Here is a 54,404-nt window from a genome sequence, read left to right on the forward strand (position 1 = left end):
ATCCGGGTCGGCGACGGCACCAGTGCAGGCGCCGGCTACACGGCCACGATCGCTTCCGCGCTCACCGGCGGCTCGCATCTGGTCAAGACCGATCTCGGCACCCTGGTGCTGAGCGGGGCCAATACCTACACTGGTGGCACCGCCATCAGTGGCGGGACGCTGCAGGTTTCGGCGGATGCCAATCTCGGCGACGCGGCGGGCGGGCTCTCCTTCAACGGCGGCACGCTCAACACCACAGCGAGTTTTGCCAGCGGCCGGGCCGTTGGTGTCCTCGGCCAGGGCACGCTCTCCACCGATGCCAGCACCACGCTGACGCTCAACGGGGTGATCTCGGGCGCCGGCGCATTGACCAAGACAGGTGCCGGCACGCTCGCGCTGACGGCAGATTCTTCCGGCTTCACCGGCACCACCGCGATCGGCGGCGGCACCGTCAACGTCTCGGGCAGCCTGTGCGGCGACGTCAACGTGCTTTCCGGCGGGCGCCTCGAAGGCACCGGCACCCTCTGCAATACCACCAATGCCGCGGGCGGTGTCATCGCAGCCGGCAATCCGGGTGTGCCCGGCACGCTCACCATTGCAGGCAACTATACCGGCAATGGCGGCACGCTGGAGATCGAGACCGTGCTCGGTGGCGATACTTCGGCTACAGACCGGCTGGTCGTCACCGGCAACACGGCCGGGACCACCACGCTCAAGGTCGCCAATCTCGGCGGCGGCGGCGCGCAGACGGTGGAAGGCATCAAGATCATCGATGTCGGCGGCACCTCGGCCGGCACCTTCTCGCTTGCCGGCGACTACGTCTTCCAGGGCGACCAGGCAGTGGTCGGCGGCGCTTATGCCTACCGGCTCTACAAGAACGGCGTCAGCACGCCCGATGACGGCGACTGGTATCTACGTTCCGCGCTCACCACTCCCGACAACCCGCCAGGCCCGCTCTACGCTCCAAGTGCGCCCCTCTACGAGGCCTATGAAGGCGTGCTGCAGACCTTCAACGAACTCGGGACCTTGCAGCAGCGCATCGGCAACAGGTCGTGGGGCGAGGGCGCGACGCCGGAAGGTGCTGATGTCCCCGGTCAGGGTCCGGTCGACGGCAAGGCCATCTGGGCCCGCATCGAGGCGGCGCACGCCAAGCTCGATCCGAAGACATCGACCACCGGCACCGACTACAACGTGACGACCTGGAAGTTCTATGCCGGCGTCGACGGCCTGCTGCATGAGAACGAGGCCGGCGTGCTGATCGGCGGGATCACGGCCCACTACGGCACCGCTTCGGCGGACATATCCTCGATCTTCGGCACAGGCTCGATCGCAGCCACCGGCTACGGCGTCGGCGGCACGCTGACCTGGTTCGGCAACAGCGGCTTCTATGTCGACACCCAGGCGCAGGCGACATGGTATGACAGCGATATCCGCTCCGCCACGCTCGGCACACTGGCCGATGGCAATAACGGCTTCGGCTATGCGCTGAGCATCGAGAGCGGCCAGAAGATCGCACTGTCCAGCAAGTGGTCGCTGACACCGCAGGCGCAGCTTGCTTACTCCGACGTCCGCTTCGACACGTTCACCGACAAGTTCGGCACGGTCGTGTCGCCCGGCAGCGGCGACAGTCTTATCGGCCGTCTCGGCCTGTCGGCGGACTACGAGGACCAGTGGGCGGATGCGGCGGGCCAGGTCAGCCGCACGCACATCTACGGCATCGCCAATCTTTACTACGACTTCCTCGACGGCACCGATGTCGATGTATCGGGCGTGAAGCTGGTCAGCCAGAACCAGGCTCTGTGGGGTGGTGTCGGCCTCGGCGGCTCGCTGGACTTCGCGGACGGCAAATACGCCGTCTTCGGGGAAGCAACCGCAAAGACCAGTCTCGAGAAGTTCGGCGACAGCAACTCCATAGGAGCCAAGGTCGGCTTCAGCGTGCGCTGGTAGATGCGAGCCTCGCTACAAGGCTGAGATATCGGACCATTCGGAGCGGTTCTCCTAATGGAGAGTGCTTCCAAACGAACGGGCAAGAATATGACTCGGAAGAATTGGGGCAGAAGCGTTCTGCTGATAGCCACCGCGCTGCTGGTCATGGGCTTTGCCATCTCGGCGTTTGCCCAGGAGGCCGGGCTGCCAGGTGGCGCGACTTCTCTAAGGGAAGGGCACGGCGACTGGACGGTGTCTTGCAACATCTCCACCCAGAACGGTGCGGCAGCCAAAGCCTGCTCAATGTCACAGGAGCAGACTGACGCACAGTCGCGGCAGCGGGTGATCGCCATCGAATTGTACCCGAATGGCGAGTCCGTGAAAGGAACGCTCATTTTGCCGTTCGGCCTTGCCCTGGATCAAGGCGTGGCGCTGCAAATCGACGACGGCGTGGTGCTTCCGGCGCTACGCTTCCGAACCTGCGTACCCGGGGGCTGCCTGGTCGACCTGAGCTTCGAGGGAGACACTTTGGCTGCATTGCGCAACGCATCGAGCCTCAAGGTCAAGGTGATCGCGGACGGTGGCAAGGAGACCAACCTCGTGCTTTCGCTCAAGGGTTTTTCCGGAGCGCTCGACAGGACAGCCGCGCTGCTGCAGTAACCGAAGGCAGACCGGAACTCGCGCTGGCCACCCTGCAACTGGGACGTGCCAGCAACCAGATCGAATTTGTTTGTCCCCTATCGTGATTTGGACGCCAGAAGCGGTCCATCCGCTTCCGGCCCCGTTTGCGTCAGAAACTGCCCGGCAGGATTGCGCCCAGCAGCGGAACAGCTGCTCGCCGCGCCAGCGTTCCAAAAATACACTGCTATGGCCGGCCAGCAGCGGCGGCTCAATCACGACGTGCCGGCGCATAGTCGATGGCGCGCGAAACTGCCATCCAGACTGCACACGTCACTCTGCGGTAATCCGCAGAGCGTTCAACGTCTCGGGTGTAATAGTACCTGTGACTTTCAGATTGTAGTCGGACTGCATTTTTGAGAGACCAGCCCTCATCTGCTGACTCATCTTGCCGTCCAGTTCGCCATTGTAGTAGCCGAACGAGAGCATGGCAAACTGGACCTGAAGAACGATTTCCTTGAATTTATTGGCGTTGCCGGGAAGGACGACTAAAGGCGTTGGAGCTGCAGGCGCAGTCGTGGGCGCCTGGTAGGCCGGGGCCTGATAGATCGGCGCCGGCGCCTGATAGACGGGCGCGAGAGGCGGGTAGTAGGTGCCTCCCGCCGACGATCGGTGGCTACTATGGGAGCTATGGCTGCTGTGTGAGCTGTGACCCGCCAGTGTGAACTTGTGATCAAGCTTGAAAATATCGAAAAGTGATTTTGTCTTGCTGTCGTCACTAGGAGGCGCGAGCGGCATTGCGACGCTCTCGATCGGCATGAACCCGGCAGCGAGCAAAGAGGGGATCGTGAAAAGTCGCTTTTTCATGCGACACCAAACCTTTCGTATCCGTGTGCCTTCGGATGCCATTCGAAGAAACCGCCGCATTCGCTCCGGAGACTGCAATCGGTGCAATTTGAAACGTAGGTTCGTTTCCAGTCCGAGATCGTCGAAGGTGCAAAGGTCCGATACTCGTCGGGAACTGTGCAGAGCGGAAAATTGTAAAGCTTGGTATCGATCCCGCGGCTTATGGAAAAGTCCAGTGTCTTGCCGACCACGTCGAAGCCCATGGAACTGTCGTAGAATAAGGAGTTCCAATTCTGTCGACCGTAGCCGATGTTTTCGAGCTGCATGATTGCCCATTTATTAACGAACGGCAGTGCCGTCGTAACAAATTTCGCTAGCTCAAATAGCTTGGGTGCATTGGGCTTCATTAGCACTGTGCGCAGTTCAATCTTTGCGCCAGCCTCGCACAGGAGCGACAGGCTCTTTCTAACCTGGTCGAACGCACCTGGTTTCGCCACGATACGGTCGTGGGCCTCACGATCGCTCGAGTAAACTGGGATGCCCCAAAGGATGCGAGTCAAATCCAGATGACGAAACTTAACGAGGTCATGACGATTAAAATGCTGGGCATTGGTCAGGACGTGAAAAACGATGTCGCGGCGGGCCAACATCGTTCTCTCCAGGAACTCGAATAGCTCTGATTTGAAGAGCGTGGGCTCGCCTCCCGATATGCCGATGGTCGAATTTTCTGGCGATAAGAGCACGGCTGTTTCGAAGAACGGAAACATGTCGATGTGCTGCTTTTTTGGCGGCTGCGAGCACATTAAACAGAGCTGATCGCACCGTTCCGTCACCAAAAGCGTGTTGTGTCGAGAATTCGCCCGGATCAGGCGATGTGCGGTTCCTCGCCACGGCACGACGAACATCACATCCCCATCCACTTCGCTCGGATCGACCCCAAATACACGAAGCGTGCCCATCGTTCCGATAAAGTCGGCGTTTTCCGCAACTGGCGCTCTCCAACGCTGCGTCCAGCGAACCGGCGTTGCTGCTGTCCTCCAACATTCCTTCGAACGACCTGAGGCGAACAACGTAGGGATCGACGACATCGGTTTCGATTTTGAGACGAAGCGGAATCATACGTGCACAGGGATCATGTGATCCCCCCACGATGGCACGCGTGCCCATCGGGCTAGCGATTGCATCGCCGCATCATCGCGGCGAGTGATGACCTCGACGACCTTGTCGAAGAGCGAGATATGCCGTTTGCAGAACCAGGTCTCAGTGCGAGCCAGATCAACGCGTCCGTCCCGTGACAGGTCATCGACGACGTCTGTTCCGCAAAAGGGTTGATAGACGCAGTGGATGCAGTCGGCATCGAAGTTGTTGATGGAAACCTGATTGAGAAGTTGTACTTTCGTCTGGTCGACACCGGCGGCAACGGTCCCAATCGACAGATCAACGCGTCCAATACGGGAGAGCATTCGAGCTTCGTCTGTCGGGTACAACTGCCCGTCGTGATCGATGACGATGTAGTCTGAGGCGAAGAAATTTGGATTGCGCAGGTCAACGTGATTGTCGGCTCCCGATCTCAGAAACCGACTCAAACACTGGCTGAAATAGTACTCTTCGACGTAACGGCCGGTGCGGTGATTTCGGTCGATAATGTAGTCGATGAAATCGGAGTGAAGCGCATTCCATTTGGCGATTGATTTTGGATCGCTCTTTCGACGCCGAGCGAAACCTTGGTGATTTATCGGGCGGAGATAGATCGATCGTATTCCGTGCAACTCGAAATTATCAACCAGGTCTTCGAAATCTGGCGGTCGGTCAACGTCTATTGTCGGCAATGCTGAAACCTTGCCGGGGCCGAGGCGGCGCACGGCTTCTGCCAGGTTGCCGAAGAACATGTCGGTAGCCTGGGAATCATGCGTGCGCTGACGTGTGTGGGTTTCGTGGCTTCCGTCCAACGAGGTGCTGACGAACGTGTCCGGCTGGTCGAGCAAGGTCCACTCTCGGTCGCCCAAGCGCTGCAGATTTGTACAGACAACAAACTGGCTGTTCGGAAACTTTGAACGGGTGAAGGCGCGAACCTGCTCGAGCAGATCAATCCGAAGCAAGGGTTCTCCACCCTGAAACTCGATTTTGATTTCCGGACCCTTCATCGCGTCGATGAAGCCGAGCACCGCCTGCAATGTTTCATCGGTCCAGTCGAAGCCCTGCGCCGATTCGGGAGCGCGCGAGACCTGGCAATAGCCACAGGTCAAATTGCAGCGAAGTGTGGGGATCAAGATAAGGTATGAGAGGTCTTGCGGCTTCGACTGCCGCCGTGCCCACCGATAGGCAAATGACATCCAGTCGGGATCGCCTTCGCGCTCGAACGCATGACCGTTGTCGCGGAGAAAATGGCTGTCCATGGCCGATAAACCGTCGCCTGTGTACCTCTCGAGAAACTGACGACTTCCCACGAAGAATCCACCGGCATCATCGGTGAACAGCAATTCTCCGTTTGGACGCTCTCGAAACTTAAGCGGCCAAACGTTCATTTCGCAGTGACCGCAGTGATCAGCGCCTGTCGAAGCGGAAGGGTCTCGACATAAATTTTTTCTCGATAAACGGTATGCAGAATGCTCTTGCGCACGTCCTCCAAATGGTCGAGCGGAAGAGAGGCTACCTCTATGCCCTCAGGTGATACTGAAAAGCGAAGCGAGGGATACTGGGCCTGAACGCGAAGCAATGCGCCGTTCACAAAACTTCGAAAGTTCTGTGGAATTTCGATCGTAACCCGCTCTTGATTGCGCTCTCCCACCTCGACAGAGGCCCTCCAACCCTTCGGCACTATACTCCAAATTTTCGTTTTGACATCAATGCAATTCTACATAGGCATGTTGCACCTGTCCGACCTAATCACAATCCAGTTGTTGGGAAACACGGATCATGGCTGATTCTGAGATTACACGACTCGTCCTGTTGTCACTCGCAGGCGACCCTTCATAAGCGCCGCGGTGGCCGCTTTGCGACGAGCAATTCCGCACGGCACCGATCATCCGGCAGCACTACGAGACGACCTGTCTCTATTGGAGCAATGGCACGCGGCCAACCAAGACGACCACCTTGTGCCGAAAACAGCAAAGGCTGGAGACCCAGCTTATCGAAATCGGCTCACTCAACGGGAAGGCCGATACGCGGCGACTTTCCAGAAGCGGTTCTGTCCCATCGAACCGATTGGATCACAACACGATGGGCATTGGCCGACAGGACCGTCGGCTATACCGCGGCAAGACGGGAGGAGGAGGCGGCAGCAATGGAGGAGCAGAAACTCGCTGCCGCCTTATGGGCCGCGCCGGCGCAGTCCATTCCGGGTGTCTGCGCGAAACTGGCTGTCGTGCTCGAAGAAGGGCAATCGTGCGAGGATTGTTCCGAATTCCCCTGGCCGCAACTTCGTGTCGCGCTGTCGGATCTGATGCGCTTGGGCGATATCGCGGACGTCCCAGCGTCTGCGCGTCGCCGTCAGTACTCCCGATATCGGAGACTGAAGAAGGCGTCCGCTCCCGGTCAGGCTCAAGGCGCATCTGCGAGTAGCTGTCATCCGAATCGTCGATGCTCTCGGGCAAGCCACCAGCCTTCAAATTTGCACCAAGTAAAATACCTAGAATTGGTGAAAGACGAACGCGGGCGATCCAAAGCATTATTCAGAGATGCTTCCAGCGAAGGAGATGTCGCGATGTCGAACCTAGGCAAGGGCAAGGGCAAATTCATTAGGAAAAATATGGTGGACGCGGAAGGCAAGGGGCATCGCCCGCTTTGCGTGGGCACGGCTCGGGCCAGCGCCCATCACGGCGAGCTTTTGCAAGGCGTTTTTGAAGACGGGGAGGGGCGTCTCCACAGGGGCCTCGTCACGCTTCCGCTGCCTTCGCAAGAATCGACGGTCACTTTCTGGCCGCGAGAGGAAGGTGGCGTTCGGACTCGCCCCGAGAACCGCACCAAGGCAGCTCGGGCCGCGGAACTGACGCTTGGCCACTTGGGCCTAGGCGGACAGGGCGGCGATCTCACGATCGAGAGCGCTATCTTGATCGGACACGGTTACGGCTCGTCCACGGCGGATGTTACAGCCACGATCCGCGCTGTTGCAGCTTCCGCAGGAACCACACTTTGTCAGTCGACGGTTGCTCGGTTGGCGGTTGCTGCTGAAGGTGCCAGTGATGCCATAGCTTACCAGGATCAGGCGATCCTCTTTGCACACCGGGAAGGGCGTCCAATCGAACACTTCGGCGGAGAATTTCCGCCCGTCTTCGTTGTGGGGTTCCGCGGCGCCGACGATCAGGCCGTGGACACTCTGGGGATGCGGCGAGCCCGCTATGACAGCGAGGAAATCGAGACGTTTCGAGCTCTTCGAGGTTTGGCGTATTGTTCCGTCCGGCTGCAGGATCCGATGTTGCTCGGACGGCTTGCGACCGTGAGTGCTTGCATAAGTCAGAAACATTTGCCCAAGGCCCATTTTGACACGGTGCTTGCATTGTCTCAGTGGTTTGGCGCCTGCGGCGTTCAGGTCGCCCACAGCGGTACCCTGATCGGCATCCTCCTGGATGCGAACGCGCCAAAAGCAGCCTTGCGTGCCGGTGAAATCGCGAAGACAGCGACCGATGCAGGCTTTGCCGATGTTCAGGTGTTTTCGCTCAACGCGGAAGGCGTGGTACTCCAATGATACAGAATGGAGATTACCTGCGTGCCTTCGAAGCTCCGCGGTTCGCAAGGCTGGCTCCCAATCTGAACGCAGCATGTTTCTCGCTGATGAAGCTGATGCCGGCTCGATTTATGGTCGATCGTGCGGAAGCCACCGGCCGCATCGCGCGCGGGGGTCATATTGTCGAAACGACGTCTGGGACTTTCGGCCTCGCCATTGCGATGCTGGCCGCCGCCCGAGGCTATGGTCTTACGCTTGTTACCGCCTCTAGCCTGATCGACGTCAAGCTCACGCGGCGCCTTGAGCAGCTGGGGGCGGAGGTCGTGGCAATTGCCGATCCGAAGGGAGACGGCAATCAACCTGGCCGTCTTGAACATCTGCAGCACATCCTTTCGCAACAGCCAGATACGTATTGGCCACGGCAGTACGACAGTCCCGAGAACCGGCTTGCATATGGCCGCCTCGCGGACCTGGTTGTGCGTTCGTTCGGCCGGATTGACTGTCTGGTTGGCTGTGTGGGGACCGGGGGATCCTTGTGCGGTACTGGGGGTTTTCTGCGAGAACTGTTTCCAGAACTCCGGATCGTCGCGGTCGACACGCACAGGAGCATCCTTTTCGGCCAGCCTGCGGGGCGACGTATGCTGCGCGGGCTGGGCAACAGCGTCCTTCCGGAGAATGTGAGGCACGACATGATCGATGAGGTTCACTGGGTGGGGGCTTTGCCTGCCTATGCAAAGTCTCATGAGCTGTTTCGAACGCATGGCGTTTTCATGGGCCCAACGAGCGGAGCGGCAGCGTTGGTCGCCGATTGGTTCGCGCGAAACAATCCCGAGGCGGCCACAATCGCGATCATGCCTGATGAGGGGCATCGCCACGCCGACACAGTTTACAACGGGGATTGGCTCGCCACGTTGGACGGCTGGCCTTTGGCGCTGCCGCTTGAGCCGACCCACATCGATCAGATCAGGCCCGCCGCGGAAACCGAGTGGACGCGATTTTCGTGGAACCGGCGAACGCTGCAATCGGTGCTGAGAGATCAGGCATGATCGCAATAGCGATTGTTGGGAAGTTGCGGGAGCCCTATCGGCATCAAGCGCCACCTGCCTGTGATTTTCACATGGGGTGCGTCACGCGCCGCAGAAAATCACGGGTGCGATCATGTTTCGGCTCGCGAAGCAGTTCCCTGGCGGGACCCTGCTCGACGATGCGACCTCCATCGAGGAAGAGCACCCTGTCGGCTACTTCCCGGGCAAACTGGATCTCGTGTGTGACCACAAGCATGGTCATGTCTTCGTCCGCCAGGACACGCATGACCTGCAGCACCTCGCCCACCATTTCCGGATCCAGCGCTGACGTAGGCTCGTCGAAGAGAATGGCTTGGGGGCGCATTGCCAGGGCACGAGCGATGGCAACTCTCTGCTGTTGGCCACCCGACAGCGACGAAGGATACGAATTAGTCTTTTCCGCGAGACCCACACGGTTGAGCAGCGCCATGCCCCGCTCACGGACCTCTTGCTTGTCTTCCTTCAACACATAGACAGGCCCCTCCATGACGTTCTCCAGGGCCGTGCGATGCGGAAAGAGGTTAAACCTCTGAAAGACCATCGATACACGGGTGCAGATTGAGTGAAGGTGTGGCGAAGCTGCGTCGACAACGACGCCATCGATGCTGACGCGACCGCGCTGGTAGTCTTCCAGGCCGTTTACACAACGCAGAAGCGTCGACTTGCCCGATCCCGAAGGACCTATCAGGCATACGACTTGGCCCTTGGCAATTTCGGCATCGATACCTTTGAGAACTTCGTGGCGGCCGAACGATTTATGCACGTTGTCAAACGTAATCATCCCGCCGACTCCATGTGGATCTCAACGCGCCGCATAAGGAAATTCAAAGGGATCGTCAGGCAAAGATAGAGAGCGGCCACAAGGGTAAAAACGGTCATATTGTCGAAGGTTGACGATGCCAGCATCTTTCCCTGCATGGTCAGTTCCTGCACCGAGATAACCGACACGAGCGAGGAATCCTTGAGAAGCATCACCATGTTGTTGGCGTAGGGTGGCAGCACGATCCTCAGCGCCTGTGGCAGCACGACGCGGCGCATCATCAAAGGCCGCCGCATGCCGATCGATTTGGCTGCTTCTATCTGTCCCTTATCGACCGCTTCAATTCCGGCCCGGAACGTTTCGCCGAGGTAGCAGGAATGGGCTAGGCCCAGACCGAGCACGCCAGCCTGGAGCGCGGTCAGATTGATGCCAATGTCGGGTGCAACGAAGTAAATATAAAACAACACGACCAGCAGCGGGATGCCGCGTAAGAACTCAACGACAAAGCGCGCCGGGACGGAGAGGGAGCTGATTCCGGACGTTCTCATTATCGCCCACACCAGCCCCAGGGCTGTTGCAAGACACAACGCAAGCGTCGTGGTCAGCACTGTCAGCCAGACACCCCGGAGTAGAATTGGCAGATATTCTGTTGCGTTCGTAACGAATGTGCTCATGGCCTGCCCTTTCCGAATCCGGGCGTCACCTCCCAGATCAGCGCGCGGTCCAAATCGACCAGTTGGCTGTCCTATCGCTGGGCCGGTGCAGCGCCTCAAAGTCCATATTTGGATAAGATTTTCGCCAGTTCGCCGTTCTTCTCAAACTTGGCTATCGAAGTGTTCACCGCGTTCAAAAGCTGCGAATTGTTCTTGGCGACGGCCAACGCAACCTCACCTTCGTGCAATGGTCGATAGCCGCCTACAAGACGGACACCGAGCTTGGGATTTCGCGAAATCTGGTATGCAACGATGGGCCTGTCGCCGAAGCCAGCCCTGATGCGCCCCAGAACGACGTCACGCATCATATCGGCGATCGAGTCATAGAGCTTAACCTGGCCGAACACGCCTAACGCTTGTAACGCATCGGCATATGTCGAGCCGATCTGTGCGCCGACGTTCTGGCCCTTAAGCTGATCGATCGTATAATCATTACTGTCGTCAGCGGCGACGAACATCGCTTCCCCGTAGGCGTAGACCGGAATGCTGAAATCGATAATTTCCTGGCGTTTGGTGGTAACGAACATGCTGGCCGAAATGAGGTTGATCTTGCCGGTCGTCAGTGCGGGGATCAGCGCAGGAAAGGCATTGATCTGAAATTCGACATCCGCTCCGATGTCCGCCGCGATGGCCGTGGCGAGATCAACCATCGCACCAGTTGGCTTTTGCGTGGCTGCATCAACGAATGTGAATGGCACGCCGGTCGGCGTAATTCCGACAGTAATTGTTTCCTTTGCCATAGCGGCTGAAGCCGCAAAGATTCCGATTGCGGCTATGCAGTGGGCAATAACTCTTGAGATCACGAAATTTCTCCCATTTTTTTGATCGAGCTTGCGCCGGTGTTGGCCATGGCACCTCGAAGGAGGATTCTTTTTTGAGGCCGGCTCAGTGGAAAGAACGATGTCCTGAACCTGCCTGCGGCATCGATCCCGAATGGTCTTCTGGCGATAAATACTCAGACGGTTTCGTATCGCGCAGAGCAGTAACCCTCGTCTTTAAGCAAATGCTTCCAGGCTTCCTCGGCGGTTTCAAACACGGTCTGCCGACCATCGGGTATTGTTGACCGATCGAGATCCTTGAGGCCACTTGCCGTGATAATTGCGACCACGCGATCCGAGGCGACGATGGCGCCTTGTCGCCTTAGAGTTTCAATCGCTGCGAGAGGCGTGACCGAAGCAAGTTCGGCAAAGATACCTTCACTGGCCGCCAGCTGCTGCTGCAGCGCAATGAGCCCGCGGTTGCCGACGCGTACAGCGGTGCCGCCCGAAAGACGAAGCGCTCGCAGCGCCTGGAAGGTGCTTCGCGTGGTTCCGATCGACACTGCCAGGGTTTCGAACGCGGCCGGAGCTTCCGTGATCATGTCAGTCTTGCTGGCGAGTGCTTCAGACAAGGAGCCATGGATCTCGGCGGCAGCGAGACGGGGAACGCGGTCGATTTTCCCCTGATCGAGAAGGTCGGTGAAACCTTCGAACAACCCCGCAAGGGCATCGCCGTAACAGACCGGCAAAACGCACCAATCAGGCATCGAGCCATTCATTTGCTCGAAGATTTCATAGGCAAGCGTCTTATAGCCCTCGATCCCCAAAGGATGACTGCCGACGACCGGTGCCTGAAACGGCGAGGTGGCAAACCATCCAAACCGCTCAACGCCTGCCGCCAGCAAAGGCCAGCGTTGGGATTTGTCGGCCAATGGCACAATCTCGGCGCCGTATTTCTTGATCTGTGCCAGCATCGCGCCTGCGGTGCCCGCGAATGTGACGACGACGCACCGCAGGCCTGCTCGTGCGGCATAAGCGGCAAGCGAGGCGCCCGCGTTTCCTGAGGAGGCCGTGGCGACAACCCTTGCTCCGGCCAGACGCGCCAGCGATACGGCGACGGTCGAAAACCTGTCCTTGTGAGACCATGTCGGATTTCGACCTTCGTCCTTGATAAGAAGATTGGGGACACCAAGAGCGCTGCCGATCACCGTCGCAGGCAATAGCGGCGTCAGGCCTTCGCCCAGGGAGATCGCTTCGCCGGGCGTGCAAGGCAGCATGTCGGCGTAACGCCACAGTGAGGGCAGTTTGGTTTGCTGGGTCTCATCGTAAGGTGAGGGCTTCTGACGATTGTAGACCACTTTCAGATTGGCTGGCGCGACGGCAACACAATTGGGGCAACCCCGTGAGTCAATCTGTAGATCGACAGGAAAGGCGGTGCCGCATCGAATGCAGGAAAATCCTGTGGCGTGGCTCATAGCGGCACCACGATGATTTCGCCGTCCGTTTCCATCAATCGCTCGACGCCGCCATGTCGAACGACGAGCATATCCTCGACCTGCAATCCCCATCGGCCGATTTCGTAGTAGGGCGTCTCCACGCATAGGACCATTCCCTCTTCGAGAACCTCACTGCTGTTCGACGAAAGCGTCGGCGCGTCATACCCATCAAGGCCGATGCCGTGGCCAACATGGTCGCGTCTGTAGTGCGGAATTCCTTCGCGCTGAACGACGCGCATGACTTCGCCGAAAACATGCGATGCGGCGATGCCCGGTCGGATGATCTCGCAGGCGCGCTGGACTCCGCGCAGCAACGCTTTGTGAAGGCGTCGAGCTTCGTGGGGCGGATCGCCTAATGTTGCGATGCGAGCAACGTCAGCGCGGTAGTGGTGAAATCGGCCACCGACATCGAAGCGTATGATCTCGCCGGCTCGCAACCTGCGATCAGACGGCTGGACGTTCATGAGCGCGCTTCGCTCGCCAAAACCGATGCATCCCAGGACCGGGAACGCGCCATCTTCGATGGTCTGGACATGAAATGCGCGCGCGAGATCAAGTTCAGTCGCGCCCTCCTTGGCAACGCCAAGCGCGGCCCCGATAGAACGTTCGGCGATTCGAGCGACCTGGCTCAGCCGATCGATCTCGTCATCCGTCTTGACGGCGCGAACGTCGCGCAGCAGCGCCGCCGCCGGCGTGATTTTGACGTTTGGCAAACGTGTAGCCAATGCCTCCAGATGTCCGCTTGCAAACCCGGTTTCGTCAATGCCGACGCGGCCGTTTCCAAGCCGTGCCTCCTCCAAAGCTGCAACAAGGGCAGCTATGGCATCTCGGTGAGGCGGCAGCCTGCGAAGCTGGAGATGTTCTTGGCCCACTGCGTCCCCGACCGCATTGGGGCCAAGTTCCGCATGGAACTCGCCAAAGCGGCGAACCTTTGCGGCACCGACCTCTTGGTCAGCAACGAGATCCAGAGTGCTTGTGCTTGTGATGATTTCTGGCGTACCCCGGTCGGACGCGGGCCACACCACATAGGCTTGCGGACCCCGGCGAATCCATTGGGGGAGGGCCCAGAATCCGCTCATGTAGGTAACGTTTTCTGGCGCCGTCGCGACGACTGCATCCAGCCCGGCATCAGCCATGCGTTGCCGTAGCCTTGATTCGTTAAGCAGCATGGCTGGGACCCCCGGCCGGATGGCTGATGGCGCCGCGATAACCAAGGCTGACGGAAATCCGGGTCGCGGCCGCCATAACCGCCTCGCCAATCTCGGCGATTTCAACGTGCGGTCCTACCGAACGGGGATAGGCTACACTTACTCCCGCAATAATCGCGCCCGACGCGTCGCGCACAGGTGCGCCGACCGCGATCAGCCCAGCGAAGTTCTCGTCAAGCGACGTGGTATAGCCGACGCTTTCGGAGCCAGTAATCTGAGCTATGAGTTTGCTCGTCTCCGTGACAGTCCTTGGCGTAAGGCGCTCAAGCGGACCTTGCCCCAAGATTCCGATGACGGCCTCGGCACTCAACTCCATCAACAGGGCCTTGCCAAGCGCCGTCGAGTGCAAGGGGAACGTTTCGCCCGGAGAGGACCGAATGATGACCGGACTTTTGCTCTGCACAGTCAGGAGATAGAGGCCCCTATCGCCCCGCCTCACGGCGAGGAAAGCATTGAAACAGCCTTCGGCGGCCAAGGCCTGAAGTTCCGTCTCGGCCAATCCAATGAGACGGTCCTTACGCAAAATATATCCTGCCAGTGCCAGGACAGAATGGCCAAGCCGATAGCGTCGCGACTCCGTAACCTGCTCGACGTAGCCATATTCGGCGAGCGTGTTCAGGATGCGCTGCACCGCAGCGGCGCTCTGGTCGAGGCGGCGGCCAAGGTCCCGCACGCCAATCGGCTCATCCGTATCCTTGAGCAGGTCCAATACGGCGAGGCCGCGCTCCAACGAAAGATTGCCGGCCACAGAATGTTCCTTATTTCGGTACGATGTTCCGCATCGCGACTAGGAAAGCAGCAATGCTTGCGGCTGTCAATGACGAATGTGCACTATAGTATGTCGTCCTAAAGTGTACGCCATGGCGACCATCCCGCCATGGATCTACGTGTGGTTGTCGGCCTCAACGTTCAAAGGATTCGGCGTGAACAGACGCTGTCCCAGGAGGAATTGTCGTTCCGTTCCGGGTTCACGCGCTCATATCTGAGCGGCCTTGAAGCCGGGCGCCGCAACCCAACGATCCTGTCACTCGCCAAAATCGCCAGTGCGCTGGGGGCGAGTGTCGATGACCTCATCCGTCAGCCCACGAAAGGCACTGCAGCACGCAGCAAGGTGGCACCTGGTCGTGTGGCCGATAAACGCAAACTGGGGTCCTGAGCAGTTATTGATCTTCGGGTGGCATGGTTGAGTGTCGCCGAAGGCTGCGCCGGATCAGAATCTCGACATCAATTTGAAGAGCCAGCGCCAGGACCTCCAGGGTGTCCAAGGTCGGTGCGTTCTCTTCCCGCTCCAACTTGCCGACATAGTTGCGATCAAGCCCCGCAAGATCGGCAAGTTGCTCCTGTGACAAGCTCGTCGCCTGTCGAAGCAACCTCAGATTGCGGGCAAAAACCGATCTCAGCCTCATCGGATGAGGCAGTCAGGCCGTGCTCTTTAGTGCCACCTACTATAGTAATCAAACGTCGCGGCGTGGATTGCCATGGAGATGAAGTCACGTATCTTTTTCCGTCTCAATACACCGGAGCGATCTTGAAGTGCCGAAGACAACCCAGCGCGTATTGCAGCGAGATCTGGCCGTGATCTTTGAAGCTACGGCGAAAATGGACGGTACAATCAGCGTCAAGGAAGTCATCAGGCAATTACATGCCAAGGTGCAAACTTATGGCTTTGTGGCCTGTCTCGTCACTGACTTGCCGAACCCGAATACCAGTTCACTCGATGAACACATCCTTGTGAACGGTTGGCCCGCCGATTGGTACGATCACTATATGGCCGCGGGGCATTATCGTCATGATCCGTGCGCCGCCTTGTGCCGGACCGCGCTGACACCATTTCTCTGGAGCGACATTTCCCGAGGTCGCATTGATGCGGACGCTCGGCGTGTGATGGACGAGGCTGCGGAGTTTGGGCTGCGAGAAGGAATCTGCATACCGATCCAGTGCCCGTTTAATGAAAGCGCTGCCGTAACGCTTGCAGGGAGCGAGGTCGATTTGACGCCGTCGGCGCGCTGCACCGTTCACGCTCTGGCCCGTCATGCCTATTCGGCTGCCCATCGGCTGGTCGGCGGTTTGCACAAGCAGCCGAAGCCGAGATTGTCCAAACGCGAACGTGAAATTCTGCAATGGGCCGCAGCAGGGAAGACAGCCTGGGAAGTCTCGAGAATCCTCTGCATTTCGGAGAGCACGGTCAATACGCATCTGCGCAATGTGAGACAGAAGCTCGATACGGCCAACATAGTGCAGGCAATTGTCGAGGCGGTTCGCAGGCACGAAATCCAGCTTTGAACCATCGTCAGATCAGAGTATGGCGCCGGCGGGAGGCGCATGCTCCTTGTCCTCATCCATGAGGACCCCACGATGTTCAAGGTTCACGTCGTTGATGCCGCAAACCGTGTGCGCTATCGAGAGCAGCTCGATCAGTACTTCCAGCTGCGCCATCAGATCTATGTCGGCGAGCGTGGCTGGCATGCGCTGAAGCGCCCCGACGGTCGGGAGATCGACGCATTCGATACGCCGGACGCCACTCATCTTCTGGGCATTACAGCCGCCGGTCAGGTCGTAGCCGGCTCCAGGCTGGTTCCAAGTCTCAAACCGCATTTGATGAGCGAGGTTTTCCCGCAACTGGTCAACGGTCTCGCACAACGCGGCCAAGATATTTCTGAATGGACCCGCTTTTTCGTCGCTCGTCATTTGCGTGAGCCAGGCCGCTCTTGCCAGGCCGCCGGTATTATCTGCTGCGGCGTCTTGGAGCTGTGCCTTCAACGCCATATCCGCCATTTGACTATCGTCTGCGAAGATTTTTGGTTCGAGCGTTTTGCCTCGATTGGCTGGAGCCCGAAGCGACTTGGTCCCTCGAAAGAAAGCGACGGCATGTCGATTATAGGGATCATGGTGGACATCTCGCCGGCCGCCCTTACGACGACGCGCCAGATTTATCGAATAGGGGGGACTGTGCTTTGCGACGACGAACCGATCGACAGTTGCCCTATGACTGACGAGAACCGTGGGTCAAACAGGCAGACTGCGTAAGCAAAGCCTTCAAACCGGCTGGACGTGGATGCGCGAAATTGAGCACCGCCATCTCCGCTACGCAATCGCGGCGGCAGACCTCGGTAGTTTTCGGCAAACCGCGACAAAATTCAACATCCGACAGTCCGCCATCAGCCGACGTATTCGGGATTTGGAGAATCAGCTCGGCGCGACGCTATTCGATCGAACCACAAGTGGTGTTGTACCCACAGCAGTAGGTCGGGCGTTTCTGGAGCGGGCCCGAGCATCCCTTGAGCAACTTAACGAAGCCGCAGACATAGTGGCCGAGTCCGGACGGGGGGTGCTTCGGATCGGTTTTGATGCTTCATGCGGCGCAAGCTTTGTCACTGCTCTGCTGGGTCGTTTCGTGTCGAGGCATCGTCGCACTGACCCTGTATTGGTTGAAGCCGCCGTGCAGGACCTACTAGCCGGAATTCGAGCGCGGCGCCTCGATGTGGCGTTGCTGACGGGTCGGCCCGAAGTGCCTGACTGCAATGTCATCCAGCTTTGGCTGGATCGGGTAGTTGCTGTTCTGCCAGAGAGCAATAGTTTGGCTCGAAAGGAGACGATTCACTGGAGAGATTTGATGGATATGAGCTTTCTTGGCGGCAAATGCGACATCGGAACAGTAATCCACGAGTGTCTGACCCGCGAATCGTCAGATATAGGATACGACCCGCAAGTTGAGCATTTTCCCGTGGGCAGAGACATGTTGATCGGAATGGTAAGTTTGGGCAAGGGTTTTAGTCTGACAATGCAATCGATGCCGGAATGCCGATGTGCTGGCGTAGTGTACCGTCCGATTTTCGCGCCTGGAGCTGAATTGCCTTTCAACGCAGTGACATCCGATCTAAACGACACTCAAACTCTGCGAAGCTTCTTGCGAATGGCGTTCCTTGCTCGCACTTCGATGGGACACTTGAATAGAGCTTTTTAGGTAGTCCAGGTGCAGAACCAATTTTGAGATAGCGGTGCAACGGGTCCCCGCCTTCCCGCGACATCTATGCTGCGGCCGCCTATCGCTCTGCGTAACCCCCCAAGCGAGAAACGGTATCGGCTGCGGATGATCAGCCGCAGTCCAGTAACCTCGTGGTAATTTTGAACTGTTGAGTCGCCGCCGCGCCATAATCAGCGGCACCGTCATCCGGTCCCGCAAAAAGCTGCGGACTGGCAAACCTGACGCGCGACTAAACTACCCGCAAATTCCTGATCGGTCGGCCGGGCGTCAGCGCCTCCGCCGCAGCGATGATGCCACGAGCATCGATGCCGAAATAGCGGTAGAGGTCGGCGATGGTGCCGGTCTGACCGAAGTGCTCGACGCCCAGCGGGCGAGTGCGGTGACCGTGCACGGATCCGAGCCAAGCCAGGGCTGCCGGGTGGCCGTCGATGACGCTGACGATGCCGCAATAAGAAGGCACGTCTTCCAAGAGCCGCTCTATGTGGCTGCGTGCGTGTGAAAGGCCGTTATCGCGGGCGCGCTGCGCTGCCGTCCAGCCTGCGTTGAGCCTGTCGGCGGAGGTCACGGCGAGAAGGCCCACATCGCGGCGGTCCTCCGCCATCAGGCCGATCGCTTCGATAGCTTCCGGCGCGATTGCGCCGGTGTAGGCAACAACGATCTGAGCATTGGGACCGGGCTTGCGCATCCAATAGGCACCGTTGAGAATCTCTTCCTCCAACTCGGGCGTGATCACGCGTTTCGGCTGCTCGATCGAGCGCGTGGACAGGCGGAGATAGACGGAACCGCCGGTTGCGTCGCGGAGCCACGTCACCCTATCCGCTTCAGTTTCGCCCGATCGCTGCATGTATTCGAACGACCAGCGCATTATGGCGGCAAGTTCGTCGACGAAGGCAGGTTCAAAGCTCGCCAGGCCGTCTTGGGCCATGCCGATCAGCGGCGTGGCGATCGACTGGTGCGCGCCGCCTTCTGGTGCCAGCGTTACGCCGGATGGGGTTGCCACCAGCATGAAGCGGGCGTCCTGATAGCAGGCATAGTTCAGCGCATCGAGCCCCCGTTCGATGAAGGGATCGTAGAGCGTGCCCACTGGCAGCAGGCGCTCACCGAAGATCGAATGCGACAGGCCAAGCGCCGACAGCATGACGAACAGGTTCATCTCTGCAATGCCAAGTTCCATATGCTGGCCCCTCGGCGAGAAGGTCCAGTTGTAGGTCGAAGGAATGCGTTCGGTCTTGAACAGGTCCGCCATCTCCTCCCGGGCGAAAAGGCCTCGGCGGTTGACCCATGCGCCGAGATTGGTCGACACCGTAACGTCGGGGGCGGTGGTGACAATGCGGCTGGCAAATGGCGTGTCGCTCTTGGCGATCTCATGCATGACCAGGCCGAAGCCCTGCTGGGTCGACATCGAGGGTTGGGCGCCGAATTCGAGCCGCTCCGGCACGTCGATGACCGGCGAAGCGTAGCGGCGGCGGCCGGATTGCACAAACGGCACACCGGCAAGAAACGCCTTCAGCGTGGCTTCCGGCGTAGCGAGGCCTTCGAACGGGTTCCACTCGCGGCCCTCGCGCACTTTCATCGATTTGCGCAGGGTCTCAACCTGGGTCGGGGTCATCAGCCCGGCGTGATTGTCCTTGTGTCCGGCAAGCGGCAGGCCAAAGCCCTTAATCGTATAAGCGATGAAGCAGGTGGGACGGTCATGTGTCCTGGCCTGCTCGAACGCGTCCAGGATCGATGGCAGGTCATGCCCACCCAGATTGCTCATCAGTTGGGCGAGGTCGTCGTCGCCGCGTCTTTCGATTAACCGAGAAACGTCACCCTGGTCGCCAAGGTCGTCGAGCAGGCGCTTGCGCCAGGCTGCTCCTCCCTGGAAGGTCAGGGCCGAGTAAAGCTGGTTGGGGCAGGTATCGATCCAGTCGCGCAGCCTCTCGCCGCCGGGCTCAGTGAAGGCCGCCTGTTGCAGGACGCCGTGCTTAAGGATCACCACGTCCCATCCAAAATTGCGGAACATCGATTCGAACCGCTCCCAAAGTCCCTCGCGCACGACCGCGTCGAGGCTCTGCCGGTTGTAGTCGACGACCCACCAGGTGTTGCGAAGACCATGCTTCCAGCCCTCAAGCAGTGCCTCGAAGATGTTGCCCTCATCCATCTCGGCATCGCCAATCAGTGCCACCATGCGGCCTTCGGGCAGGTCAGTGCCGAGGCCCTTGGCCCGTATGAAGTCCTGCACCAGCGAAGAGAAAAGTGTCTGCGCCACGCCGAGCCCGACCGAACCGGTGGAGAAATCGACGTCATCAACGTCCTTGGTGCGCGACGGATAGGATTGTGCGCCATTGAAGCCGCGAAAATTCTTCAGCTTCTCTCGAGTCTGATTGCCGAACAGATATTGGATCGCGTGGAAAATCGGGCTCGCATGCGGTTTCACCGCTACCCTGTCCTCAGGCCGCAGGATGGCGAAATAGAGTGCGGTCAGGATCGTGTTCAGCGAGGCCGAAGACGCCTGGTGGCCTCCCACCTTCATCCCGTCGCCATTGTCGCGCAGATGATTGGCATTGTGGATTGTCCAGGTTGCCAGCCACAGCACTTTACGCTCGAGTTCGGACAGGATGGAAAGCCGTTGCGCTGTCATGATCAGGTCCCTTGAGAGGGGTGGAGGCTAAACCTGTTCATGCACGAGAAGTAACCAAACTTGCCTTTCGGTGCACAGCCATTTAGGAATTTTCGCCAACTTGATGTTTGTTTTGAAAGAAAACGGCTAATGCGCGTGTTGGACGATATCGATAAGAAAATCATCGCGGCGATCCAAGGCAACGGCAAGATCACGGCCAATGAGCTGTCTGATCGCGTCGGTTTGTCACCGTCTCCTTGCACCCGACGTGTGCGCTTGCTGGAAGATTCTGGCGTGATCAAAGGATACACGGCAGTGATAGACCAGAAGAAGGTCGGCCTGCCGATCAGCGCCTTCGCGTCGATCAAGCTCGAGCGGCAGCGCGAAGAAGATCTTGACCGGTTCGCGCTCGCCGTGGCGCGCTGGCCGGAGGTGGTGGATTGCTACCTCATGACTGGGCAGCGGGACTATCTGATGCGCATCGTTGTGCGCGATCTCGAAGCATACGAACGGTTCATCAAGCACAAACTCACGCGTTTGGACGGGGTCGCCTCGATCGAAACGAGCTTCGCTCTTGATCAGGTCAAGCGTTCCGAGGTGCTGCCCTTAGAATAGGAACCAGAGACGTGCAGTCTAGTGGTGGCAATCTGACGCTTGGTTCCCCCATGTACTGGCTGGAGGCGACTTTCCCATTTAGACGCCCAGCCAGCACATGGCATTCGAAAACTGATCTTTCGTGCCCACCTGAACGCGCCTATCGAGACCGTCTGGCGGGCTTTCAACGATCCGGCCGACATCGTGCGGTGGGACGCATCCGACGACTGGCTCACGACCTAGGCGTCGAGTGACTTGCAGGTCAGCGGTCTGCTCAAGCTCCGCATTGAGCCAGGGCATGACGGCATGGTTTTTGACTTCGTCGCGACCTACACCAGGGTCGAGCCGACGCGGCTGATCGAGTGGCGGATGGATGACGACCGTCATGTGCGTGTCGAATTCGCGGAGACCGAGGCGGGCGTCGGTGTCCGTCAAGCGTTTGACGCCGAACCAATCCCCTTCCGTCGACGAGCAGCGCCGGGAATGGCAAGACGTTCTCGACAACTTCGCGCGGCACGTCGCTGGGATCGCCGGTTGACGGTACGCTTACGCCACACACGGTCTTGCTCGTCGGGACCAAGCGCCAGCTTTTCACCATTAGCGTCATCCCGATCGGCCTCAACATGGCCTGCTGCCAGTTTCCCGGACTCGGCCCTTATGCAGCCTTCGCCGCTTGGATAGTGTGAAGCATTTCCGGCTTGAGGTGCGTATAGCGCCGCAACATCTTCCAATCCTTGTGACCTGTGACCAGAGCTACCTGTTCAATTGTAAACCCGGCTTCGAAAAGGCGGCTCGTGCCTTCGTGTCGCAAATCATGAAAATGAAGGTCGTGGATGCCCAGGTCCGCACACCCTCGACGGAACGCGGTGCCGACTGACCTGTGGTTGAACGGGAAAATGCGATCGTCGTCATTGCTTCGCTTTGCCCGCTGCTCCTCGACAATGGCCCACGCGTCGTAACCGGTCGCTGCGAATAGCGGTATGCGCTGATTGTTGCCTTTCTTGTTTCGCGGGTCCTTCCGGTCCCGGATAAGAAGCATCCGCGTGCGGGCTTCCAAGTCGGACCAACGCACCTTGCAAATTTCTTCCTGGCGCATCGCGGTTGCAACGGCGAAACGCATGATCTGGCTAACCGGTGCAGTCTGACGAGGGTTTGCATCGAAGTGCGCGATCAGCCTGTCGAGCTCATCCTGGGTAGGCCGCCTGTCGCGCTCATGCCCTTTGCCAACAAGGCCAAGCCTCTTTAGGGCGATACGCGCGAGGTCAACGGGTTCGACCTTGACCGGCAGGCCGTGCACCGCAGCAGCGTGGGATAGAATGAGTTTAATCAGGCCGATGTCGATGCCGAGCGTTACCGGTCCGGCCCCCAGGGCGGCGCGATCACGGCCGAAGCGAATGAGCCGTTCGCGATCGAGAGCCGCCACATTGCACTTTCCAAGATGCCTTTGCAGCATATCGAGTGTCGCAGCCTTGGAACGGAGAGGGGACTTGCCTACATCGCACATGTCGTCGATATGAAGGTCGATGAGTTCGCCAAAGGTCTTCAGGCGCGCTATTCGGGACTTCGTCGGCGTCTCACCGCGATCGACCTGGCGCTCGGCGTCGGTTGCCCAGCGTCGTGCGTCGTCTCGGCGCAAAAAGGTCTCGCTGACGTAGCGACCTTTGCGACGGACTTGCACACGCCAGGAACCGGACGAGAGTTTTGTGTAGGTGGCCATTTTTTCGTGTGCGCTCCGTGTGCACTGAGAGATCGAAACGTGGCGAAAAGGGTCGTATTCCGGCGTAAATTCGTGTGCACTCTGCAGGTTCTAACGATTTGATGTTAAAGAAAAAATCATGAAAAATCAAGATCATAGACTGGCTATTGCACCTATGATGGATTGGACGGACCGGCATTGCCGGTTCTTCCACCGCCAACTGACGAGCCATGCGCTGCTGTACACCGAGATGGTGGTGGCCGACGCGGTCATCCACGGCGCACGCGAGCGGCTGCTCGGCTTCGATGCAATGGAACATCCGGTCGCGCTGCAGCTCGGCGGCTCGGATCGCGAAAAACTTGCCGAGGCGGCGCGCATCGGCGAGGCTTTTGGCTATGACGAGATCAACCTCAATGTCGGCTGTCCGTCGGACCGCGTCCAGTCGGGCACGTTCGGCGCCTGCCTGATGAAGGTGCCGGACCTCGTCGCCGGCTGCGTCGCAGCAATGAAAGCGGCGGTGAAGATCCCGGTAACCGTCAAATGCCGCATCGGCGTCGACGAGCAGGATCCGGAGCCGGCCCTCGATGCGCTGGCGGATGGAGTTTTCGATGCCGGCGCCGACGCATTGTGGGTGCATGCACGCAAGGCGTGGCTGGAAGGCCTGAGCCCCAAGGAAAACCGTGACATCCCGCCGCTCGACTATGACAGGGTCTATCGGCTCAAAGCCCGAAAACATAACGAATTCATTGGCATCAATGGCGGCATTCAGACGATCGAAGGGGCGTTGGCGCATCTTGACCATGTCGACGGCGCCATGCTTGGCCGCGCTGCCTACCACACGCCCGGCATTCTGGCCGGCGTCGATGCCGCTTTCTACGGCGTCCAGCCCGAGCCGTTCGATTTCGCCGCGCTGATCGATACGATGGCGGACTATGCGGCACGCCATATCGAGCAGGGAGGGCGGCTTGGCCATGTCACCCGCCATATGGTCGGACTGTTCCATGGCCTGCCCGGCGCGCGCCGGTACCGGCAGATCCTGTCCACCGACGCGACAAAACCCGGCGCCGGCCCGGACGTGCTGAAGACGGCTTTCGCGGCCGTCGAGTTCGGTGGAGCAGCAGCCGAAGCGGCTTGAGCTTCGGGGATCAATCCCTGAGGATCATGCGGTCGCCGCGCACGTCAAAGCCCGACAATGAACCGATGAAGTTCATGCCGAGCAGGGACTGGCTGAGCATGCCGGGTGCGGCGATCATCACCGACATATCCCTGCGCATGATGCCGCCGATCGCAATCTGATCGGTTTTCACGGCCGCGGCGCGTGCCATGCCGTTGGCGGTCGAAACCGGTATGGTGTAGTTGAGCGCGGCCGGATTGAAACCGGCGGCCTGCGCATCCTGCGACGTCAGCACGGTGCTGGTCGCGCCGGTATCCACCACGGCCCGGACCGGGTTGCCGTTGACCAGGATGCGCGCTTCGAAATGGCCATTGTCCGCCTTGTCGAGCGTCACCGTGGCGTGACCGTCTTCGACGCCAAGCGCAAGCGGGCTGCCGGGAACAAGGCCCGCGGTCACCCGGCTGGCGACATCCTGCAACTCATAGCGATACTGATAACCGGCGATCAGCGCGAGTGCGATCGCCGCCCAGGCGCCGAGATTGCGGGCCATGGCGCCCAGGGGCCTGCCTGAGCGAAGCAGGCCGGCGCCGATAAGGGCGCCAAAGGCGCCGAGCCAGATCAGCCGGCTGAAATCGTTGTTCTCCACGCCGAGCGTGCTGCCGGCGGAATCGTTAAGCATGAGCAGGACTGCTCCCACCCCGATCGCGGCCATCAAGACCCAGAACAACCGGCTCATCCGCACCTCACGACAGCGCGTCGCGTTCGCGCGCCATGCGGGTGCGGCGCGTTTCCCGGCGCGGCCGGCGCTCGACCGTTTCCAGCCGGGCCGGCAATTGCGCCATGACGCTGCGGCGCGTTTCCGTCGTCATCCCGATCCAGGCGCCGATTTCCTCGCGCGTGCGACCGCAACCGAAACAGAAGCCGGTTTTCATGTCGATCGAACAGACCAGGATGCACGGGGATTCGATGGCGGTCATGACTTTCTCTTGGGCTTCCATCCGGAATCCCTTGTTCTACCTCCACATGGTGCAACGGCAAAGGCAATGCAAGCCCTCGCGATTGCGCCCTTCGGGGCCGGCTTTGCGGCAAAGGCAGGCCCCTCATCCCAGAGGTTGTGCCAACCTCGCAAGGCGGCTATGCCGCTCACCAACTCCAGGGAATGATCGATAACAAGATGACCAGCGCACTGCCTTTCGACGATTTTCGCAACCTGTTGGCCAATCTGCCGGCGGCCGACACGGCAGCCGAGACCCGCGTACGCTCGCTGTTTGCCAAGGCGGACAAACCAGGCAATTCGCTTGGCCGTATAGAGGACATCGCCGCCTGGCTGGCAGCCTGGAGCGGGAGGGCTCCGCCCGCGGTGACAAGACCGCTGATGGCGGTCTTTGCTGGCAATCACGGCGTCACGCGCCACGACATTTCGCCACGGCCGGTGGCGGCGACCGCCAATGCGGTCGAACTTTGCGCCGCCGGAGGTGCCGCGATCAACCAGATCTGCATTGCCTACGATCTCGGGCTGAAGGTTTTCGATCTTGCCCTGCACATCCCGACCGTCGACATCACCGAAGAGGCCGCGCTGGACGAGCGTGGCTGTGCCGCCACCATGGCCTTCGGCATGGAAGCGATCGCCGGCGGCACCGATCTCTTGTGTCTCGGCGATCTCGGCGTCGGCAACTCCACCGTCGCTGCCTCCCTGTTTGCGGCGCTGTTCGGGGGCAGGGGTGCCGATTGGGTCGGCCCAGGGTCGGGCGCCGATGCGGCGATGCAGGCACGCAAGGCCGACGTGGTCGATGCCGCGCTGGCTTTTCATGGCGGCCATCTCGGCGACCCGCTCGAGGCGCTGCGCCGGGTCGGCGGCCGTGAATTCGCGGCGATCGCCGGCGCCATCCTTGCCGCGCGGATGCAAAAAATCCCCGTACTGCTCGACGGAGTGGCCGCGACGGCAGCCGCAGCGGTGCTGCATGGCGTCAATCCCGCCGCGCTCGATCATTGCCTCCTGGCAAGCCAGTCGCCAGAACCCGCGCATGCACGCGCCGCCCAACGGCTCAGGCTGCGCCCGTTGCTTGATCTGGGCATCAGCCATGGCGAAGGGGCAGGGGCCGCCCTTGCCGCGGGTCTGGTCAAGGCCGCCGCGCTGACCAGTTCGGGCATGGCTGCGGCGGTACGCGGCTAGAGTCTTGCTATATTACCGCCGTCGAGCCGCCACAGCCGCGGTCGGCAGTGCTGGCAGTTCCTCCATCACCCGGCTGAGCGGGAAGATGGCGATCGCCTCGGTCCCTTCGCGCAGCTTGGAATGAAGTTCGAACTCGCCGCCATGCATGGCGAGCAACCCTTGCACGATCGGCAGGCCAAGGCCGGTGCCTTGCTCGGCGCTCTTGATGGCAATCGAGCCCTGGCCGAAGGCGGAAAGCACGATCGGGATCTCGTCTTCCGGTATGCCCGGCCCGTTGTCCTTGATCGAAATATATTGTCCGCCGCCCGCGGTCCAACCAACGCGGACACGGATTTCACCGCCGGTGGCGGTGAACTTGATGGCATTCGACAGAAGGTTGAGCGTGATCTGTCGCACCGCACGCTCATCAGCGAAAAGGCGCGGCAGCTCGTGTTCGAAATCCTGGACGACCCGGATATCCTTGTTGCGCGCCCTCAACTCCATCATGTGACAGCAGTCCTCGACGATGCCAAGCAGCATCACTGGCTCTTCGTTGAGCTGGTAGCGGCCGGCCTCGATGCGCGACAGGTCGAGAATCTCGTTGATCAGGTCGAGCAGATGCTGGCCGGATTCGTGCACGTCATGGGCGTAGTCGCGATAGGTGGGATTGCTCATCGGTCCCAGCACCTCGTTCGACATCACCTCGGAAAAACCGAGAATGGCGTTGAGCGGCGTGCGCAATTCGTGGCTCATCGAAGCGAGGAACCGCGATTTCGCCAGATTGGCGTCCTCGGCCCGCCGCCGCGCCTCGTCCGACATCGATTTCGCCGTCTCCAGTTCGGCGATCAGCGCATCCTTTTCGGAGCGGAACGACAACATCATCAGGGACGAGTGGTTGAGATGATGGGCCACATAGGCGAAGAACGGTAGCGACACGACCAGCAGGGCGGCCATGATCGCCTCAACCGGCATCCATAGCTTGGCGCCGGCATAGGCGTAGAGCGCCACGGGAACGGCAAAGGTCGCCAGCAGCGCCCCGCGCAGAGACGAGGTCATCACCGCGGTCGCCGCCATGGCGAACAACAGCACCACGGCCTTGACGATGTGGAACGGATCGACCTCGCAGACGCTGCAGCCAAGCCACACGAACCATGCCCAACCGAGGCCGCACAGGAAATGGCCAATCAGGAATTCCCGTCGTGCTTGCAAAGGGTTGAGCTCGGAAGCTTCAGTGCGCTCGATGCGCCGCGCCATGAAGGCAACGATGGTGTAGCAGGTTAGGGTGAACAGCGCCCAAAGCCCGATCTCGTTGCCGATTCCGGCCAGCCGGCCAGCCGCCGCGATCGCCAGGATGAGCAGCGGGATGGCTATGGCGCCGCTTGCCATCGCGCGGGCGTGGAGCTTCAGCAATTCGCGATCGAAATCGGGATTGCCGGCCTGCTGCGAAAGACGGTCACGCGTCTTGCGCACCGCGCGCGCCACATCGCTGTTGCGATGGGGTTTCCTGCGGTCCACAATGAACTTGTCCGCTGTGTTCGAGCGTTGCAAGGGCATTAAAACTTCAATTATGCGAGCAGCGGTTTCCAAGTGTTAAGCTACGTTCGAATGATTAACCAACCGTTTGCCATATGAGCCGTTCCTGGTCGCCGAGGCGGCGTCCGCGATACGTCGCGCCACCCCGCAGCCTGTGGCGAAGGCTGGTGGATAACGGGCTTGCCGTCATCATCCTCGGGCTGTTGATCCTGCTGGCGGCCCGCCTCGACCGGGTGGAGACACGCAAGACGCAAGGCGCAGCCATCGTCAACGACGGCGATTCGATCACGCTTGGCACCGAGCGTATACGTATGCGCGGCATCGATGCTCCGGAATATACACAAACCTGCCGCAAGAACGGCGCCGACTATTCCTGCGGCACGCTTGCGCGTCAGTCGCTCGTTCGCCTGATCGCCGGCAAGCCCGTCTCTTGTACCGGCTGGCAGCGTGATCGTTATGGCCGGCTGCTCGGCGACTGCACCGCCGGCGGCAAGGATCTCAACCGCGCGCAGGTCGAGGCGGGCTGGGCGGTTGCCTATGGCGACTTCGAGAGCGAGGAAGCCATCGCGCGCGCGGGAAAGGCCGGCATCTGGGCGGGAACGTTCGACCAGCCGCAGAATTGGCGAGACAGCCATCACGGCGAAGTCGTCGAGAAGAGGCACGGCACACTGGCGTCGATCGGCGATGCCGTGCGCGAGATTTTTCGCTTCTGGTGATGCGCATCCCGGAACTGGAACCCAGAACGAACAGGAGGATGGAATGAAGCTCTTCGACGGTGGCCGGGCGCCCAATCCACGGCGGGTCCGCGTCTTCCTGGCCGAGAAAGGCATCGAGGTTCCGCAAGTGCCCATCGACATGGGGGCGCTGGAACACAGGCAACAGGCGGTCAGCTCGCGCAATCCCCTGCAACGCCTGCCGATACTGGAACTCGACGACGGCACCGTCATCACCGAATCCGTCGCCATCTGCCGCTATTTCGAGGAATTGCATCCCGAACCGGCGCTGTTCGGGCGTGGCGCACTCGGCAAGGCGCAGGTCGAGATGTGGCAGAGGCGGATGGAATTCAATTTGCTTAGTTGCGTCATGCAGGCTTTCCGGCACATCCATCCGGCCATGAAGGAATGGGAAATCCCGCAGGTCCCCGAATGGGGTGAGGCCAACAAGCCGAAGGCCGTGGCGTTCCTCAGGCTGCTTGACGGCGAACTGGGTAGCCGGGAGTTCATCGCCGGTGACAGCTATTCGATCGCCGACATCACCGGCCTGATCGCTGTCGACTTCATGAAGCCGGCACGCATCAAGGTGCCGGATGAATGCGCGAATGTGTTGCGCTGGCATCAGGCCGTCTCCAGCCGACCGAGCGCATCAGCCTGAGAATGACTGTCGAACTCGAAAACCTCGTCGCCAGGGTCCGCGCCTGCCGTATCTGCGTGGAAAATCCGGTCGGCAAGCCGTTGCCGCATGAACCACGACCGGTGCTGCGCCCATCGTCCAGCGCCCGTATCCTGATCGCCAGCCAGGCGCCCGGCACCAAGGTGCATCTGTCAGGCATGCCGTTCACCGACGCCTCCGGCGACCGCTTGCGCAGTTGGCTTGATGTGACGAGCGACGAATTCTACGACATCGAAAAATTCGCCATCGTCCCGATGGGGTTCTGCTTTCCCGGCCAGGATGCCAAGGGGGGAGACCTGCCGCCGAGGCGCGAATGCGCGGCGGCCTGGCGCGCGCCTTTGATGGCCTCGATGCCACGGATCGATCTAGTGCTGACGATCGGTATCTACGCGCAGTCCTGGCACATGGGTGCGGCGCGCCGGCCCTCCCTGACCGAAACGGTCATGGAGTGGCGCTCCATCTGGGAGAATTCCGTCGGTCCGAAAGTGTTGCCGCTGCCGCATCCCTCGTGGCGCAACACCGGCTGGCTAAAGAAGAATCCATGGTTTGAAATGGATTTGCTGCCTTTTCTGCGTTCGGAAATCCGCTATCGCCTCGGCTGACCTTTCAGCAAGAAATCACTCGCTTTTTGCCCGATCAGCAGAATTTCTTTCTTGTGAATGGCCTAGATAAGGCAGAGTATAGGCATTCTATTCCTTTGGGAGCACGATATGGATCGCCTCGATAGAAAAATTCTCCGCCTCTTGCAGGAGGACGCGACACTCGCGGTCGCCGATGTCGCCAAGAAAGTCGGGCTGTCGACGACGCCTTGCTGGCGGCGCATCCAGAAGCTCGAGGAAGAGGGCGTCATCAAGCGGCGCGTTGCCATTCTCGACCATGAAAAGGTCAATGTGCGCGTCACCGTCTTCGTGTCGATCCGCACCAATTCGCACAGCCATGAATGGCTTCGGCGTTTCTCGGAAGTCATCCAGGAGTTTCCCGAGGTGGTCGAGTTCTACCGCATGAGCGGCGACGTCGACTATCTCCTGCGCGTCGTGGTGCCCGATATCGCCGCCTATGACGCCTTCTACAAGCGGCTGATCGCCAAGATCGAAATCCGTGACGTGTCGTCGTCCTTCGCCATGGAGCAGATCAAGTACACGACCGAAATCCCGCTCGACTACATGGTGCTGGACAAGGAATCGGGTGCCAACGCTGCCTGAGCTTGATCTCACACAAGGTCGTTCCGCTTAGTTCTTCTTTTTGTTGAGGAAACTCCAGGGCGAGTTCACCGGCAAGATGATGGTGTCCGGCACGCTGTCGACGGCGACCACGTCTGCCTTGCGCACCGTGTAGCCGGATTGGATGACGCTGACGCCGTCGAGGACGAACAGCTGGCTCTTCTCCATGTCCGGCTTCAGCGCGCCGGTGACCGCGACAGGCTGATAGGCCTCGGACATCTTGTAGGGACGGGCCGGCGTGACCAGGACAATCTGGTTGGGCGGCGGCGTCGGCATGTGGCTGCAGGCACCCGTCCAGGGTACCAGCAGGAACTGATAGACGAGATCACCGTCGCGATCGACCGGCAATGCGTAGCCGGCTAGCTGAATGCTTCTGTCCTGCAGGTTGAGGGACAACGTCTCGCCATGGTCGGGCAATTTTGCCGCGATCATCGGCAGTCCGACATTTTCGGCGGCGGATTGCGTAGCCGGGCGCAGATCCTTCCAGAATATGTGCGCGGTCTCGGCCGAGGCATCGACGGCGGCGGACACAAACAACGCAGCTGCCAGCACTATGGATGATTTTAGAGGATTGCTCATTGGCCGCTTCCCTTGAGGCTCAAGTAAAGACGCCGCTGTCAACGACGTCAACGCTCCCGCCGCATCACATGTCGGCGCTGCATCGCAAGGCAGCGAGATCCAGACATGCCGGAAAGCGGATTTCCGCGCCGTCAGCCTTTCCTGGCGGCGATCCGCGCGAGCGTCTTGGCATTGGTCAGCTCCCTTACGGCGTCCTTGCCGATCCAGCGCGCCGTCTTGTCCGCCGACTGCGCCAGTCGTTCGGCGACAGCAAGGCCAGCACTGTGCATGTCCATCGATCGTTTGCCGATCGACCGAAGCGCCCAGTTCACGGCCTTCTTCACGAAATTGCGGCTGTCGGTAGCATGCGTTTCGATGATCGGCAGGAAGGAGAGAAAGGTCGCCCCGGGCTCCTTCTTCCGGTGAACGACAGACCAGGCCATCATGGCAAAGGCCGTGCGCCGAACGAATTCCCGTTCGTCCGCCGCGAACTCACTGATCAGTTCCTTCCAGGCGTCCGTATCGACAAAGAGGTCGGAGACGCCGTCGACGATGTCCCAGGAGTCGAAACTCGCCGTCCAACGTCTTGAATCTCCAGCAGAAAATCGTTTCGGGTCAGCCGTGACGGAGGCAATGAACTGCGCCTCCATAATGCCGGTGTCCCATAGCTCGAAGGCGCGCGCGTGGTTGCGTTTGACCTTCCTGGCGATCTGCCGCTGCATACCGTGCGAGATGCCAAGCGCACGGTCGAACTTGATGCCATAGCGCAACATGCCGAGGCGGTTCTCCTCCGATCCGATAGCGCGAAGATGGGCGACGATTTCCGCGGCGCTGGATTGAGGCGAGAGCTCTGCCACCGCAGAAACCTATTTTTCCAGACGGGCGAGCAGCGAGGACGTGTCCCAGCGCTTGCCGCCCATCGCCTGCACATCCTTGTAGAACTGGTCGACGAGCGCGGTGACCGGCAGTCTGGCGCCATTGCGCTCGGCCTCGGCCAGGCAGATGCCGAGATCCTTGCGCATCCAGTCGACGGCGAAGCCGAAATCATATTTGCCGGCGTTCATCGTCTTGTGGCGGTTCTCCATCTGCCAGGAGCCCGCGGCGCCCTTGGAAATCACCTCGATCACCTTCTCGATGTCGAGCCCGGCCTGCTTGCCGAAATGGATGCCTTCGGCCAGGCCCTGGACGAGGCCGGCTATGGTGATCTGGTTGATCATCTTGGTGAGCTGGCCGGCACCGGCCGGCCCCATCAAGCCGACCATGCGGGCAAAAGCGTCGATGACAGGCTTCGCTTTGTCGAAAGCGTCCTGCTCGCCGCCGACCATCACGGTCAGCACGCCATTCTCGGCGCCGGCCTGACCGCCCGAGACAGGCGCATCCAGAAACGAAAACCCGCCAGCTTGCGCCGCCGCCGCCAGCTCGCGAGCGACCTCGGCCGAGGCCGTGGTGTTGTCTATGAAGATCGAACCCTTCTTCATCGATTTGAAGGCGCCTTCCGGACCGGTCGTCACCGAACGCAAATCGTCGTCATTGCCGACACAGGAAAAGACAAAATCCTTGCCCTCGGCAGCCTGCGCCGGCGTCACTGCCAGGCTGCCACCGTGCTGGCCAATCCATTGCTCGGCCTTGGCCTTGGTGCGGTTGTAGACGGTGACGTCATGGCCGCCCTTGTTCTTCAAGTGCCCGGCCATCGGATAGCCCATCACGCCAAGACCGAGAAATGCAACAGATGCCATGAGCCTGCCCTTCAGAATGGAAACGGAATTTGCTGCGAGACGTCTAGGCTCTGCGCGCAATTCGTCAAGATGCGTAGGGCGGGATCGACTGGTGCAGCCGCATTGAAAACGGTCAGCGTTTCAGGTGAATGGTGATCCGGCGTTCGATCCATTCAACGCCATGGCGCAGGATTTCGACCATCACCAGATAGACGAGGGCGACCCAGATATAGGCTTGGATGTCGAACGAGTTGGCGAAGGCGAGCTTCGCATTGCCCATCAGATCATAGACCGTGATGATGGCGACGATGGCGGACGCCTTGACCATCAGGATCAGCTCGTTGCCATAGGGCCGCAAGGCGACGATCAACGCCTGCGGCAGGATGACCTTGCGCAAGGTCTGCAGTTTGTGCAGGCCAAGCGATGCCGCCCCTTCCCATTGCCCTCTTGGCACGCTCTCGATGGCGCCGCGCAGAATCTCGGCCTGGTAGGCAGCGGTGTTGAGCGCAAAGGCAAAAACGCCGCAATTGAACGCGTCCTTGAAAAAATCCCAGAGGCCGACCGACTGGAGTTCGACGCGAAACGAGCCTAGTCCGTAATAGACCAGATAGGTCTGGACCAGCAGCGGCGTGCCGCGGAAGAAATAGACGTAGCAATAGGCGAGGCCGGACAGGATCCGGTTCTTGGACATGCGTCCGTACGCGACGGGCACCGACAGAATGGCGCCGAGCACCATCGATATGGAAACCAGCGCGAGCGTTACCCCCAACCCTCGCAAATAGGCAGGCGCATATTTGGCGAAGAAATCGGGATTCCAGGCAAGGAAGAGATAGCTGACGATGCCAATGCCGAACAAAATCCACAGGCAGACCAGCGCGTAACCGGCGATACGCCTGCGCGGCCAGCCGCGCGCCCGCGGCGGGGGACGTTCGACCATCGTGGCAGCGGCGCTCATCGCTGGGCCTCCCGCCGGCCAAGCGAGCGCAGAATCGCGTTGGTGGCGAAGGACGACAGGACGGCCAGGGCAAGAAAGACCAGGGAGGCGACGCCGAAGAACAGGAAAGCGTGCTTGGTGACGCGGGCGGCAATGCTGGCATTGCGCAGTGTCTCGGCCAAGCCGACGACCGACACGAGCGACGTGTCCTTGAGCAGGCTGAGCCAGCAGTTTTCCAGTCCGGGGAACGCGATGCGCAGCAGCTGCGGCACGATCACCTTGCGCATGGTCAGCCAGTTCGAAAGACCGATGGCATAGCCGCCCTCATACTGGCCTTTGGGAATGGCGCGGAAGGCGGAAAGAAAAACCTCGCTGGCATAGGACGAGAAGATCAGCGCAAGCACGATCATGCCGGCCACGAAGCTGTTGACGTCAATGGTGGTGTCCGGCCGGAAATACCTGACGAGATGCTGCAGCAGGATCGGCATGCCGAAGAAGAACAGGAAAAGCGTCACCAGCTCCGGCAGGCCGCGAAAGACGGTGGTGTAGATGTTGGCGGCAAGGCGCAACGAGGGTTCTTCGGACTGCTTGGCGAGTGCAATGAAAAAGCCGATCGTCAACCCGATGGGCAGCGTGGCAAGCGCCAGCGCAATGGTGATCAATGCGCCATAGGCAATATCGTCAAGCCAGCCTTCGGGTCCCCAACTTAGAAGTGTCCATATGCTCTGGGCTGGCATCGACCGGTCTTATCCCCACGGCGTTCCTGAGACGAATATAAAGACGGCGGGGAAATTCCCCGCCGTCTTGACCGTATTTATCAGGACTCGGCGCCGTAGACGTCGAACTTGAAGTACTTGTCGTTGATTTCCTTGTATTTTCCATTGGCGCGAATGGCGTCGATGGCCGAGTTGAGCTTGTTGACCAGGTCGGTTTCGCCCTTGCGCACGGCAATGCCGGCGCCAGGCCCGAAGATCTCGACCGGCTGCGGCGACGGTTGGCCGAGGATCTTGCAGCAGGCGCCGTCAGGCGAATCCAGAAACTGCTGCAGCACGACGATGTCGTCCTCGATGGCGTCGAGACGACCATTGGCAAGATCTGCCTGCTCCTCGGGGCTGCTCGGATAGCCCTTCACGGTGCTGTCGGTGTAGGTCTTCGAGGCATAGTTGAAATGCGTCGTGGTGGTGGCCACACCGATGGTCTTGCCGGCGAGATCTTCCTTGGTCACGCCTTTCAGCGTGCTGTCTTTAGGCACGGCGAGCGCCGACGGCGTGTTGTAGTATTTGTTCGAGAAGTCGACCTTCTCTTTCCGCTCGGGAGTGATCGACATCGAGGCGACGATGGCGTCGAACTTGCCGGCCTGGAGGGCTGGAATGATGCCGTCCCAATCCTGGGCGACGAAGGTGCACTTGACCTTCATCTCATCACAAAGCGCCTTGGCGATGTCGATGTCGAAGCCCACGAGCTGGCCATCGGCGGTGAGGTTGTTGAAAGGCGGGTAGGCGCCTTCGGTGCCGATCCTCAGGGTCTTTTCCTGGGCCTGGGCGACGCCGAGCGTCAGCAGCGCGGCCGATGCGGCAAGCGCGATACGCAGTGAAATACGCATGATGGTCCTCTCTTTATGGTCCCGGCCGTCGTTCCGAACGGCTCTGTGGGGCGGTGCTTTTGACCGCCCGCTGGCGCGATACTCCCACTCTTTCCAAGAAAAAAGCAACTGCAAAACCGTAAAAATGGGCAAGGCTATTCTGCCGTTGCGTCAGCGCTCAAGCAACGAGCCCGGTGGTGCGCTCGATGAAGTCGGCTATCGATTTTGCATCGTCGAGATCGAATACCGGCAGCTGCTCGCCTTCAATGGCAAAATCGGCGGCGACAGCGACGATGTTGGGATCCTCCGCCGAAAGCGGCGTACGGTCCTTCGCATCCAGCCGGCGGGTTTCGATCTTGCTGTGGGCTTCGCGCTTGTAGCCCTCGACCAGCACGAGGTCGCAAGGGGCAAGCCGCGACAGGACAGTCTCCAATGTCGGCTCGTCCTCGCCGCGCAGCTCGTGCATCAGTGCCCAGCGAACGCCGGAGACGATCGCGACTTCGGTGGCACCGGCCTGCCGGTGGCGAAAACTGTCGGCGCCCGGTTTGTCGATGTCGAAATCATGATGGGCGTGTTTCACCGTCGACACCTTCCAGCCGCGCCGGACAAGTTCGATGACCAGCCTTTCGGTCAAAGTCGTCTTGCCGGAATTCTTCCAGCCGGTGATGCCGAAGACGCGTCTGTTCATGGCTTGATGCTCTGCAACAGACGCTCGGCAGACACAAGATCGTCCGGTTCGTTGACGTTGAAGAAAGGGTCGACCCGCGCCGATGGCAGAACCGGGAACTCTACCTCGACAAAATCGTGCCGGTCGATGAAAGCCGAAACCCGCCTGATATCCTCATCGACCAGAAAGTGCCGCAAGGCGTCGCGGCAGCCCGTCGGCCAGAGGGCGAAAGTCGGGTGCCGCTTGCCGGCCGAACAGGCGACGGCAATCGAACCGGGACTTTGATCGGCGGCCGCTGCCAGCCGCTCGACAAGGTCCAGCGGCAGGAAGGGCGTGTCGCCGGCAGCGCTGACGATCGCCTTGCAACCTGTGTTGGTCGCGGCCCATTCGAGGCCGGTCAGGATTCCGGCGAGCGGCCCGGCAAAGCCGGGCACGCTGTCGGCAAGCACCGGCAGTCCAAAGCGCAGGAACCGTGCAGGGTTGCCATTGGCGCTGAGCGCCAGCGATTCGATTTGCGGGGTGAAGCGCGAGACGACCTGGTCAAGCAGGCAGCCATCGCCAAGCGGCAACAGGCTCTTGTCGCCGCCGCCCATCCGTCTCGACTGGCCGCCGGCCAGGATGATCCCAAAGACATTTCGCTTCATGCCACGAAGCCTGTACGCCAGCCGCCGGAAATCACAAGAACCTTCAAATGACCTGGCTAGATCCCGTCGGGCACCATGGTCGGCCCCGTGCTTTCGGCCACGATCTTTCGCCGGCCGACCACACGCTCGCGGTAGAGCGCATAAAGGCCGGAGCCGATGATGATGGTGGCGCCGACGATCATCGGCAGATCAGGGGTATCGGCGAAGATGAACAGGCCAAGCAGGATCGACCAGATCAGGGCCGTGTAGCGGAATGGCGCGATGAAGGAGATGTCGCCGGCCCGCATCGCCATGATGATGAACTGGTAGCCGATCAGCACCAGCACCGCCGCCAGGGCCAGCAAGGCCGTGCTGTCCCCCGTCATCGGCGTCCAGCCGCCCATGGTCGGCAACAGCGCGGCACCGACGATGGTCATGGCAAGCGCGGTTGCCGTCGACACCAGCAATGTCGGGATGGCCTTGGGGATCCGCTTGGTGGCGAGATCGCGCACCGCACAACAGGCGACGCTGGCCAGCGCCGACAGCGAGTAGATGCTGAACCCTTCGAAGCCCGGCCGCACGATGATCAGCACACCGGCAAATCCGATGGCGATGGCCAGCCAACGCCGCCAGCCGACAGCCTCGCCGAAGACAAGTGCCGCTCCCATCGTCACCGCCAGCGGCAGCGCCTGCAGCACCGCCGAAACATTGGCGATCGGCAGATGGGCGAGGGCGACGAGGAAACTCACCGTTGCGCCGGCCTCGCTGATCACGCGCAAGGCGACCAGAGGCTGCAGCATCGAGCCCGGGCGGGCGAGAGCGCCGCGCTGCCAGGCGAGCAAGCCGACGAAAAGCGAAGCGAAAGCCCCACGGATCAACATGACCTGCGCCATGTTCATCGATTGCGACGAGTATTTGGTGATGGCGTCGTTGAGCGTGAAGCCGGCCATCGCCACCATCATGAACAACGCGCCGCGAAGATTTGGAGACAGGGGCAAGATGGCTACCGGTTCTGCTCATGCAGGTCGCCCAAAAGTGACCTCGGTTTTGGGGAACGACATGCATAGGAAACAAAGACCTAAAGCGCGTCGCCTGAATCCCTCCAAACGCGACGCGCTTTAGGCAGCAAGCCTGTAACAGCCGGGCATGAAACAGCAACAGCAAAGGACTGGGCCACAGCCTTGTTGTGGCCCAGAATAACGCCTGCGATGGCGAACTTACTTCTTCGGCGTAAGCACCTCGGTGCCATTGCCTTCCTTGCCGGCGATGGTCCAAAGACCGTGCAGCGAACCGTCGCCCATCATCTTGTAGACGACAAGGCCGATGTCCTTGTCCATGACGTAGCCGGCCGAGAAGGCATCGTCGTTGCGCATGCAGATGCCGTCGGAAGACGAGCCACCGGTTTCCCAATGGATCGCGCAGGTCGTCCCGCTGGTCAGCGTGATGGTGGCTTCGCCGCCATAGGCCGAGCCGTCGAAGTTGGTGCCGGCGACCGTATAGGTGCCGCCGATCGACTGCGCCGCAGCGGGCATGGCCGCGAGGCCAAGCAATGCAAGAGAAAGAACGAGTTTGCGCATGGTGTATTCCCCCTGTGAGCGAAGATCCGCTTCCAGGAAAGGCTAGGCTGGAACAGACCGGTCGTAAATCCGACTGCGGTTCGCAAACGAGACTTTTTCTGGGGTGTGATCCGAAATTTTCATGGCCCCTTGAGGCTGCCGGCAATGGCGCCGACCAGCGGATCGTATTTCGACTTCAGCGCCGGCGGGTAGTCGACCCGGACCGTGCGGATGATGCCGTCTTTCCCAAACAGACGTCGCTCGTAAAAGATCTTTCCATCCTTCAGGCCCGACAGCACGGCCCAATCCTTTCCGGTCTTGCTGTAGGCGACCTTGTAGCCGGCTTCATTGCTGGCTTTCTGGGCCGCCACAAAACCCTTAGGCGTATCGTCGTCTATGTTGAGGACGCCCGAGCAGATCAGGCTGGCACCGTCGGCACTCAGCCATTGCTGTCCGTCGCCATTGTCGGGCTCCGGCTGGCGATCGGTGAAGATCTCGTCGGGAAAGGTGCAGACGGTGCCGAAACGCTCGTTCACATAGGTGAACGGCGCGGCGACCGCACCGGTTGCTGCCATTGTCGCAATGACCAGGAATGAAAAGTGCAGCCGCATGCTCGCCTCGAAGTCATGATCCCGAAGCGATCTTGCATGAATTTCATGAAAAGATCAGCCGCCGGTGACGCTCATGTGGCGCGACACCGATGGGCGGCTGGTGCGGCGGTCGATGATGAAGTCGTGGCCCTTGGGCTTGCGGCCGATGGCTTCGTCTATTGCCTCGGCGACCAGCTCGTTGCCTTCGGAGGCGCGCAAGGGCGCGCGCAGGTCGGCGGCATCTTCCTGGCCCAGGCACATATAGAGCGTGCCGGTGCAGGTCAGCCGGACGCGGTTGCAGCTTTCGCAGAAATTATGGGTCATCGGCGTGATGAAGCCGAGCCGTCCGCCGGTCTCGGCGACCTCGACGTAGCGCGCCGGGCCGCCGGTCTTGAAAGGAATGTCGGTCAGCGTGAACTGGCGGTCCAGCGACGCGCGCAGCAGCGACAGCGGCAAATACTGGTCGGTGCGATCGGCATCGATCTCACCCATCGGCATGGTTTCGATGACCGTCAGGTCCATGCCGCGGCCATGCGCCCAGCGCATCATCTCGGGCAGTTCGGCGTCGTTGAAATCCTTCAGCGCCACCGCGTTGAGTTTGACCTTCAGCCCCGCCGCCTGCGCGGCATCGATGCCTTGCATGACCTTGTCGAGATGGCCCCAGCGGGTGATCTTATGGAACTTGTCGGCATCGAGCGTATCGAGCGACACGTTGATACGCCTGACGCCGCAATCGGCGAGTTCGGCGGCAAAGCGCGACAGCTGCGAGCCGTTGGTGGTCAGGGTCAGTTCTTCCAGCGCGCCGCTGGCGAGATGCCGCGACAGCTGGCGCACCAGATGCATGATGTTCTTGCGCACCAGCGGCTCGCCGCCGGTGAGGCGCAACCGCCTGACACCCTTTTCGATGAAAACCGTGCACAGCCGGTCAAGCTCTTCCAGCGACAGCAGGTCCTTCTTCGGCAGGAAGGCCATGTCCTCGGCCATGCAATAGGTGCAGCGGAAATCGCAGCGGTCGGTGACCGACACGCGGAGATAGCTGATCGTGCGGCCGAAAGGATCAATCATGTCCATGCTTCAAGCGCTTCCCGTGGCCGTGAACGGCTTCGTTATATACCGCTATGTGATACGATCCGGCCTGCCATTCAAGATAGCGCCTCTCGATCTTTGGTAACATCTCTCAGCCGACATCGCATGTCGGTCGGTCTCATCAAGCCTTTTCCCGTTTGGCGAAGCGGCGTAGGGAAGGGTGGATGAGACGGGATCGAACAGCATGACCGCACCGAAAGAGCTCAGGGTCTCCAAGGACCGCAAACTTCTGTCCGTCACCTTTCCCGACCACCATCCGTTCGAATTGCCGGCGGAACTGCTGCGCGTCGCCTCGCCATCGGCCGAAGTGCAAGGCCATTCGCCGGAGCAGCGGGTGACGGTTCCCGGCAAGCGCAATGTGGCGATCCTCAAGATCGAGCCGGTCGGCAACTACGCCGTGCGCATCACCTTCGACGATTTCCACGACACCGGCATCTTCACCTGGAATTACCTGCATACGCTCGGCCACGAGAAGGATGCGCGCTGGGAGGCCTATCTCGCGGAACTTGCGGAAAAGGGCCTGAGCCGGGACCACTAAATTGATTCCCCTCGCTGTCGTCAAAACGTCATCGAGATGGCGTAGCGCCGGCAAAGGTCTGGAGGCGAAAACATGTCCGTCATCACCACGGTCGAGCAGCTCGAGGCGCTCTATGGCGTTCCCGGCGAGGCCTCGCTGGTCAAGGAACTCGACCACGTCATTCCCGAATATGCCGCCTTCATCGAAGCCTCGCCCTTTGTCGCACTGGCAACCAGCGGGCCGGAGGGGCTTGATTGCTCGCCGCGCGGCGATCTCGCCGGCTTCGTGCGCATCCACGATCCGAAGACGCTGATGATGCCGGACCGTCGCGGCAACAACCGCGCCGATTCGTTGAAAAACATCATCCGCGACCCACGCGTCGGCCTGCTGTTCCTGGTGCCGGGCTCCGGCACGACGCTGCGCGTCAACGGCCGCGCTCATATCACAACGGATACAGCGCTGTGCGCATCATTCACGGTGGACGGCAAGGCGGCGCGCTCGGTAACCGTCGTCGAGATCGATTCGGTCTATTTCCAATGCGCCCGGGCCATCGTCCGCTCCGAGCTCTGGAATGCGGCAAGGCACGTCGACCCGAAGTCGCTGCCGACGCCCGGACAAATCCTGGAAATCACCAGCCGCAGCAACATCGATGGCGAAACCTACGACAAGGAATGGCCGGAACGGGCGAAGAAGACGATGTGGTAGGTCTGGGCTGAAAGGGACGCTCAAGCCTCTTTCAGCACATCATAGATCTTGCGCATCTGATCGCCGATCATGTCGCACTGTTCCGGCGTCGACTGGCTCATCGCCTTCTCGATCAGCGCCATATGCACTTTCAGCGCCTGCATCAGCAGCGCCTCGCCGGCCTCGGTGAGCGCGAGCCGCAGGATGCGCTTGTCCTTCTCGTCGCCTTCGCGGCGCAGCAGGCCACGCGCTTCCAGTTGCGGCAAAAGCATGGTGATGTTGGAGCGGCCGACGAGCAGCTTGCGGGCAAGATCGTGCTGCGACATGCCGGGGTGGCGATAGAGGTTCATCAGCACGTCGAGCTGCGCCGGTTTCAAATCGAGCGGCGCCAGCTTCACCGCCAGCGTGCGCTCCAGCACATGGCAGGCGCGCGCCACCGCGACCCAGTTGCGGAAACGCGGGTTGTCCCAAGGCAGCTCTTGTTTATTGTTCATCTTTGAACTATTATGTTCATGCTTGAACGTATGGATGGATTCTCACTATGGCATCATTCGGGCTGAAGGTCATCCGGGGCGTGTTCGGTGCGGCAGAGCGTGTCGCGCCGCGGCTCACCGGACGCGCGGCGTTCGAATTGTTCTGCCGCACCCCGAATGTCAAGGCGCTCAGCGATGGCGAGCGCCGCGCTGTGGACCGTGCGGCCGGGTTCATGACCGAGGCGCGTCATCACCGGCTGAAGACCGCGACCGGCTGCGTCATGGTGCACGAGTTCCGGCCCGAGCCGGGCAGGGGCGTTGCCGGCACGGTGCTCGTGGTCCATGGCTGGCGCTCGCGCACCGAATATATGCGGGCCTTGATCGAAGGCTATCGCGCCGCCGGCTACAGGGTCGTTTCGCTTGACCTGCCCGGCCACGGCCAGTCCCAGGGCCGGCGCCTGAACATGGTCAATGCGGTGGATGCGGTGCGGGTTGCCGGCGAATGGTTCGGCCCCTTCGCGGCAGCGGTCGGCCATTCCTTCGGCGGCGCGGTCGCCGCCAATGCCATCGCCGGTTCGGTCAAGAACATCCCGCCGCTGGCGGCCGGCCGTCTGGTGCTGATCGCGGCGCCCAGTTCCCTGCCGGCGATCTTTGCCGACTTCAGTCATATGTTGAATGTCGGCCCGCGCTCGCAAGCCGCCATGGCGGACCGGGTCGAGCATCTTTCCGGCCGGCCCCTGCACGAATTCACCGGCGACCGCCAGCTCGCCCAGGCGCCGGTGCCGACCCTGGTCATCCACGCGCCGGACGACCGCGAAGTCTCGGCCGATCATGCAAGGCGCTATGCCGGCGCCGGCGGCCATGTGCGGCTCTACTGGGCCGACGGGCTCGGCCACCGCCGCATCCTTGCGGACAAGGGCGTGGTCGAACGCGCGGTCGGTTTCGTGACGCATCGCGAGCCATTGCTGCTGCACTGAGCGGCGGTCGAGATTATTTCTTCTTCTCGCCGGGTTCGACCGGCAGTCCGGCGGCCTTCCAGGCGGTGTAGCCGCCAAGGATGTGCTTGACCGGCGACAGCCCCATGTCCTGCGCCGTCTTGGTGGCCAGCGCCGAGCGCCAGCCGCCCGCGCAGAAGAACACGAAGTTCTTTCCCGAGGCGAAGAACGGCTTGTGGTAAGGGCTTTCGGGGTCGATCCAGAATTCCAGCATGCCGCGCGTGACATGCTTGGCGCCTGGAATCCGGCCGTCGCGCTCCACCTCGCGGGGATCGCGCAGATCGACGAAGATCGTGCCTTCATCGTCGAGCAGCCCTGCCGCTTCCTCCGGCGAAACCACCTCGATCACGGCGTTCGCCTCGTCCAGCAGTTCGCGATAACCCTTTTTCACGCTCTCATCCCTCCCGGCCTTGCCGGCCCTAGCATTGCTGGCAACTCCGAATTTCGAGCACACCAGCCGGCGTTTGTCACCACGCGTTGCCGCCGGCCATCGTCTGCCAGGCAGCCATGGCCCCGGCCACGGTCGCCAGCAGGGCATCGTGCGATGCACCGTCGCGTGCCTGGATCGACATGCCGTGCTGGACCGTGGCGAAAAAAGTCGCGGCGGCGCTCGCATCGAAATTCGCCGGCAATTCGCCTTCGGCAACGCCGCGCTCCAGACGCTTCTGCAGGGCGGTGTGGTTTTCGGCACGACGACGGCGCAGATCGTCGCAGATGGCGCCACGGCTCGAATCCTGATGCAGTGCGCCGAGTGTGATCAGGCAGCCCTGCGGTCGATCGCTCTGCGCATAGGCTTTCGCCGTCAGGCACAGGAATTGTTCGATCGCCTGCCGCGCGGTCGGAGCCTCGTCCAATGCCAGCCAGATGTCGGCGCCCTCGGTGTGCGAGTAAAAATCCGTCGCCTCCAGGAACAGCGCCTCCTTGCTGCCGAACGCGGCGTAGAGGCTAGGCGAGTTGATGCCCATGGCGGCGGTCAGTTCGCTCATCGATGCGCCTTCGTAACCACGCGCCCAAAACACCTGCATGGCGCGGCGCAGGGCTGCGGTTCGATCGAAGGTGCGGGGGCGGCCTCGTTCCGACATGACGCTCTTTTCTGTGTTGATCGATACATAATTCAGTTGACGCCGGCGGGCAAGGCTGACAGTTATTTATGTATCGATCATTACATAAAAGGAGAATTCGATGTCATCCAGCAAATTGAACGGCAAGGCCGCGCTCGTCACCGGCGGCAGTCGCGGCATCGGTGCGGCAATTGCGCGGAGGCTGGCGGCCGATGGCGCCAGCGTCGCACTGACGTATGTGCATGGCGAGGAGCAGGCCCGCGCTGTTGTCGCCGAGATCGAGGCCAAGGGTGGCCGCGCCATCGCGATCAAGGCCGACAACCGCGATGCGGTCGCCATAGACAAGGCGGTCGACGACGCCGTAGCCGCCTTCGGCCGGCTCGACATCCTGGTCAACAGCGCAGGGATCTGGCGCGCCGCCCCCATCGACGCGCTGTCGCTCGCCGATTTCGACGAGACCATGGAGGTCAATCTCCGAGCCCCGTTCATCGCTTCCAAGGCAGCGGCCGCCCATATGGGTGAGGGCGGCAGCATCATCTCGATCGGCAGCAACCTTGCCGAGCGGGCGACCGACGGCAGCCTCACGGCCTATTCGGCCAGCAAGGCGGCGCTTGTTGGCCTGACCAAGGCGCTGGCGCGCGACCTCGGCCCGCGCGGCATCACCGCCAATGTCGTCCACCCCGGTTCGACCGACACCGACATGAACCCGGCCGACGGCCCGCATGCCGAGCATCAGCGCCGGAAGATGGCAACGCCGCGCTTCGGCAAGGCCGACGACATTGCCGGCATGGTCGCCTGGCTCGCAGGCCCGGAAGGCCGCTTCGTCACCGGCGCTGCTCTGACCATCGATGGCGGCGCCAACGCCTGATCCCGACGGATTTCCGGCTGGGGCGGAACCACCTCCGCTCCAGCCGTCACGATCTTGTGAAACCGTTCTGCAACAGGCTTTCCAAAATTTATGAAAGCTTAACGAAATCGGTATGAATCAGTATAGTCGCGCCTTACATCCGCCATGCGGTGAGCGGGACGATCTAGCGTGCGGAACGGGAACCGGTTGCGGCCGGAGCGGGTGATTCATGAAATTCCTCGGAAACAAAGCAACCGTGATGCCGCTGATGGCAATCACGGCAACGCTGGCTTTCGGTGTACCCCAGGCAGGCGCACAGGGGCTCTTCGACATGCTTTTCGGCGGCGGCGTCAAGCATGCGCCGAAAGGCGAGTTTCCGCCCCCGCCGCCGAAGAACAAGCCAAAACCGAAAGTGTCCGGTGGTGGCGGCGGCAATGTGAAGATCAGCAGCCCGTCCTATTACACCTACAAGGCCGACCGGCTGGTTCGCGTCGACTTCTCGGCATTGGCCGCGACGCCGGAGCCGGCGACACCGCAGGACGCCGCCTTCGTTCCGTCGGCTACGGGTGCCGCGTTTCGTGATGCGGTTGCCAGCTTAGGCGACTACGAACTCTTAGCCGAGCCCGACATCGCCAAGGCGCTGATCGCCTACTACTCGGCCAATCCGGATTTCATCTGGATAAGCGGGACCAGCCTCAACAGCCGTGCGCAGGATGCGGTGCGGGTGCTTGGCGAGGCGTCAAGCTATGGCCTCACGCCCGCCGACTATACGGTCGAAGTGCCCGCTGCCGGCGCATCGTCGGCCGATGCCAATGCGCAACTGAAAGAGCTCGTCCGTTTCGAGATGGCGCTTTCCGCGCGTGTGCTGCGGTATGCCCACGACGCCCAGAACGGCCGCGTCGATCCCAACCGCATGACCGGCTATTATGATTTCCCGGCCAAGCCGCTCGATCTGCAAGGCGTGCTGAAAACGCTGGCTCATACCCAGCAGGTGCGCACCTATCTCGAATCGCGGCATCCGCAGAATACGGAATACCAGGCGCTGCGCGTCGAACTCGAATCGCTGCAGGCCAGCGCTGAAAACGAAATCGTCGTCGACCCCAAACTGTTGCTGAAGCCGGGCGAAACCAGCCCCGAACTGCCGAAGCTGCTGACCCTGATCGCGCGCAATCTCGATGACGAGATGGGGGGCGCCTATGGCGAGATCTTGGCCAGGCTGGCCACCAGCGACGTCTACGTTCCGGAACTGGTCCCGGTCATCAAGGCCGTGCAGCAAAAGGCAGGCATGAAGGGCGACGGCGTCATCGGCCCGCGCACCGTCGCGACGCTGGCCGGAACATCCAAGGCCGACAAGCTGCTGAAGGTGGAAGTGGCGCTGGAGGAACTGCGCTGGCTGCCCTCCGATCTCGGCAGCCCGCGCGTCTTCATCAACCAGCCGGCCTTTACCGCAAGCTACATCGACAATGGCGAGGAAAAGCTCAAGACGCGTGTCGTCGTTGGCCGGACCACCAACCAGACCTCCTTCTTCTACGACCAGATCAAGCAGGTCGATTTCCATCCCTATTGGGGCGTGCCGCAGTCGATCATCGTCAACGAGATGCTGCCGAGATTGCGCAGCGATCCGGGCTATCTCGACCGGGCCGGCTATGAGGTGACGGATTCGCGCGGCAAGCGCATTCCTTCGTCGGCGGTCAACTGGGGCGCCTATGGCTCCAACATCCCCTACAGCGTGCGCCAGCAGCCGAGCGAGGCCAACGCGCTGGGCGAGTTGAAGATCCTGTTCCCCAACAAGCACGCGATCTACATGCACGACACGCCGCAGAAATCATTCTTCCAGCGGGATATGCGCGCGCTCAGCCATGGCTGCGTGCGGCTGCAGGACCCGCGCGGCATGGCGGCGGCGGTGCTTGGCACCTCCGTGGACTATATCGCCGAGAAGCTGAAGCACGGCCACTCGACCGAGAACGTGACACGCACCATCCCGGTCTATGTCGCCTATTTCACCGCCTGGCCTGATCTGTCCGGCAAGGTCGAATATTTCGGCGACGTCTACGACCGCGACTCGCGGCTGAAGCAGGCCCTGGACGCCACGGAAGCGGTGCGCTCGCCTTCGAGCTGATTTAGCGCTCGAACAGTGGCCGCCGGAAGCCGGCGTCGCGCCCGGCGATCAGCCAATAGAGCAACCCGGCGACAAGGCCGGCAGCGGCAATGATGCCGATGTCGACCCAGCGCTCCGGGTCCATATCTTCCGGTGCGCTCGGCCAGATCAGGGCGAAGCCGCCGACCGCGGCGCCGGCACCGAAAACCATGTGCAGCAGGACATTGCGCAACGAGAAGAACTCGGCGATCAGCGCGAAGATAAGCGTCTGCAGCGCGGTCACCACGATCGTCAGGAAATAGACGAACATGCCGAGCGGCGGCACCAGCAGCACCGCGATCGGCGAAACGCCCATGACGTCGAAATAGTTGGGCGCGTTGGGCAAGGAACTGAGCACGCCATAGATCACCGCGATGGCGATCAGCCCGACCAGAACCGACACGAAGTAGCCGGCCAACATCATCAATAGGCGCTTCATCACGTGCTTCGCCGTCGCCATGCCCATCCCCCAATGCGGCGCCCAGAGCAATTCCAGGAAAAGTGTGAAGCGGTTCCGGAATTGCGTCAAAACAAAGAGTTAGAGCAGTTCACCGTTCCATGAAACGGTGAACTGCTGTGGCGCGACAGTCAGCCATCAAAGCGGGCCTGACGCAAGGGCAGGCACCCGCGCCGGGAATGGTCGTTGACACGGCCGGGAACGAAATGTCTACGCCGAACCCTATTTCGGCTCCGCCGTCACAGGATCGTAGGTGATTTCGACCTTCGCCTTGTCTGCCGTGTAATAAGTGACGGTGTAGGCGCCGCTGTCCCAGTCGACTTCGTCCACATAGCGAAAGCCGTCGCGCTGCTCGACCTTGGAGATGATCTCCGACAGCTTCTTGGCATTGGGCGGCGGCAGCGGCTTGTCGTCCGCGGCCAAGGCAGGCGCGCCGGCGAGAAGAACGGCGACGCTTGTCGCCAGCAGAAATCTGGACATGGCTTTCCCTCAAGTTTCGTCGGACAGAAACTCGCTGGCGCGCCGGTTTGTTCCGCAGCTGAATGCGTGCCGATTCAGTCCACCGGTTTGCAACTGCCCGAATGAGGGGCCGCTGCCCGCTTGATTTACGCGGCGCGTCGTTGAGCGGCGTGAAGACCTGAACGGGTTCGACGAGGGTCGACGGCGGTCACGATGCTGTGGTGGTGATCGCAATAGACGCGATCCGCCGAAGTTGGCCCAGCACAGAAACGATAACCGCCGGGTACTGACCGGTCTTCGCTCACCGGGAAGCGGCATTGATAGACGCCTAGCTGAATGAGGGGGACGTCTTTCGAAATCGGTCTGATATTTTCAGGCATGGTTTTTCAGGTTCCTGGTTCATAGCCATTGCCGGCTGGCGGCCGCAATGCGACCGCGTCGAAGCGAGCTTCTCTCGTTTTGGAGGGCTGTGGATCACCATATGGTGTTGGTCGCAGCGTCAATGAAGCCCGAAACCTGCTTTTCGGAGGCCAATCATTGCGACTTAAGGCCACACTGGCCGTTGGGCGGGGGCTGCGGAAGCGAATACATTTTGTCAGCAGACAGTGTGGTCGCGTCCCCGAGCATCTCTGCGAACTGCTTCGCCGGTGCTATGGTGCGCCTGCATGATCAGGCAGCAGGGATACGAGCCATGCCCGAAGTCACCCGCCGTACACTTCTTGCGTTCGCCGCCGTGGCCTCGGTCGTCGAACCGACGTTTGCCGAAGGGGAAGGGGCGTCAGCCGAATTGCGGGCGTTGATCGGAGCCCACGAAGCCAGCTATGTCGGGCTTCACAGGGTTGTTCATCAAGCGCGCAGCAGCAGCCACGAACGCGAGAGGGCGGACCGGATTGAACAGGAAGCATTGCTGGCCATCTGCTCCTATCCGGCGATCAGCCGGGGCGACCGCCGGGCCAAGGCCGATTACCTGTTGACCGCCGAGGCTCGGGGTGAACTCGACCTGGAAGAGCACATGCAGGCCATCCTGCACTCGATGAAGCGCTGATCGCGGCTCGACCGGCGCAGTGCAGTGCAGAGCTTGGGCCCATCAACAGGAGTTCATGCACGCACTCCCCGGCTATCTCGCCACCTTCCATTGCTGCGACTACGCATCAGCGGCTAACGCACGAAGCAGTCAGCGACCTGTCGGGCAAATGAGGCTCGGTGAAGCTCCGTCCCGTGCAGAAAGCCCGAGCGATGGAACCGGAACGCTACACGGTCTACTGCGCCAACGACCACATCGAGGTTTCGTTCTGGAATCTCGAGCAGAAAGTGCGGCGCGGCTCCGACGTCTGCCAGTTCCAGAGCTACAGCAGCGCCTTGAATTTTGCCTAGAAGAATTTTGGTGGGGAAGGGCGAACTGTAGTTGCTAGCTGGGGCTGACTTGAGGTTCGATCTTCAGGAAGTACGCATAATTGCACCGCGAGCGCGGCCTACGACAAGTAAAGGTAACCTGTTCCAAAGGGGTAGCGGCTGATAAGCTCCTGTATTGGACGAGGAATAGGCTATGTATCAGCTGCTAAAAGAACAGCTTGCAGCAACAATTGATGCGCTTAAGGTAACTGTATTCAATCGCGGCGACGCGATTCAGCGCCTCATTATGGCGCTTTACGCCACGATAATCGAGCAGATCGACAGCGCGGTGACGTTGATAGATTCTGGCCGCGCCGCAGGCGTTCAAGCCATTCTACGCTCATGCCTTGAGGCTCATGTCGACCTGCTGAATCTAGCATCCGACCCCGCCTACGCAGATCAGATGCAGGCCCACTACCACCACCAATTCAAGTTAGTCTGTAAGGAAGCCATGAAGGGTACCAATCCCTTCCTAGCGAGCATCGAAAGCGATGCACCCGCTCGATACGAAGAGCACACGAGAGAGCTCGCGCGTCTAGGTGGGCCGCTGACCATTCAAACACGGTTCGAAATGGCTGGTCTGAACGACCTCTATTATTCTATCTACAACAGCCTTTGCTGCGAAGCTCACAACAACTTACGCTCTCTCATGGACCGCCATTTCGTAAACACGGGACCGAGGACACACCTGTGTTTCAGATCGCAATCTTCAACGACATGGAGAAGGTCGACTTCGATGCCGCTATTGATGGCTTCCTGTCTATCCTGACGGGGTCCAATCGGACAGTTCACCACTACCTCAATTCCGACCAACTTGAACGACTTGAAATATTCGCCGAACGCCGCGCTGCTATGTCATTCGAAGAGGATCAGACAGCAGCGACAGGGACCGCTCCAGAAGGTCAGCCTTCGTCTCATACATAGCCTCAAACTAGTTCATTCGCGCTTCAGATTCTCCCCCAAGACACGCTCGGCGGCAATCAATCTTGTCGAATCGGCAGGTTGGAAAGACTTGTTTATCAAGATACAAAGCACCCAGAAACGGTGGGATGAGCTATGGAACGCGTTGATTACGAGTCGCTGATTATCCAGGAGCTGCTGAATTTCCACCGCGACAAGTCGCTTAACGTCCGGCCGTGGTACCAACGGCGGTCGGTGTGGAGCACGCCCCAGAAGGCCTATCTCATCAACACCATCTTCGAGAGCAAGCCCGTACCCACCATCTATATCCGTCACCAGATCGATCTCGATGCCGAAAAGAGCATCAAGGAGGTGGTTGACGGCCAGCAGCGCATCCTGACAATCATCTCCTACAAGGACGACGAGTTCGCTGCCAAACACCCGAACCACAAGAAGAAGGTCACATATTCGGAGTTGAGCCGGATAGAGAAGCAGGACTTTGCCCAAACCAAGCTATCGGTGGGCTACCTCATTGGCGCCAACGACAGCGACGTCATCGAAATCTTCGGCCGCATCAACTCCATCGCCAAAAACCTCAATCCGCAGGAAAAACGAAACGCTCAGTATTCGGGCGAATTTAAGCAGTTTTCCCTGAATGAGGCGGTCGAGCGGCTACCATTCTGGCGCCGGACAGGCATATTTACCGGAAACGACATCGCCCGCATGCAGGAAGTCCAGTTCATATCCGACCTCGCCATCAACTTCATGGAAGGCCTGACCGACTTCAACGCAGACAAAATCACGCGCTACTACAAGGAGTTTGACGAGGATTTTCCACGCGGTCACGAAGTAGCGCAGCGCTTCGAGACCGTCTTTGCCAAACTGGCTGCCATCGACCCGGAGGCTTTCTCAGAAACCGTCTTCAAGCAGTACCAGATTGCGCACACTCTCATGGTGGCCGTCGACAAGAGCCCTCATGCCAACCCCGAGAAGATTGAGAAAGCGATGTCAGATATCGACGCGCTGATTAGGTCTGAGGATGACGGGCGGGTGTCAGACGCCGAGGCGGCGAGGTATGCGGAAGGCTTCACAGGCGGCAACTTACACCGCATCAAGACGCGCAGCATTCGAAACGAAGTGCTCATGGCGGCGCTTGCGTGAACCATGCCGTCTCTGGTGGGGGACTACGCGGCATTCCAGGCAGAGACGGACCGACTGAGGGCATTACTGGCCTCGACCGTCGCTTTGGCTCCGGCCCATCGTAAACACATCGCCGAGATAGCGCTGCTCCGGCTGGCCATCCTTGTCGAAAACACCATGCACAGCTTCTGCACCAAGATGGTGTGCGGTGCGCCCTACATTGATGGAACGGTTCCGGTATTGCTCGCACGCCAGAACAACGGCCCCCAAGCCATGCACGCCATGCGATTCTACAACCGCCCGAACCCGATCAATCTGAAATGGAATGAGGGCAAGGCCCTCCGCGCAAATCTGGAGAAGCTCATCGACGCGGTCGATCCGGTTTACGGGCACCTCATCAATCACGCCAGCTTCCTGACCGACGTTCGCTACATTCGCAACCACATCGCCCACCGGAACGGCGACAGCCGCAGAAACTATGTGAAGGTGGTTCGGAGGTATTACGGCGCGAATGTTCGGGGTGTGACGGTGGGCAACCTGTTGCTCTCCCCCAAGCTATCGACACCGCCAATTCTGGAGACACACATCATCAAGTCGCGGGTGATGATGAAGGACCTAATGCGGGGCTGAGCGTCTCTGCGACAGGTTAACTTTGCCTTCCCGTCGTGGTGGCACACCCACCGCCCGCCCAAGCGTGCGATTGGATTTCCGTGTGGGCCAATTCATCCAACCATTTCGAGAGATTAGATGGTGGGCGATGCAGGGATTGAACCTGCGACCCCACCCGTGTGAAGGGTGTGCTCTCCCGCTGAGCTAATCGCCCGCTCGTTGCCCGAAGGCCAAGCGAGCCGCGATATAAGGGAGGCGGGCTGGTGAAGTCAAGGCGGTGCCCGGCGTCAGTTTCCGGCAGCGGCGATCAGCCTTTGCGCCAGGTCGAGCGTCAGGGCGTCGAAATGCGAGATCACCGCCGAGGGTTCGAATTCGCGGACATGGCGGTCGGTGTAGCCGAAATCGACCGCCACCACCGGGATGCCGGCGGCTTTTGCCGTGTCGATGTCGGTTTGTGAATCGCCGACCATCAGTGCGCGGTGCGGGTCGCCGCCGGCCAGCTTGACGGTCTCGATCAGATGGCGCGGATCGGGCTTGCGGAAGGCGAACGTGTCCTGGCCGGCGATAGCGGCGAAATGTCTGGTCAGGCCGAGCGCCTCAATCAGCGCCAGCGAGTTGGCTTCGTATTTGTTGGTGCAGATGGCGAGGATATAGCCGGCCTCCTCGAAGCGTGCGATTGCCTCGACGACACCGGGGTAGGGGCGCGATTTGCCGGGGATGTTGAGCGTGTAGTGGTCGAGGAAAAGTTTCAGCAGCCGGTCGTGCTCCTCGACAGCAAGCGATCGCTGATGGGCTGCGTGCGCCCGCTCGATCATCACCCGGCCGCCGTGACCGACAAAACGCCTGAAGCCGGCTTCGTCGACCGCCGCGATCTCGCTGGCGGCCAGGCTGTGGTTCAGGCTGTCGAGCAGGTCCGGCGCTGTATCGATCAGCGTACCGTCGAGGTCGAATACGATGATCGGTCGGGTCATGGTCTGTCCTGGGCAGGTGTGCAATGGGCAGGCGATAGCGGCTGCGGCGCGTCAAGGCAAGCGCTGGGCCGGCTCGCTCAGGCTGGCCTGCCCATCAGGCCGGGCATTCGCGGCGGCCGACCGATATGAAAAACCCGCCTCGGCGGCGGGTTGTTGGCGCAAATCAGCACCATGGACGAAAATGTAGCATAGCTGCCCTCACCGGTCAAGGAAATAATTCCTATGCCCGCATCACCCGAGGACCCGCCGCCTGGGGCTTTGACCGGACCGGCAAAAATGCTACGAGCCCGGCAGCGAATTTCCGGGGCAATTACCGACATGGATGCAAGGCAGTTGAAGGTCGAAGCCGCGCGAGCAGCACTTGCCCATGTGGGCGACGGCATGCGGCTCGGCATCGGCACCGGCACCACAGCCGAGGAGTTCGTGCGGCTGCTTGCCGAAAAGGTCGCCACCGGCATGACCGTCATCGGCGTGGCGACTTCGGAGCGCACCGCGTTGCTGTGCCGCGAGCTTGGCGTGCCGCTGTCGACGCTGGAGGAAACGCCGGAACTCGACCTCACCGTCGACGGCGCCGACGAAGTCGACCCTGAACTGACCTTGATCAAGGGCGGCGGCGGCGCGCTGCTGCGCGAGAAGATCGTCGCCGCGGCGTCCCAGCGCATGATCGTCATCGCCGACCGCTCCAAGATGGTCGAGACGCTCGGCCGTTTTCCCCTGCCGATCGAAGTCAATCCGTTCGGCCTGCGCGCCACTGAAATCGCGGTTGCCGCAGCGGCTGAAAAGCTCGGTCTTTCCGGACCGGTCACATTGAGGATGACGGGGCGGCAGGCTTTTGTTACAGACGGCGGCCATTTTATCCTCGATGCATCTTTTGGCCGCATTCCGGATACAAGAGCGCTTTCGAATGCTCTCCACGCCATTCCGGGCGTGGTCGAGCATGGTCTTTTCATCGGGCTGGCTTCAGCGGCCATCATCGCCGGCGGCGACGGTATCCAAACCGTCCATGCCGCCCGAAAACCAGGGAGTTCTACCGATCATGATGTTGCATAACCGGGTTCGCAGCCTTTCCATCCTTCTGGCGGCCTCGGCCGTTTTCGCCTTCTCTTCGCCGGCGTTTTCGCAGGATGTCACGGAATCGCACCTGAAGGCCGCCCGCGCGGCGGTCGCTGCGATCCACGCGACCGACCCGTTCGACAACATCCTGCCGCAGGCAGCCGCGGCGCTCGAATCGCAGCTGATCCAGAAGAACCCGGACATGCAGGAACTGATCGGCAAAACGATCAGCGAGAAGGCGCTGGCGCTGGCCTCGCGCCGCGCCGACCTCGAGAAGGAAGCCGCACTCGCCTACGCAAAAGTGTTCTCCGAAAAGGAACTGGCTGACATCGCCGCCTTCTACAATTCCGATTCGGGCAAGAAGCTGCTCGATAGCGGCCCGACGGTGACCCGCGAACTGGTCAAGGCAGCCGACATCTGGCAGAACGGCCTCGGCCGCGATCTCGCCCAGCAGGTCGGCGAAACGCTGGCCGCAGCCGCCAAGGCGAAGGCGCAGGCAGCACCTGCCGCGCCCGCCGACGGAGCCGCCGCTCCGGCCGATGGCGCAGCCCCCGCCGATGGCGCGGCCCCCGCGGACAACAACTGACCCGCATTTTCGATGGCCTTGCGGCCTCCCGCGAAAGCCCGGCTTGTCCGGGCTTTTCTTTTGATGGTTTGCGGCCTACCTGTCTGACACATTTCTGAAGCCTGGAGAGCCGCGTCATGGCTGGTTACGACTACGATCTTTTCGTCATCGGCGGCGGTTCGGGCGGGGTGAGGGCGGCGCGCGTCGCCGCGGCTCTCGGCAAGCGTGTCGGCATCGCCGAGGAATACCGCTTCGGCGGCACCTGCGTCATCCGCGGCTGCGTGCCGAAAAAGCTCTACGTCTATGCCTCGCAATTTCCCGAGCACTTTGCCGACGCCGCCGGCTATGGCTGGACGGTGCCGGAAGCCAGTTTCGACTGGCAGACGCTGGTCGCCAACAAGGATCGCGAGATCAGCCGGCTGGAGGCGATCTACGTCAGGAACGTCGAGGGCGCCGGCGGCGAGACCTTCCACTCGCGCGCCATGATCGTCGATCCGCATGTCGTGCATCTCCTGGG

The 54,404-nt window shown here is 60.7% G+C and carries 64 protein-coding genes and 1 tRNA gene (1 of these 65 running past the window's edge); 28 read left to right on the forward strand and 37 right to left on the reverse strand.

Annotated features, from left to right (window positions below; genetic code table 11):
* Positions 1-1,926 (forward strand): autotransporter outer membrane beta-barrel domain-containing protein (locus LB558_RS26000; RefSeq protein ID WP_224700173.1); only part of this gene is annotated, 1,926 nt, incomplete at its 5' end.
* A 54-nt stretch (positions 1,927-1,980) separates the two neighbouring features.
* Positions 1,981-2,565, forward strand: coding sequence for an invasion associated locus B family protein (locus LB558_RS26005; RefSeq protein ID WP_224700174.1), 585 nt, complete (start codon positions 1,981-1,983; stop codon positions 2,563-2,565).
* 291 nt (positions 2,566-2,856) lie between these two features.
* On the opposite strand, the gene hxsA is transcribed toward LB558_RS26005, so the two are convergent.
* Genes hxsA through LB558_RS26025 form a run of 4 tightly spaced genes read right to left on the reverse strand, consistent with a single transcriptional unit; the run spans position 2,857 to position 6,157 of the window.
* A complete protein-coding gene (hxsA, locus tag LB558_RS26010; protein WP_224700175.1) occupies positions 2,857-3,390 on the reverse strand; it encodes a His-Xaa-Ser repeat protein HxsA in 534 nt (177 codons plus the stop codon).
* Complete coding sequence (hxsC, locus tag LB558_RS26015; RefSeq protein WP_224700176.1) at positions 3,387-4,457, reverse strand: His-Xaa-Ser system radical SAM maturase HxsC; 1,071 nt, start codon at positions 4,455-4,457, stop codon at positions 3,387-3,389. The genes hxsA and hxsC overlap by 4 nt, the downstream gene beginning before the upstream one ends.
* 27 nt (positions 4,458-4,484) lie before the next feature.
* Positions 4,485-5,894 (reverse strand): His-Xaa-Ser system radical SAM maturase HxsB, encoded by a 1,410-nt coding sequence (hxsB, locus tag LB558_RS26020; protein ID WP_224700177.1) that lies wholly within the window; start codon positions 5,892-5,894, stop codon positions 4,485-4,487.
* Entirely contained in the window at positions 5,891-6,157 is a 267-nt protein-coding gene (locus LB558_RS26025; RefSeq protein WP_224700178.1) for a hypothetical protein, read from the reverse strand. Before LB558_RS26025 ends, hxsB begins: the two co-directional genes overlap by 4 nt.
* A 495-nt stretch (positions 6,158-6,652) precedes the next feature.
* Between LB558_RS26025 and LB558_RS26030 the strand changes: the two genes are divergently transcribed.
* Both LB558_RS26030 and LB558_RS26035 read left to right on the forward strand, forming a co-directional pair.
* Positions 6,653-8,053 carry a hypothetical protein gene (locus tag LB558_RS26030; RefSeq protein WP_224700179.1) on the forward strand — a complete coding sequence of 467 codons (1,401 nt, stop codon included), beginning with the start codon at positions 6,653-6,655 and terminating at the stop codon, positions 8,051-8,053.
* A complete protein-coding gene (locus tag LB558_RS26035; RefSeq protein WP_224700180.1) occupies positions 8,050-9,078 on the forward strand; it encodes a cysteine synthase family protein in 1,029 nt (342 codons plus the stop codon). The genes LB558_RS26030 and LB558_RS26035 overlap by 4 nt, the downstream gene beginning before the upstream one ends.
* Positions 9,079-9,145: 67 nt before the next feature.
* Here the strand turns inward: LB558_RS26035 and LB558_RS26040 are convergent, their stop codons facing one another.
* From LB558_RS26040 to LB558_RS26065, 6 genes are all read right to left on the reverse strand, one after another.
* Positions 9,146-9,877, reverse strand: a complete 732-nt coding sequence (locus LB558_RS26040; protein WP_224700181.1) for an amino acid ABC transporter ATP-binding protein — start codon at positions 9,875-9,877, stop codon at positions 9,146-9,148.
* Positions 9,874-10,530, reverse strand: a complete 657-nt coding sequence (locus LB558_RS26045; RefSeq protein WP_224700182.1) for an amino acid ABC transporter permease — start codon at positions 10,528-10,530, stop codon at positions 9,874-9,876. Before LB558_RS26045 ends, LB558_RS26040 begins: the two co-directional genes overlap by 4 nt.
* A 95-nt stretch (positions 10,531-10,625) precedes the next feature.
* Positions 10,626-11,372, reverse strand: coding sequence for an ABC transporter substrate-binding protein (locus LB558_RS26050; protein ID WP_224700183.1), 747 nt, complete (start codon positions 11,370-11,372; stop codon positions 10,626-10,628).
* A 152-nt stretch (positions 11,373-11,524) separates the two neighbouring features.
* Positions 11,525-12,802: a threonine synthase gene (locus LB558_RS26055; RefSeq protein ID WP_224700184.1), complete on the reverse strand. Its 1,278-nt coding sequence runs from the start codon at positions 12,800-12,802 to the stop codon at positions 11,525-11,527.
* Positions 12,799-13,992, reverse strand: coding sequence for a M24 family metallopeptidase (locus tag LB558_RS26060; RefSeq protein ID WP_224700185.1), 1,194 nt, complete (start codon positions 13,990-13,992; stop codon positions 12,799-12,801). The genes LB558_RS26055 and LB558_RS26060 overlap by 4 nt, the downstream gene beginning before the upstream one ends.
* Entirely contained in the window at positions 13,982-14,779 is a 798-nt protein-coding gene (locus LB558_RS26065) for an IclR family transcriptional regulator (RefSeq protein ID WP_224700186.1), read from the reverse strand. The genes LB558_RS26060 and LB558_RS26065 overlap by 11 nt, the downstream gene beginning before the upstream one ends.
* Positions 14,780-14,908: 129 nt before the next feature.
* Between LB558_RS26065 and LB558_RS26070 the strand changes: the two genes are divergently transcribed.
* Positions 14,909-15,187 (forward strand): helix-turn-helix domain-containing protein, encoded by a 279-nt coding sequence (locus LB558_RS26070; RefSeq protein WP_224559358.1) that lies wholly within the window; start codon positions 14,909-14,911, stop codon positions 15,185-15,187.
* 4 nt (positions 15,188-15,191) lie between these two features.
* Here LB558_RS26070 and LB558_RS26075 read toward each other — a convergent pair whose 3' ends face one another.
* Positions 15,192-15,437: a helix-turn-helix domain-containing protein gene (locus LB558_RS26075; protein ID WP_224559357.1), complete on the reverse strand. Its 246-nt coding sequence runs from the start codon at positions 15,435-15,437 to the stop codon at positions 15,192-15,194.
* A gap of 127 nt (positions 15,438-15,564) precedes the next feature.
* Here LB558_RS26075 and LB558_RS26080 point away from each other — a divergent pair, with 127 nt between their 5' ends.
* The 3 genes from LB558_RS26080 (at position 15,565) to LB558_RS26090 (ending at position 17,995) form a co-directional block, all read left to right on the forward strand.
* On the forward strand, positions 15,565-16,314 hold the full coding sequence (locus LB558_RS26080) for a helix-turn-helix transcriptional regulator (protein ID WP_224700187.1): 750 nt from the start codon (positions 15,565-15,567) through the stop codon (positions 16,312-16,314).
* A gap of 72 nt (positions 16,315-16,386) precedes the next feature.
* Entirely contained in the window at positions 16,387-17,058 is a 672-nt protein-coding gene (locus LB558_RS26085; protein ID WP_224559355.1) for an acyl-homoserine-lactone synthase, read from the forward strand.
* A gap of 28 nt (positions 17,059-17,086) precedes the next feature.
* Positions 17,087-17,995 carry a LysR family transcriptional regulator gene (locus LB558_RS26090; RefSeq protein ID WP_224700188.1) on the forward strand — a complete coding sequence of 303 codons (909 nt, stop codon included), beginning with the start codon at positions 17,087-17,089 and terminating at the stop codon, positions 17,993-17,995.
* Between the two features lie 250 nt (positions 17,996-18,245).
* On the opposite strand, the gene LB558_RS26095 is transcribed toward LB558_RS26090, so the two are convergent.
* A complete protein-coding gene (locus tag LB558_RS26095; RefSeq protein WP_224700189.1) occupies positions 18,246-20,639 on the reverse strand; it encodes a transketolase in 2,394 nt (797 codons plus the stop codon).
* Between the two features lie 129 nt (positions 20,640-20,768).
* On the opposite strand from LB558_RS26095, the gene LB558_RS26100 reads away from it, so the two are divergent.
* Complete coding sequence (locus LB558_RS26100; RefSeq protein WP_224700190.1) at positions 20,769-21,233, forward strand: Lrp/AsnC family transcriptional regulator; 465 nt, start codon at positions 20,769-20,771, stop codon at positions 21,231-21,233.
* A 78-nt stretch (positions 21,234-21,311) separates the two neighbouring features.
* Here LB558_RS26100 and LB558_RS26105 read toward each other — a convergent pair whose 3' ends face one another.
* Together LB558_RS26105 and LB558_RS26110 are read right to left on the reverse strand one after the other, a co-directional pair.
* On the reverse strand, positions 21,312-21,647 hold the full coding sequence (locus LB558_RS26105; RefSeq protein WP_224700191.1) for a hypothetical protein: 336 nt from the start codon (positions 21,645-21,647) through the stop codon (positions 21,312-21,314).
* Between the two features lie 220 nt (positions 21,648-21,867).
* Positions 21,868-22,929: a tyrosine-type recombinase/integrase gene (locus tag LB558_RS26110; protein WP_224700192.1), complete on the reverse strand. Its 1,062-nt coding sequence runs from the start codon at positions 22,927-22,929 to the stop codon at positions 21,868-21,870.
* Between the two features lie 118 nt (positions 22,930-23,047).
* On the opposite strand from LB558_RS26110, the gene dusA reads away from it, so the two are divergent.
* Positions 23,048-24,043: a tRNA dihydrouridine(20/20a) synthase DusA gene (gene dusA, locus LB558_RS26115; RefSeq protein ID WP_224700193.1), complete on the forward strand. Its 996-nt coding sequence runs from the start codon at positions 23,048-23,050 to the stop codon at positions 24,041-24,043.
* A gap of 10 nt (positions 24,044-24,053) precedes the next feature.
* On the opposite strand, the gene LB558_RS26120 is transcribed toward dusA, so the two are convergent.
* Entirely contained in the window at positions 24,054-24,758 is a 705-nt protein-coding gene (locus LB558_RS26120; protein WP_127259347.1) for a TIGR02281 family clan AA aspartic protease, read from the reverse strand.
* 7 nt (positions 24,759-24,765) lie between these two features.
* On the reverse strand, positions 24,766-24,999 hold the full coding sequence (locus LB558_RS26125) for a DUF1289 domain-containing protein (protein ID WP_027036625.1): 234 nt from the start codon (positions 24,997-24,999) through the stop codon (positions 24,766-24,768).
* 197 nt (positions 25,000-25,196) lie between these two features.
* On the opposite strand from LB558_RS26125, the gene LB558_RS26130 reads away from it, so the two are divergent.
* Positions 25,197-26,195 carry a nicotinate-nucleotide--dimethylbenzimidazole phosphoribosyltransferase gene (locus tag LB558_RS26130; RefSeq protein ID WP_224700194.1) on the forward strand — a complete coding sequence of 333 codons (999 nt, stop codon included), beginning with the start codon at positions 25,197-25,199 and terminating at the stop codon, positions 26,193-26,195.
* A 12-nt stretch (positions 26,196-26,207) separates the two neighbouring features.
* Here the strand turns inward: LB558_RS26130 and LB558_RS26135 are convergent, their stop codons facing one another.
* Positions 26,208-27,728, reverse strand: a complete 1,521-nt coding sequence (locus LB558_RS26135) for a sensor histidine kinase (RefSeq protein WP_224700195.1) — start codon at positions 27,726-27,728, stop codon at positions 26,208-26,210.
* A 74-nt stretch (positions 27,729-27,802) separates the two neighbouring features.
* On the opposite strand from LB558_RS26135, the gene LB558_RS26140 reads away from it, so the two are divergent.
* The 4 genes from LB558_RS26140 (at position 27,803) to LB558_RS26155 (ending at position 30,298) form a co-directional block, all read left to right on the forward strand.
* Complete coding sequence (locus tag LB558_RS26140) at positions 27,803-28,423, forward strand: thermonuclease family protein (RefSeq protein ID WP_224700196.1); 621 nt, start codon at positions 27,803-27,805, stop codon at positions 28,421-28,423.
* 43 nt (positions 28,424-28,466) lie between these two features.
* Positions 28,467-29,078, forward strand: a complete 612-nt coding sequence (locus tag LB558_RS26145; RefSeq protein WP_224700197.1) for a glutathione S-transferase — start codon at positions 28,467-28,469, stop codon at positions 29,076-29,078.
* Positions 29,018-29,698 carry a uracil-DNA glycosylase family protein gene (locus LB558_RS26150; RefSeq protein ID WP_224700198.1) on the forward strand — a complete coding sequence of 227 codons (681 nt, stop codon included), beginning with the start codon at positions 29,018-29,020 and terminating at the stop codon, positions 29,696-29,698. The genes LB558_RS26145 and LB558_RS26150 overlap by 61 nt, the downstream gene beginning before the upstream one ends.
* A 108-nt stretch (positions 29,699-29,806) precedes the next feature.
* Positions 29,807-30,298, forward strand: a complete 492-nt coding sequence (locus tag LB558_RS26155; protein ID WP_006205209.1) for an Lrp/AsnC family transcriptional regulator — start codon at positions 29,807-29,809, stop codon at positions 30,296-30,298.
* A gap of 27 nt (positions 30,299-30,325) precedes the next feature.
* Here LB558_RS26155 and LB558_RS26160 read toward each other — a convergent pair whose 3' ends face one another.
* The 12 genes from LB558_RS26160 to moaA form a co-directional block, all read right to left on the reverse strand.
* The gene (locus LB558_RS26160; RefSeq protein ID WP_224700199.1) at positions 30,326-30,895 is read right to left on the reverse strand and encodes a DUF3299 domain-containing protein; all 570 of its coding nucleotides are present in this window, start codon (positions 30,893-30,895) and stop codon (positions 30,326-30,328) included.
* 131 nt (positions 30,896-31,026) lie between these two features.
* The gene (locus tag LB558_RS26165; RefSeq protein ID WP_224700200.1) at positions 31,027-31,731 is read right to left on the reverse strand and encodes a DNA alkylation repair protein; all 705 of its coding nucleotides are present in this window, start codon (positions 31,729-31,731) and stop codon (positions 31,027-31,029) included.
* Between the two features lie 9 nt (positions 31,732-31,740).
* Positions 31,741-32,610, reverse strand: coding sequence for an NAD(P)-dependent oxidoreductase (locus tag LB558_RS26170; protein ID WP_224700201.1), 870 nt, complete (start codon positions 32,608-32,610; stop codon positions 31,741-31,743).
* Between the two features lie 112 nt (positions 32,611-32,722).
* Entirely contained in the window at positions 32,723-33,544 is an 822-nt protein-coding gene (locus LB558_RS26175; protein WP_224700202.1) for an ABC transporter permease, read from the reverse strand.
* Positions 33,541-34,260, reverse strand: a complete 720-nt coding sequence (locus LB558_RS26180) for an ABC transporter permease (RefSeq protein WP_224700203.1) — start codon at positions 34,258-34,260, stop codon at positions 33,541-33,543. The genes LB558_RS26175 and LB558_RS26180 overlap by 4 nt, the downstream gene beginning before the upstream one ends.
* Positions 34,261-34,340: 80 nt before the next feature.
* The gene (locus LB558_RS26185; protein ID WP_127259335.1) at positions 34,341-35,126 is read right to left on the reverse strand and encodes an ABC transporter substrate-binding protein; all 786 of its coding nucleotides are present in this window, start codon (positions 35,124-35,126) and stop codon (positions 34,341-34,343) included.
* Positions 35,127-35,283: 157 nt separating this feature from the next.
* Positions 35,284-35,793, reverse strand: a complete 510-nt coding sequence (gene mobB / locus LB558_RS26190) for a molybdopterin-guanine dinucleotide biosynthesis protein B (RefSeq protein ID WP_224700204.1) — start codon at positions 35,791-35,793, stop codon at positions 35,284-35,286.
* On the reverse strand, positions 35,790-36,416 hold the full coding sequence (gene mobA / locus LB558_RS26195) for a molybdenum cofactor guanylyltransferase MobA (protein ID WP_224700205.1): 627 nt from the start codon (positions 36,414-36,416) through the stop codon (positions 35,790-35,792). Before mobA ends, mobB begins: the two co-directional genes overlap by 4 nt.
* Positions 36,417-36,472: 56 nt before the next feature.
* Positions 36,473-37,393 (reverse strand): DMT family transporter, encoded by a 921-nt coding sequence (locus tag LB558_RS26200; RefSeq protein WP_224700206.1) that lies wholly within the window; start codon positions 37,391-37,393, stop codon positions 36,473-36,475.
* Positions 37,394-37,612: 219 nt separating this feature from the next.
* A complete protein-coding gene (locus LB558_RS26205) occupies positions 37,613-37,972 on the reverse strand; it encodes a hypothetical protein (RefSeq protein ID WP_224700207.1) in 360 nt (119 codons plus the stop codon).
* Between the two features lie 119 nt (positions 37,973-38,091).
* Complete coding sequence (locus LB558_RS26210; RefSeq protein ID WP_224700208.1) at positions 38,092-38,562, reverse strand: hypothetical protein; 471 nt, start codon at positions 38,560-38,562, stop codon at positions 38,092-38,094.
* Positions 38,563-38,616: 54 nt separating this feature from the next.
* Complete coding sequence (gene moaA, locus LB558_RS26215; RefSeq protein ID WP_224700209.1) at positions 38,617-39,612, reverse strand: GTP 3',8-cyclase MoaA; 996 nt, start codon at positions 39,610-39,612, stop codon at positions 38,617-38,619.
* A gap of 199 nt (positions 39,613-39,811) precedes the next feature.
* Between moaA and LB558_RS26220 the strand changes: the two genes are divergently transcribed.
* Positions 39,812-40,165, forward strand: a complete 354-nt coding sequence (locus LB558_RS26220) for a gamma-butyrobetaine hydroxylase-like domain-containing protein (protein WP_224700210.1) — start codon at positions 39,812-39,814, stop codon at positions 40,163-40,165.
* Positions 40,166-40,237: 72 nt separating this feature from the next.
* Positions 40,238-40,849, forward strand: a complete 612-nt coding sequence (locus tag LB558_RS26225; protein ID WP_224700211.1) for a pyridoxamine 5'-phosphate oxidase family protein — start codon at positions 40,238-40,240, stop codon at positions 40,847-40,849.
* Between the two features lie 20 nt (positions 40,850-40,869).
* Here the strand turns inward: LB558_RS26225 and LB558_RS26230 are convergent, their stop codons facing one another.
* Positions 40,870-41,322 (reverse strand): MarR family winged helix-turn-helix transcriptional regulator, encoded by a 453-nt coding sequence (locus LB558_RS26230; RefSeq protein WP_127259325.1) that lies wholly within the window; start codon positions 41,320-41,322, stop codon positions 40,870-40,872.
* Positions 41,323-41,369: 47 nt separating this feature from the next.
* Here LB558_RS26230 and LB558_RS26235 point away from each other — a divergent pair, with 47 nt between their 5' ends.
* A complete protein-coding gene (locus tag LB558_RS26235; RefSeq protein ID WP_224700212.1) occupies positions 41,370-42,278 on the forward strand; it encodes an alpha/beta hydrolase in 909 nt (302 codons plus the stop codon).
* A gap of 13 nt (positions 42,279-42,291) precedes the next feature.
* Here the strand turns inward: LB558_RS26235 and LB558_RS26240 are convergent, their stop codons facing one another.
* Positions 42,292-42,687, reverse strand: a complete 396-nt coding sequence (locus LB558_RS26240) for a rhodanese-like domain-containing protein (protein WP_127259323.1) — start codon at positions 42,685-42,687, stop codon at positions 42,292-42,294.
* Positions 42,688-42,763: 76 nt separating this feature from the next.
* Positions 42,764-43,378: a TetR/AcrR family transcriptional regulator gene (locus LB558_RS26245; protein ID WP_224700213.1), complete on the reverse strand. Its 615-nt coding sequence runs from the start codon at positions 43,376-43,378 to the stop codon at positions 42,764-42,766.
* A 100-nt stretch (positions 43,379-43,478) separates the two neighbouring features.
* Here LB558_RS26245 and LB558_RS26250 point away from each other — a divergent pair, with 100 nt between their 5' ends.
* Together LB558_RS26250 and LB558_RS26255 are read left to right on the forward strand one after the other, a co-directional pair.
* Positions 43,479-44,225: a 3-oxoacyl-ACP reductase family protein gene (locus LB558_RS26250; RefSeq protein ID WP_224700214.1), complete on the forward strand. Its 747-nt coding sequence runs from the start codon at positions 43,479-43,481 to the stop codon at positions 44,223-44,225.
* Positions 44,226-44,433: 208 nt separating this feature from the next.
* Complete coding sequence (locus tag LB558_RS26255) at positions 44,434-46,323, forward strand: L,D-transpeptidase family protein (RefSeq protein ID WP_224700215.1); 1,890 nt, start codon at positions 44,434-44,436, stop codon at positions 46,321-46,323.
* 1 nt (position 46,324) lies between these two features.
* Here LB558_RS26255 and LB558_RS26260 read toward each other — a convergent pair whose 3' ends face one another.
* From LB558_RS26260 to LB558_RS33260, 3 genes are all read right to left on the reverse strand, one after another.
* Positions 46,325-46,807 (reverse strand): hypothetical protein, encoded by a 483-nt coding sequence (locus tag LB558_RS26260; RefSeq protein ID WP_224700216.1) that lies wholly within the window; start codon positions 46,805-46,807, stop codon positions 46,325-46,327.
* Between the two features lie 213 nt (positions 46,808-47,020).
* Positions 47,021-47,278 (reverse strand): PepSY domain-containing protein, encoded by a 258-nt coding sequence (locus LB558_RS26265; protein ID WP_224700217.1) that lies wholly within the window; start codon positions 47,276-47,278, stop codon positions 47,021-47,023.
* A 125-nt stretch (positions 47,279-47,403) separates the two neighbouring features.
* Positions 47,404-47,637 carry a GcrA family cell cycle regulator gene (locus LB558_RS33260; protein WP_224700218.1) on the reverse strand — a complete coding sequence of 78 codons (234 nt, stop codon included), beginning with the start codon at positions 47,635-47,637 and terminating at the stop codon, positions 47,404-47,406.
* Between the two features lie 311 nt (positions 47,638-47,948).
* Between LB558_RS33260 and LB558_RS26275 the strand changes: the two genes are divergently transcribed.
* The 5 genes from LB558_RS26275 (at position 47,949) to LB558_RS26295 (ending at position 51,319) form a co-directional block, all read left to right on the forward strand.
* Positions 47,949-48,302 carry a hypothetical protein gene (locus LB558_RS26275; protein ID WP_224700219.1) on the forward strand — a complete coding sequence of 118 codons (354 nt, stop codon included), beginning with the start codon at positions 47,949-47,951 and terminating at the stop codon, positions 48,300-48,302.
* Between the two features lie 173 nt (positions 48,303-48,475).
* Positions 48,476-48,631 carry a hypothetical protein gene (locus tag LB558_RS26280; RefSeq protein ID WP_224700220.1) on the forward strand — a complete coding sequence of 52 codons (156 nt, stop codon included), beginning with the start codon at positions 48,476-48,478 and terminating at the stop codon, positions 48,629-48,631.
* 172 nt (positions 48,632-48,803) lie between these two features.
* Entirely contained in the window at positions 48,804-49,418 is a 615-nt protein-coding gene (locus LB558_RS26285; protein ID WP_224700221.1) for a DUF5677 domain-containing protein, read from the forward strand.
* Positions 49,419-49,705: 287 nt separating this feature from the next.
* Complete coding sequence (locus tag LB558_RS26290) at positions 49,706-50,710, forward strand: DUF262 domain-containing protein (RefSeq protein ID WP_224700222.1); 1,005 nt, start codon at positions 49,706-49,708, stop codon at positions 50,708-50,710.
* 3 nt (positions 50,711-50,713) lie between these two features.
* Positions 50,714-51,319 carry a hypothetical protein gene (locus tag LB558_RS26295; RefSeq protein WP_224700223.1) on the forward strand — a complete coding sequence of 202 codons (606 nt, stop codon included), beginning with the start codon at positions 50,714-50,716 and terminating at the stop codon, positions 51,317-51,319.
* Between the two features lie 118 nt (positions 51,320-51,437).
* Here LB558_RS26295 and LB558_RS26300 read toward each other — a convergent pair.
* Both LB558_RS26300 and LB558_RS26305 read right to left on the reverse strand, forming a co-directional pair.
* A tRNA-Val gene (locus LB558_RS26300) sits at positions 51,438-51,512 on the reverse strand.
* Positions 51,513-51,585: 73 nt separating this feature from the next.
* The gene (locus LB558_RS26305; RefSeq protein ID WP_224700224.1) at positions 51,586-52,269 is read right to left on the reverse strand and encodes a phosphoglycolate phosphatase; all 684 of its coding nucleotides are present in this window, start codon (positions 52,267-52,269) and stop codon (positions 51,586-51,588) included.
* A gap of 318 nt (positions 52,270-52,587) precedes the next feature.
* Here LB558_RS26305 and rpiA point away from each other — a divergent pair, with 318 nt between their 5' ends.
* The 3 genes from rpiA to gor all read left to right on the forward strand — a co-directional run.
* Positions 52,588-53,319 carry a ribose-5-phosphate isomerase RpiA gene (gene rpiA / locus LB558_RS26310; RefSeq protein WP_224700225.1) on the forward strand — a complete coding sequence of 244 codons (732 nt, stop codon included), beginning with the start codon at positions 52,588-52,590 and terminating at the stop codon, positions 53,317-53,319.
* Positions 53,306-53,908 carry a DUF2059 domain-containing protein gene (locus LB558_RS26315; protein ID WP_224700226.1) on the forward strand — a complete coding sequence of 201 codons (603 nt, stop codon included), beginning with the start codon at positions 53,306-53,308 and terminating at the stop codon, positions 53,906-53,908. Before rpiA ends, LB558_RS26315 begins: the two co-directional genes overlap by 14 nt.
* 116 nt (positions 53,909-54,024) lie before the next feature.
* Positions 54,025-54,404, forward strand: partial view of a glutathione-disulfide reductase gene (gene gor, locus LB558_RS26320; RefSeq protein WP_224700227.1) — the 5' end (the start) only. The gene runs 1,012 nt beyond the window's last position; 380 of the gene's 1,392 nt are visible here — the first part of the coding sequence; the start codon lies at positions 54,025-54,027; the stop codon falls past the right edge of the window.

Origin of the sequence: Mesorhizobium sp. CO1-1-8 (assembly GCF_020164875.1) — a bacterium.
Classification (GTDB): domain Bacteria; phylum Pseudomonadota; class Alphaproteobacteria; order Rhizobiales; family Rhizobiaceae; genus Mesorhizobium.

Coding starts and splice junctions, on each gene's coding strand:
- LB558_RS26230 (WP_127259325.1), bottom strand. CDS start 41,322: ATGAACAATAAACAAGAGCTGCCTTGGGACAACCCGCGTTTCCGCAAC.
- LB558_RS26180 (WP_224700203.1), bottom strand. CDS start 34,260: ATGCCAGCCCAGAGCATATGGACACTTCTAAGTTGGGGACCCGAAGGC.
- LB558_RS26005 (WP_224700174.1), top strand. CDS start 1,981: ATGGAGAGTGCTTCCAAACGAACGGGCAAGAATATGACTCGGAAGAAT.
- LB558_RS26110 (WP_224700192.1), bottom strand. CDS start 22,929: ATGGCCACCTACACAAAACTCTCGTCCGGTTCCTGGCGTGTGCAAGTC.
- LB558_RS26090 (WP_224700188.1), top strand. CDS start 17,087: ATGCGCGAAATTGAGCACCGCCATCTCCGCTACGCAATCGCGGCGGCA.
- mobA (WP_224700205.1), bottom strand. CDS start 36,416: ATGAAGCGAAATGTCTTTGGGATCATCCTGGCCGGCGGCCAGTCGAGA.
- LB558_RS26085 (WP_224559355.1), top strand. CDS start 16,387: ATGTTCAAGGTTCACGTCGTTGATGCCGCAAACCGTGTGCGCTATCGA.
- LB558_RS26220 (WP_224700210.1), top strand. CDS start 39,812: ATGACCGCACCGAAAGAGCTCAGGGTCTCCAAGGACCGCAAACTTCTG.
- LB558_RS26305 (WP_224700224.1), bottom strand. CDS start 52,269: ATGACCCGACCGATCATCGTATTCGACCTCGACGGTACGCTGATCGAT.
- LB558_RS26275 (WP_224700219.1), top strand. CDS start 47,949: ATGCCCGAAGTCACCCGCCGTACACTTCTTGCGTTCGCCGCCGTGGCC.
- LB558_RS26175 (WP_224700202.1), bottom strand. CDS start 33,544: ATGAGCGCCGCTGCCACGATGGTCGAACGTCCCCCGCCGCGGGCGCGC.
- mobB (WP_224700204.1), bottom strand. CDS start 35,793: ATGAACAGACGCGTCTTCGGCATCACCGGCTGGAAGAATTCCGGCAAG.
- LB558_RS26205 (WP_224700207.1), bottom strand. CDS start 37,972: ATGCGCAAACTCGTTCTTTCTCTTGCATTGCTTGGCCTCGCGGCCATG.
- LB558_RS26210 (WP_224700208.1), bottom strand. CDS start 38,562: ATGCGGCTGCACTTTTCATTCCTGGTCATTGCGACAATGGCAGCAACC.
- LB558_RS26155 (WP_006205209.1), top strand. CDS start 29,807: ATGGATCGCCTCGATAGAAAAATTCTCCGCCTCTTGCAGGAGGACGCG.
- LB558_RS26185 (WP_127259335.1), bottom strand. CDS start 35,126: ATGCGTATTTCACTGCGTATCGCGCTTGCCGCATCGGCCGCGCTGCTG.
- LB558_RS26295 (WP_224700223.1), top strand. CDS start 50,714: ATGCCGTCTCTGGTGGGGGACTACGCGGCATTCCAGGCAGAGACGGAC.
- LB558_RS26075 (WP_224559357.1), bottom strand. CDS start 15,437: ATGAGGCTGAGATCGGTTTTTGCCCGCAATCTGAGGTTGCTTCGACAG.
- hxsB (WP_224700177.1), bottom strand. CDS start 5,894: ATGAACGTTTGGCCGCTTAAGTTTCGAGAGCGTCCAAACGGAGAATTG.
- LB558_RS33260 (WP_224700218.1), bottom strand. CDS start 47,637: ATGCCTGAAAATATCAGACCGATTTCGAAAGACGTCCCCCTCATTCAG.
- LB558_RS26235 (WP_224700212.1), top strand. CDS start 41,370: ATGGCATCATTCGGGCTGAAGGTCATCCGGGGCGTGTTCGGTGCGGCA.
- LB558_RS26145 (WP_224700197.1), top strand. CDS start 28,467: ATGAAGCTCTTCGACGGTGGCCGGGCGCCCAATCCACGGCGGGTCCGC.
- moaA (WP_224700209.1), bottom strand. CDS start 39,612: ATGGACATGATTGATCCTTTCGGCCGCACGATCAGCTATCTCCGCGTG.
- LB558_RS26285 (WP_224700221.1), top strand. CDS start 48,804: ATGTATCAGCTGCTAAAAGAACAGCTTGCAGCAACAATTGATGCGCTT.
- LB558_RS26315 (WP_224700226.1), top strand. CDS start 53,306: ATGATGTTGCATAACCGGGTTCGCAGCCTTTCCATCCTTCTGGCGGCC.
- LB558_RS26040 (WP_224700181.1), bottom strand. CDS start 9,877: ATGATTACGTTTGACAACGTGCATAAATCGTTCGGCCGCCACGAAGTT.
- hxsA (WP_224700175.1), bottom strand. CDS start 3,390: ATGAAAAAGCGACTTTTCACGATCCCCTCTTTGCTCGCTGCCGGGTTC.
- LB558_RS26045 (WP_224700182.1), bottom strand. CDS start 10,530: ATGAGCACATTCGTTACGAACGCAACAGAATATCTGCCAATTCTACTC.
- LB558_RS26070 (WP_224559358.1), top strand. CDS start 14,909: ATGGATCTACGTGTGGTTGTCGGCCTCAACGTTCAAAGGATTCGGCGT.
- LB558_RS26290 (WP_224700222.1), top strand. CDS start 49,706: ATGGAACGCGTTGATTACGAGTCGCTGATTATCCAGGAGCTGCTGAAT.
- LB558_RS26225 (WP_224700211.1), top strand. CDS start 40,238: ATGTCCGTCATCACCACGGTCGAGCAGCTCGAGGCGCTCTATGGCGTT.
- dusA (WP_224700193.1), top strand. CDS start 23,048: ATGAAAAATCAAGATCATAGACTGGCTATTGCACCTATGATGGATTGG.
- LB558_RS26095 (WP_224700189.1), bottom strand. CDS start 20,639: ATGACAGCGCAACGGCTTTCCATCCTGTCCGAACTCGAGCGTAAAGTG.
- LB558_RS26030 (WP_224700179.1), top strand. CDS start 6,653: ATGGAGGAGCAGAAACTCGCTGCCGCCTTATGGGCCGCGCCGGCGCAG.
- LB558_RS26260 (WP_224700216.1), bottom strand. CDS start 46,807: ATGGGCATGGCGACGGCGAAGCACGTGATGAAGCGCCTATTGATGATG.
- LB558_RS26035 (WP_224700180.1), top strand. CDS start 8,050: ATGATACAGAATGGAGATTACCTGCGTGCCTTCGAAGCTCCGCGGTTC.
- LB558_RS26060 (WP_224700185.1), bottom strand. CDS start 13,992: ATGCTGCTTAACGAATCAAGGCTACGGCAACGCATGGCTGATGCCGGG.
- LB558_RS26150 (WP_224700198.1), top strand. CDS start 29,018: ATGCGCGAATGTGTTGCGCTGGCATCAGGCCGTCTCCAGCCGACCGAG.
- LB558_RS26135 (WP_224700195.1), bottom strand. CDS start 27,728: ATGCCCTTGCAACGCTCGAACACAGCGGACAAGTTCATTGTGGACCGC.
- LB558_RS26170 (WP_224700201.1), bottom strand. CDS start 32,610: ATGGCATCTGTTGCATTTCTCGGTCTTGGCGTGATGGGCTATCCGATG.
- LB558_RS26130 (WP_224700194.1), top strand. CDS start 25,197: ATGACCAGCGCACTGCCTTTCGACGATTTTCGCAACCTGTTGGCCAAT.
- LB558_RS26120 (WP_127259347.1), bottom strand. CDS start 24,758: ATGAGCCGGTTGTTCTGGGTCTTGATGGCCGCGATCGGGGTGGGAGCA.
- LB558_RS26255 (WP_224700215.1), top strand. CDS start 44,434: ATGAAATTCCTCGGAAACAAAGCAACCGTGATGCCGCTGATGGCAATC.
- LB558_RS26125 (WP_027036625.1), bottom strand. CDS start 24,999: ATGACCGCCATCGAATCCCCGTGCATCCTGGTCTGTTCGATCGACATG.
- LB558_RS26160 (WP_224700199.1), bottom strand. CDS start 30,895: ATGAGCAATCCTCTAAAATCATCCATAGTGCTGGCAGCTGCGTTGTTT.
- LB558_RS26250 (WP_224700214.1), top strand. CDS start 43,479: ATGTCATCCAGCAAATTGAACGGCAAGGCCGCGCTCGTCACCGGCGGC.
- LB558_RS26245 (WP_224700213.1), bottom strand. CDS start 43,378: ATGTCGGAACGAGGCCGCCCCCGCACCTTCGATCGAACCGCAGCCCTG.
- LB558_RS26140 (WP_224700196.1), top strand. CDS start 27,803: ATGAGCCGTTCCTGGTCGCCGAGGCGGCGTCCGCGATACGTCGCGCCA.
- hxsC (WP_224700176.1), bottom strand. CDS start 4,457: ATGTCGTCGATCCCTACGTTGTTCGCCTCAGGTCGTTCGAAGGAATGT.
- LB558_RS26265 (WP_224700217.1), bottom strand. CDS start 47,278: ATGTCCAGATTTCTGCTGGCGACAAGCGTCGCCGTTCTTCTCGCCGGC.
- rpiA (WP_224700225.1), top strand. CDS start 52,588: ATGGATGCAAGGCAGTTGAAGGTCGAAGCCGCGCGAGCAGCACTTGCC.
- LB558_RS26100 (WP_224700190.1), top strand. CDS start 20,769: ATGCGCGTGTTGGACGATATCGATAAGAAAATCATCGCGGCGATCCAA.
- LB558_RS26055 (WP_224700184.1), bottom strand. CDS start 12,802: ATGAGCCACGCCACAGGATTTTCCTGCATTCGATGCGGCACCGCCTTT.